53 protein-coding genes, 2 tRNA genes and 6 pseudogenes (2 of these 61 cut by a window edge) are annotated in these 55,555 nt (G+C 70.6%); 28 read left to right on the top strand and 33 right to left on the bottom strand.

Going from position 1 to position 55,555, the window contains the following annotated elements:
* On the bottom strand, window positions 1–1,107 hold the 5' portion of the coding sequence (locus H3H54_RS05130) for a PLP-dependent aspartate aminotransferase family protein (protein ID WP_262425783.1). 33 nt of this gene lie to the left of the window's left edge; 1,107 of the gene's 1,140 nt are visible here — the first part of the coding sequence; the start codon lies at window positions 1,105–1,107; its stop codon lies off the left edge, out of view.
* A gap of 138 nt (window positions 1,108–1,245) precedes the next feature.
* Window positions 1,246–2,634, bottom strand: coding sequence for an MFS transporter (locus H3H54_RS05125; protein WP_262425782.1), 1,389 nt, complete (start codon window positions 2,632–2,634; stop codon window positions 1,246–1,248).
* Between the two features lie 177 nt (window positions 2,635–2,811).
* Between H3H54_RS05125 and H3H54_RS05120 the strand changes: the two genes are divergently transcribed.
* Window positions 2,812–3,921 carry an ROK family transcriptional regulator gene (locus tag H3H54_RS05120; RefSeq protein WP_262425781.1) on the top strand — a complete coding sequence of 370 codons (1,110 nt, stop codon included), beginning with the start codon at window positions 2,812–2,814 and terminating at the stop codon, window positions 3,919–3,921.
* 17 nt (window positions 3,922–3,938) lie between these two features.
* On the opposite strand, the gene H3H54_RS05115 is transcribed toward H3H54_RS05120, so the two are convergent.
* From H3H54_RS05115 to H3H54_RS18690, 3 genes are all read right to left on the bottom strand, one after another.
* Window positions 3,939–5,243 carry an MFS transporter gene (locus H3H54_RS05115; RefSeq protein WP_262425780.1) on the bottom strand — a complete coding sequence of 435 codons (1,305 nt, stop codon included), beginning with the start codon at window positions 5,241–5,243 and terminating at the stop codon, window positions 3,939–3,941.
* Between the two features lie 272 nt (window positions 5,244–5,515).
* Entirely contained in the window at window positions 5,516–5,776 is a 261-nt protein-coding gene (locus H3H54_RS18695; RefSeq protein ID WP_316249143.1) for an alanine racemase, read from the bottom strand.
* The gene (locus H3H54_RS18690) at window positions 5,728–6,141 is read right to left on the bottom strand and encodes a hypothetical protein (protein WP_316249142.1); all 414 of its coding nucleotides are present in this window, start codon (window positions 6,139–6,141) and stop codon (window positions 5,728–5,730) included. The genes H3H54_RS18695 and H3H54_RS18690 overlap by 49 nt, the downstream gene beginning before the upstream one ends.
* A 451-nt stretch (window positions 6,142–6,592) precedes the next feature.
* Between H3H54_RS18690 and H3H54_RS05105 the strand changes: the two genes are divergently transcribed.
* Entirely contained in the window at window positions 6,593–6,853 is a 261-nt protein-coding gene (locus H3H54_RS05105; protein ID WP_262425779.1) for a hypothetical protein, read from the top strand.
* Window positions 6,854–6,888: 35 nt separating this feature from the next.
* On the opposite strand, the gene H3H54_RS05100 is transcribed toward H3H54_RS05105, so the two are convergent.
* Window positions 6,889–6,965, bottom strand: a tRNA-Leu gene (locus tag H3H54_RS05100).
* Between the two features lie 58 nt (window positions 6,966–7,023).
* On the opposite strand from H3H54_RS05100, the gene H3H54_RS05095 reads away from it, so the two are divergent.
* The 4 genes from H3H54_RS05095 (at window position 7,024) to H3H54_RS05080 (ending at window position 9,611) form a co-directional block, all read left to right on the top strand.
* On the top strand, window positions 7,024–7,674 hold the full coding sequence (locus H3H54_RS05095; protein ID WP_262425778.1) for a hypothetical protein: 651 nt from the start codon (window positions 7,024–7,026) through the stop codon (window positions 7,672–7,674).
* Window positions 7,643–7,855, top strand: a complete 213-nt coding sequence (locus H3H54_RS05090) for a hypothetical protein (protein WP_262425777.1) — start codon at window positions 7,643–7,645, stop codon at window positions 7,853–7,855. The genes H3H54_RS05095 and H3H54_RS05090 overlap by 32 nt, the downstream gene beginning before the upstream one ends.
* 214 nt (window positions 7,856–8,069) lie before the next feature.
* Window positions 8,070–9,179 (top strand): helicase-associated domain-containing protein, encoded by a 1,110-nt coding sequence (locus tag H3H54_RS05085; RefSeq protein WP_262425776.1) that lies wholly within the window; start codon window positions 8,070–8,072, stop codon window positions 9,177–9,179.
* Window positions 9,180–9,341: 162 nt separating this feature from the next.
* Window positions 9,342–9,611 carry a hypothetical protein gene (locus tag H3H54_RS05080; RefSeq protein ID WP_262425775.1) on the top strand — a complete coding sequence of 90 codons (270 nt, stop codon included), beginning with the start codon at window positions 9,342–9,344 and terminating at the stop codon, window positions 9,609–9,611.
* A gap of 118 nt (window positions 9,612–9,729) precedes the next feature.
* Here the strand turns inward: H3H54_RS05080 and gndA are convergent, their stop codons facing one another.
* Complete coding sequence (gndA, locus tag H3H54_RS05075; protein WP_262425774.1) at window positions 9,730–11,190, bottom strand: NADP-dependent phosphogluconate dehydrogenase; 1,461 nt, start codon at window positions 11,188–11,190, stop codon at window positions 9,730–9,732.
* A gap of 456 nt (window positions 11,191–11,646) precedes the next feature.
* Between gndA and H3H54_RS05070 the strand changes: the two genes are divergently transcribed.
* The 8 genes and pseudogenes from H3H54_RS05070 (at window position 11,647) to H3H54_RS05035 (ending at window position 19,134) form a co-directional block, all read left to right on the top strand.
* Window positions 11,647–11,910 carry a hypothetical protein gene (locus H3H54_RS05070; RefSeq protein WP_262425773.1) on the top strand — a complete coding sequence of 88 codons (264 nt, stop codon included), beginning with the start codon at window positions 11,647–11,649 and terminating at the stop codon, window positions 11,908–11,910.
* Window positions 11,898–12,101 (top strand): hypothetical protein, encoded by a 204-nt coding sequence (locus H3H54_RS05065; RefSeq protein WP_262425772.1) that lies wholly within the window; start codon window positions 11,898–11,900, stop codon window positions 12,099–12,101. The genes H3H54_RS05070 and H3H54_RS05065 overlap by 13 nt, the downstream gene beginning before the upstream one ends.
* A gap of 94 nt (window positions 12,102–12,195) precedes the next feature.
* Window positions 12,196–13,850: pseudogene (locus H3H54_RS05060) on the top strand (DNA repair helicase XPB).
* A 75-nt stretch (window positions 13,851–13,925) separates the two neighbouring features.
* Window positions 13,926–14,375: a lipopolysaccharide assembly LapA domain-containing protein gene (locus H3H54_RS05055; protein WP_262425771.1), complete on the top strand. Its 450-nt coding sequence runs from the start codon at window positions 13,926–13,928 to the stop codon at window positions 14,373–14,375.
* 54 nt (window positions 14,376–14,429) lie between these two features.
* Window positions 14,430–15,151, top strand: a pseudogene (locus tag H3H54_RS05050) (response regulator transcription factor).
* Window positions 15,152–15,154: 3 nt separating this feature from the next.
* Complete coding sequence (locus H3H54_RS05045) at window positions 15,155–16,042, top strand: HAMP domain-containing protein (RefSeq protein ID WP_262425770.1); 888 nt, start codon at window positions 15,155–15,157, stop codon at window positions 16,040–16,042.
* Window positions 16,043–16,061: 19 nt separating this feature from the next.
* A complete protein-coding gene (locus H3H54_RS05040) occupies window positions 16,062–16,754 on the top strand; it encodes a cell wall metabolism sensor histidine kinase WalK (protein WP_262425769.1) in 693 nt (230 codons plus the stop codon).
* Window positions 16,755–16,911: 157 nt separating this feature from the next.
* Window positions 16,912–19,134: pseudogene (locus H3H54_RS05035) on the top strand (PhoX family protein).
* Window positions 19,135–19,158: 24 nt separating this feature from the next.
* On the opposite strand, the gene H3H54_RS05030 reads toward H3H54_RS05035, so the two are convergent.
* From H3H54_RS05030 to H3H54_RS05000, 7 genes are all read right to left on the bottom strand, one after another.
* Window positions 19,159–19,713, bottom strand: coding sequence for a DUF4031 domain-containing protein (locus H3H54_RS05030; RefSeq protein WP_262425768.1), 555 nt, complete (start codon window positions 19,711–19,713; stop codon window positions 19,159–19,161).
* A complete protein-coding gene (locus H3H54_RS05025) occupies window positions 19,710–20,012 on the bottom strand; it encodes a DUF418 domain-containing protein (protein ID WP_262425767.1) in 303 nt (100 codons plus the stop codon). Before H3H54_RS05025 ends, H3H54_RS05030 begins: the two co-directional genes overlap by 4 nt.
* 30 nt (window positions 20,013–20,042) lie before the next feature.
* Window positions 20,043–20,960, bottom strand: a complete 918-nt coding sequence (locus H3H54_RS05020; protein ID WP_262425766.1) for a DUF418 domain-containing protein — start codon at window positions 20,958–20,960, stop codon at window positions 20,043–20,045.
* A gap of 84 nt (window positions 20,961–21,044) precedes the next feature.
* Complete coding sequence (locus H3H54_RS05015) at window positions 21,045–21,806, bottom strand: hypothetical protein (protein WP_262425765.1); 762 nt, start codon at window positions 21,804–21,806, stop codon at window positions 21,045–21,047.
* Between the two features lie 61 nt (window positions 21,807–21,867).
* A complete protein-coding gene (locus tag H3H54_RS05010) occupies window positions 21,868–22,473 on the bottom strand; it encodes an AAA family ATPase (protein WP_262426406.1) in 606 nt (201 codons plus the stop codon).
* A gap of 35 nt (window positions 22,474–22,508) precedes the next feature.
* Window positions 22,509–22,694: a hypothetical protein gene (locus tag H3H54_RS05005; protein WP_262425764.1), complete on the bottom strand. Its 186-nt coding sequence runs from the start codon at window positions 22,692–22,694 to the stop codon at window positions 22,509–22,511.
* Entirely contained in the window at window positions 22,691–23,068 is a 378-nt protein-coding gene (locus H3H54_RS05000) for a GntR family transcriptional regulator (protein ID WP_262425763.1), read from the bottom strand. The genes H3H54_RS05005 and H3H54_RS05000 overlap by 4 nt, the downstream gene beginning before the upstream one ends.
* 485 nt (window positions 23,069–23,553) lie before the next feature.
* On the opposite strand from H3H54_RS05000, the gene H3H54_RS04995 reads away from it, so the two are divergent.
* Entirely contained in the window at window positions 23,554–25,104 is a 1,551-nt protein-coding gene (locus tag H3H54_RS04995) for an HNH endonuclease signature motif containing protein (RefSeq protein WP_262425762.1), read from the top strand.
* A 110-nt stretch (window positions 25,105–25,214) separates the two neighbouring features.
* On the opposite strand, the gene H3H54_RS04990 is transcribed toward H3H54_RS04995, so the two are convergent.
* The 5 genes and pseudogenes from H3H54_RS04990 to H3H54_RS04970 all read right to left on the bottom strand — a co-directional run bounded on the left by H3H54_RS04990 (window position 25,215) and on the right by H3H54_RS04970 (window position 31,477).
* Window positions 25,215–26,156 carry a ribonuclease HI family protein gene (locus tag H3H54_RS04990; protein WP_262425761.1) on the bottom strand — a complete coding sequence of 314 codons (942 nt, stop codon included), beginning with the start codon at window positions 26,154–26,156 and terminating at the stop codon, window positions 25,215–25,217.
* A gap of 75 nt (window positions 26,157–26,231) precedes the next feature.
* Window positions 26,232–27,266, bottom strand: a complete 1,035-nt coding sequence (locus H3H54_RS04985; protein WP_262425760.1) for an alcohol dehydrogenase catalytic domain-containing protein — start codon at window positions 27,264–27,266, stop codon at window positions 26,232–26,234.
* A gap of 10 nt (window positions 27,267–27,276) precedes the next feature.
* A complete protein-coding gene (locus H3H54_RS04980) occupies window positions 27,277–27,570 on the bottom strand; it encodes a GNAT family N-acetyltransferase (protein WP_262426405.1) in 294 nt (97 codons plus the stop codon).
* A gap of 812 nt (window positions 27,571–28,382) precedes the next feature.
* Window positions 28,383–30,334, bottom strand: a pseudogene (locus H3H54_RS04975) (glycoside hydrolase family 2 protein).
* 36 nt (window positions 30,335–30,370) lie between these two features.
* The gene (locus H3H54_RS04970; protein WP_262425759.1) at window positions 30,371–31,477 is read right to left on the bottom strand and encodes a LacI family DNA-binding transcriptional regulator; all 1,107 of its coding nucleotides are present in this window, start codon (window positions 31,475–31,477) and stop codon (window positions 30,371–30,373) included.
* Window positions 31,478–31,598: 121 nt separating this feature from the next.
* Between H3H54_RS04970 and H3H54_RS04965 the strand changes: the two genes are divergently transcribed.
* The 6 genes from H3H54_RS04965 to H3H54_RS04940 all read left to right on the top strand — a co-directional run bounded on the left by H3H54_RS04965 (window position 31,599) and on the right by H3H54_RS04940 (window position 36,433).
* Window positions 31,599–31,769, top strand: coding sequence for a hypothetical protein (locus H3H54_RS04965; protein ID WP_316249140.1), 171 nt, complete (start codon window positions 31,599–31,601; stop codon window positions 31,767–31,769).
* A 288-nt stretch (window positions 31,770–32,057) separates the two neighbouring features.
* Complete coding sequence (locus H3H54_RS04960) at window positions 32,058–33,620, top strand: DEAD/DEAH box helicase (protein ID WP_262425758.1); 1,563 nt, start codon at window positions 32,058–32,060, stop codon at window positions 33,618–33,620.
* 142 nt (window positions 33,621–33,762) lie between these two features.
* On the top strand, window positions 33,763–34,065 hold the full coding sequence (locus tag H3H54_RS04955; protein ID WP_262425757.1) for a rhodanese-like domain-containing protein: 303 nt from the start codon (window positions 33,763–33,765) through the stop codon (window positions 34,063–34,065).
* Between the two features lie 130 nt (window positions 34,066–34,195).
* The gene (locus H3H54_RS04950) at window positions 34,196–34,555 is read left to right on the top strand and encodes a helix-turn-helix transcriptional regulator (RefSeq protein WP_262425756.1); all 360 of its coding nucleotides are present in this window, start codon (window positions 34,196–34,198) and stop codon (window positions 34,553–34,555) included.
* Window positions 34,552–35,544, top strand: a complete 993-nt coding sequence (locus H3H54_RS04945; protein ID WP_262425755.1) for a cation diffusion facilitator family transporter — start codon at window positions 34,552–34,554, stop codon at window positions 35,542–35,544. Before H3H54_RS04950 ends, H3H54_RS04945 begins: the two co-directional genes overlap by 4 nt.
* Window positions 35,545–35,611: 67 nt before the next feature.
* Window positions 35,612–36,433: a hypothetical protein gene (locus tag H3H54_RS04940; RefSeq protein WP_262425754.1), complete on the top strand. Its 822-nt coding sequence runs from the start codon at window positions 35,612–35,614 to the stop codon at window positions 36,431–36,433.
* 8 nt (window positions 36,434–36,441) lie between these two features.
* On the opposite strand, the gene H3H54_RS04935 is transcribed toward H3H54_RS04940, so the two are convergent.
* Window positions 36,442–37,413, bottom strand: coding sequence for an MsnO8 family LLM class oxidoreductase (locus tag H3H54_RS04935; RefSeq protein WP_262425753.1), 972 nt, complete (start codon window positions 37,411–37,413; stop codon window positions 36,442–36,444).
* A 106-nt stretch (window positions 37,414–37,519) separates the two neighbouring features.
* Between H3H54_RS04935 and H3H54_RS04930 the strand changes: the two genes are divergently transcribed.
* Together H3H54_RS04930 and H3H54_RS04925 are read left to right on the top strand one after the other, a co-directional pair.
* Complete coding sequence (locus H3H54_RS04930) at window positions 37,520–38,524, top strand: LLM class flavin-dependent oxidoreductase (protein WP_262425752.1); 1,005 nt, start codon at window positions 37,520–37,522, stop codon at window positions 38,522–38,524.
* Window positions 38,521–39,120 carry a hypothetical protein gene (locus H3H54_RS04925; protein WP_262425751.1) on the top strand — a complete coding sequence of 200 codons (600 nt, stop codon included), beginning with the start codon at window positions 38,521–38,523 and terminating at the stop codon, window positions 39,118–39,120. The genes H3H54_RS04930 and H3H54_RS04925 overlap by 4 nt, the downstream gene beginning before the upstream one ends.
* Before the next feature lie 64 nt (window positions 39,121–39,184).
* On the opposite strand, the gene H3H54_RS04920 is transcribed toward H3H54_RS04925, so the two are convergent.
* Genes H3H54_RS04920 through H3H54_RS04910 form a run of 3 tightly spaced genes read right to left on the bottom strand, consistent with a single transcriptional unit; the run spans window position 39,185 to window position 42,221 of the window.
* Window positions 39,185–40,513 (bottom strand): TRAP transporter large permease, encoded by a 1,329-nt coding sequence (locus H3H54_RS04920; RefSeq protein WP_262425750.1) that lies wholly within the window; start codon window positions 40,511–40,513, stop codon window positions 39,185–39,187.
* Window positions 40,514–40,515: 2 nt separating this feature from the next.
* Window positions 40,516–41,124 carry a TRAP transporter small permease gene (locus H3H54_RS04915; RefSeq protein WP_262425749.1) on the bottom strand — a complete coding sequence of 203 codons (609 nt, stop codon included), beginning with the start codon at window positions 41,122–41,124 and terminating at the stop codon, window positions 40,516–40,518.
* Window positions 41,121–42,221 (bottom strand): TRAP transporter substrate-binding protein, encoded by a 1,101-nt coding sequence (locus tag H3H54_RS04910; RefSeq protein WP_262425748.1) that lies wholly within the window; start codon window positions 42,219–42,221, stop codon window positions 41,121–41,123. Before H3H54_RS04910 ends, H3H54_RS04915 begins: the two co-directional genes overlap by 4 nt.
* A gap of 321 nt (window positions 42,222–42,542) precedes the next feature.
* Here H3H54_RS04910 and H3H54_RS04905 point away from each other — a divergent pair, with 321 nt between their 5' ends.
* A complete protein-coding gene (locus H3H54_RS04905) occupies window positions 42,543–43,373 on the top strand; it encodes a CPBP family intramembrane glutamic endopeptidase (protein WP_262425747.1) in 831 nt (276 codons plus the stop codon).
* A 90-nt stretch (window positions 43,374–43,463) separates the two neighbouring features.
* On the opposite strand, the gene H3H54_RS04900 is transcribed toward H3H54_RS04905, so the two are convergent.
* The 4 genes from H3H54_RS04900 to H3H54_RS04885 all read right to left on the bottom strand — a co-directional run bounded on the left by H3H54_RS04900 (window position 43,464) and on the right by H3H54_RS04885 (window position 47,803).
* A complete protein-coding gene (locus H3H54_RS04900; protein WP_262425746.1) occupies window positions 43,464–44,306 on the bottom strand; it encodes a serine aminopeptidase domain-containing protein in 843 nt (280 codons plus the stop codon).
* A gap of 525 nt (window positions 44,307–44,831) precedes the next feature.
* A complete protein-coding gene (gene groL / locus H3H54_RS04895; protein WP_262425745.1) occupies window positions 44,832–46,469 on the bottom strand; it encodes a chaperonin GroEL in 1,638 nt (545 codons plus the stop codon).
* A gap of 454 nt (window positions 46,470–46,923) precedes the next feature.
* Window positions 46,924–47,403, bottom strand: coding sequence for a LytR C-terminal domain-containing protein (locus H3H54_RS04890; RefSeq protein ID WP_262425744.1), 480 nt, complete (start codon window positions 47,401–47,403; stop codon window positions 46,924–46,926).
* A 118-nt stretch (window positions 47,404–47,521) separates the two neighbouring features.
* The gene (locus tag H3H54_RS04885; RefSeq protein ID WP_262425743.1) at window positions 47,522–47,803 is read right to left on the bottom strand and encodes a DUF3263 domain-containing protein; all 282 of its coding nucleotides are present in this window, start codon (window positions 47,801–47,803) and stop codon (window positions 47,522–47,524) included.
* 220 nt (window positions 47,804–48,023) lie between these two features.
* Here H3H54_RS04885 and H3H54_RS04880 point away from each other — a divergent pair.
* Window positions 48,024–48,700 (top strand): annotated as a pseudogene (locus H3H54_RS04880) (uracil-DNA glycosylase).
* 28 nt (window positions 48,701–48,728) lie between these two features.
* On the opposite strand, the gene H3H54_RS04875 reads toward H3H54_RS04880, so the two are convergent.
* Window positions 48,729–49,190 carry a hypothetical protein gene (locus H3H54_RS04875; RefSeq protein WP_262425742.1) on the bottom strand — a complete coding sequence of 154 codons (462 nt, stop codon included), beginning with the start codon at window positions 49,188–49,190 and terminating at the stop codon, window positions 48,729–48,731.
* A gap of 1,007 nt (window positions 49,191–50,197) precedes the next feature.
* On the opposite strand from H3H54_RS04875, the gene H3H54_RS04870 reads away from it, so the two are divergent.
* Window positions 50,198–50,746, top strand: coding sequence for a hypothetical protein (locus tag H3H54_RS04870; protein WP_262425741.1), 549 nt, complete (start codon window positions 50,198–50,200; stop codon window positions 50,744–50,746).
* Window positions 50,747–50,809: 63 nt separating this feature from the next.
* On the opposite strand, the gene H3H54_RS04865 is transcribed toward H3H54_RS04870, so the two are convergent.
* The 5 genes from H3H54_RS04865 to H3H54_RS04845 form a co-directional block, all read right to left on the bottom strand.
* Window positions 50,810–50,881, bottom strand: a tRNA-Thr gene (locus H3H54_RS04865).
* 72 nt (window positions 50,882–50,953) lie between these two features.
* Window positions 50,954–51,784 (bottom strand): DsbA family protein, encoded by an 831-nt coding sequence (locus H3H54_RS04860; RefSeq protein WP_262425740.1) that lies wholly within the window; start codon window positions 51,782–51,784, stop codon window positions 50,954–50,956.
* Between the two features lie 124 nt (window positions 51,785–51,908).
* Complete coding sequence (locus H3H54_RS04855) at window positions 51,909–52,481, bottom strand: hypothetical protein (RefSeq protein ID WP_262425739.1); 573 nt, start codon at window positions 52,479–52,481, stop codon at window positions 51,909–51,911.
* The gene (locus H3H54_RS04850; RefSeq protein ID WP_262425738.1) at window positions 52,460–53,443 is read right to left on the bottom strand and encodes a protein kinase domain-containing protein; all 984 of its coding nucleotides are present in this window, start codon (window positions 53,441–53,443) and stop codon (window positions 52,460–52,462) included. Before H3H54_RS04850 ends, H3H54_RS04855 begins: the two co-directional genes overlap by 22 nt.
* 34 nt (window positions 53,444–53,477) lie before the next feature.
* Window positions 53,478–53,762, bottom strand: a complete 285-nt coding sequence (locus H3H54_RS04845) for a hypothetical protein (protein WP_262425737.1) — start codon at window positions 53,760–53,762, stop codon at window positions 53,478–53,480.
* Window positions 53,763–54,074: 312 nt separating this feature from the next.
* Here H3H54_RS04845 and H3H54_RS04840 point away from each other — a divergent pair, with 312 nt between their 5' ends.
* Window positions 54,075–54,752 carry an AIM24 family protein gene (locus H3H54_RS04840; RefSeq protein ID WP_262425736.1) on the top strand — a complete coding sequence of 226 codons (678 nt, stop codon included), beginning with the start codon at window positions 54,075–54,077 and terminating at the stop codon, window positions 54,750–54,752.
* A 122-nt stretch (window positions 54,753–54,874) separates the two neighbouring features.
* Window positions 54,875–55,555 (top strand): annotated as a pseudogene (locus H3H54_RS04830) (circularly permuted type 2 ATP-grasp protein) (its annotated part continues 929 nt past the right edge of the window); the annotation flags it as partial.

The following is a 55,555-nucleotide window of genomic DNA, read 5'->3' as shown; positions in this document are numbered from 1 at the left end:
GAGATCTGCCAGCAGATCGCCGAGGTCCTCGATGCCGACGCTGAGCCGCAGCAGCTCGTCGGAGATCCCCGCCGCGGCCCGCGCCTGCGGGGTCATCGCCTCATGCGTCATCGTGGCGGGCCGGCAGATCAGCGACTCGACCCCGCCGAGGCTCACCGCGTAGACGGGGTAGCGCAGCGCCTGCAGGAAGGTGACGCGGTCCAGCCCCTCGGCGAGCTCGAAGGAGAGCACGGCGCCCCTCCCGCTCGCCTGGGAGGCGTGGAGGCGCGCCTCGTGCTCGCTGTGGGAGCCCGGGGACCACACGGCCGCGATGTCCTCGTGCCCGCGCAGGTGGGACACGATCGCGTCGGCGTTGGCCTGCTGTCGCTCGAGCCTCAGCGGCAGTGTCTTCAGGGACTGGATCAGGCGGAAGGAGTCCTGCGGGGAGAGCACTCCTCCCTGTGCCTGCTGGGCGAGGCGGTACGCCTGCGCGAGCTGCTCATCGTTGGTGGCGATGGTGCCCGCCAGCAGGTCCGAGTGGCCAGCGAGGTATTTGGTCGCGGACTGCACGACCACGTCGGCCCCGAGGTCGAGCGGCTTCTGCAGCACCGGGGTCATGAAGGTGTTGTCGACGATCACCAGCGCGCCGTGCCGGTGCGCGAGCGCGATGACGCGTCGCAGGTCGGTGATGCGCAGCGTGGGGTTGGCGGGGGTCTCGACGAAGACGGCCCGGGTCGCGGGGGTGAAGTCCTCATCGGTGAGGTCGTCGAGGTGATCGACGTAGCGGCCGGTGACGCCCCGCCCGGGCAGCACCTGGCCCACGAAGCGGTAGGTGCCGCCGTAGACGCTCGCCGGCAGCAGGATCTCGTCACCCACGCCGAGGGTCGACAGGGCGGCGGCGGTGGCCGCCATCCCGGAGGCGAAGGCGAAGGCATGCTCGGAGCCCTCGAGTGCGGCCAGGACCGTCTCGAGCTGTGCGCGGGTGGGATTGGAGCCTCGCTGATAGGCGAAGGCGCCGCTGTCGGTGGCGGGATCGAGCGCGAAGGTGGAGGCCAGGTGCACCGGCGGGATCACGGCGTGGTGCTCGAAGCCTCGCAGGGCATGAATGGCGGTGGTCTGGATCTGCACGGTGGCTCTGGCTCCTCGGGTCGGCGGCTCCTGCCGCTGCCACTGTAGGACTCCGCCCCCGCGGCGCCGCGCGCCGGATGGCCGAATGTGACGGCCGGGCGCGCGGCAACAGAGCTGGCTCGCCTCGCGAGCGTCGGCTCAGCCGCCGACGGGGACCGGGATCGCGTCGGTGCGCGTGAGGGCCGCCTCGTCGCTCGCGTCGCCCACCGCCGGGAGGGACCCGGTGTAGGTCGACTCGTGCTCGCGCAGCACCGCGAGGGTGTGACGGGACCGCAGGCGCAGCGCCAGCAGGGTGGCGACGACGAGGACGAAGCCGGTGCTCGCCAGCAGGATCGCGACCACCATCGGCGCCCGGTACCCGAGGCCCCCGGCGATCACGGCACCGCCGAGGGCGGCACCGAGCGCATTGGCGACGTTGAAGGCGGCGTGGTTGAGCGAGGCGCCGAGCACCTCCGAGCGGTGCGCCACCCGGATCAGCCAGGTCTGCAGCGCCGGGCCCAGCGCGGAGCTCGCGGCGTTGACGGCGAAGAAGCCGATCAGCAGCCCGGTCAGGGACCCCGGTGCGGCGAAGAACAGGCCCACCAGGGCGGCGACGTAGATCGGGAATCCGATCAGCAGGGTGCCGCGCAGCGAACGGTCGGTGGTGATCCCGCCGAGGATGTTGCCGAGGGTCATGCCCAGGCCGGCCGCGGCGAGCACCCACGGCACCACAGCGGCGGGCGCGCCGGAGACCTGGGTGGTGATGTCGGCGACGTAGCTGAACACGGCGAACCCGCCCGCGAAGCCCACTGCGGCGATGCCCATGATGATCCACAGCTGCAGGCGTCGCAGGGCGACCACCTCATCGACCGCCCGCCGGCCCGCGATCGGCGGCTGCGGCGGGAGCGTCCAGCGCAGGGCGAGCACGGTCAGCACGAAGATCGCGGCGATGACCAGGTAGACGATCCGCCAGCCGGCGACCTGGCCGAGAGCCGTCATCAGCGGCACGCCGATGAGGTTCGCGACGGTCAGGCCCGACAGCGCGACGGCCACACCCTTGCCCTGGCTGCCCGGCCCCATCAGGGAGGCGGCCAGCAGCGAGGCGACCCCGAAGTAGGCGCCGTGCGGGATCCCGGCCACGAAGCGGGCGAGCACCGTGAGCTCGAAGCTCGGCATCGCCGCGGAGAGCACGGTGCCGGCCGCGAGCGCCACGGCCAGGGCGACGATCATCGAGGTGCGGCTCCAGCGCACGGAGAGCAGGGCGAGCACAGGGGCGCCGACGACCACGCCGAGCGCGTAGGCGGTGATGAGCAGGCCCGCACGGGCGATGCCCGCCTCGGGGTCGGAGGACATCTGCGCCGGCAGCAGCCCCTGGGCCATGCCGGGCAGCAGGCCCATGGTCGCGAACTCGGAGGCGCCGATGCCCACCCCGCCCAGTGCGATGGCGAGGAGGGCGAGGGTGCGGCGCCGCGCGGAGATGTGGTGCGGGGCGCGGGCGCTCGTGGGGTCTGGCGCGAGGGCCGGCCGGGGATCGGTGCTGAGGGTCATGAGGGTTCCTCGACTGTCGGGAAGCAGGTGCAGGAAGGGCGTCATCGACCGGAGGAAAAGACTAAGCCAACGCTGTTGCGTTACGTCAAGGGGGCGGGAACCGGATGGATCCACCTCACATCGGCACGGGCCCCTCCGCGACCTCCGACCGCCTCACTCTCGCGCCACCATGCAAGGATGTGCGCCGTGAAGCCGAGCGGACCTCTCGACCGTGTGGCGGGTGCCCATGACGCCGCCGTCCTCGCTGTCGCGCGCCGTGGCGAGCCGGTCGCGCGCACCGGGCTCGCGGAGGCGCTGCAGGTCACGCCGCAGGCGATCTCGAAGATCCTCTCCCGGCTGAGCGAACGCGGACTGATGGCGGAGCTCGGCTCCGTCTCCTTCGGGCCCGGGAAGCCCACCACCCTGTACGGGATCGTCCCCGAGTCCCGGCGGGCGATCGGGGTGCATCTGACCCGGACCCGCCTGCACGGCGTGGTGGCGGACCTCACCGGGCAGATCCTCGAGCGCCGCGAGGTCGAGATCGATCGCGGGCAGCCGGTGCCGGAGCTGATCTCCGTCCTCGCCTCCGCGGCACGGGACCTGGCTCGCCACGGCGCCGGCGAGCTGCTGGGTGTCGGGGTCGGGATGCCAGGGCCGGTCGACCCCGTCGCGGGCGTTCCTCTGGACTCCTCCTCCCCCACCGACGCGTGGCGCGGAGCCTCGATCCGAGATCTGCTGCTCACGGAGCTCGACATGCCGGTGCTCGTGGACCACGATTCCCGGGCCGCGCTGGTGGGAGAGAGCTGGTCACAGCCCGGACTGCTCGACAACGCCGTGCTGGTGCTGGCCGAGGAGGGGCTCGGCGCCGCGATGCGCCTCGACGGCACGATCGTGCGTGGCGCCCATTCACGCGCCGGCGAAGCGGGCCACACAGTGGTGCGCATGGGCGGGCGGCCCTGCCCCTGCGGGCGCCGCGGCTGTGCCCAGGCCGAGTACCTCGCTGCCCTGGAGGACGACGATCAGGAACTGGCCGCCGAGGTCCTCGCGACCGTCGTCCTGAACCTGGTGCGGCTGGTGGACGTCGACCGGGTGGTGCTGGGCGGCCGCTCGATCTATGCGCACCACCAGGTGACCATGGACGCAATCCGGGCGGCGCTGGACCGGGGCCTGCACGCCGGCGCGCACGGGCACGTCGAGGTGCTGCTGTCCACTCGCGGGGTCGACCTCATCGCGGCAGGCGCCGCCTGCGAAGTGCTGGAACACGAGTACGGCCTGCCGTCGGCGCTCGTCGGTCCAGCTGCCCTCTGAACGATCCCGCCGTGCGGTCAGCGGGTGGCGGAGGACCGCGGCAGATGCTCGATGCCGGCCCGCGCCAGCTCACCGAGCCGCCGCGCCGCCCGCAGCCGCAGCAGCGCGAGGGTCGCGAGCAGCATCGCGAAGCCGACGATCGCCACCGCGGTGCCGATCACCGTCGGTGCCTCCAGCCCGTAGCCGGCGGAGATCACCGCTCCGCCCAGCAGTGCCCCCAGCGCGTTGGCGACGTTGAAGGCGGCGTGGTGCAGGGAGGCGCCGAGCATCTCGGAACGACCCGCGATCCGCATCAGCCAGGTCTGCATCGCCGGGGAGAGGGTGGCGTGGGCGAAGTTGGCGAGGAAGAAGGAGAGGGTCAGGCCCACCGGGCTGCTGACCACCAGCACCATGGTCAGCATCGCCGCGATATATGCGGGGAACGCGATCAGCAGGGTGCCGTTGAGCGATCGATCGGTGGTGATCCCGCCGATCGCGTTGCCGAGAGTCATGCCGAGCCCGGCCACCGCCAGCAGCACCGGGATGTATCCCGCTGAGACGCCCGCGACCTGCCGGCCGATGTCGGCGATGTAGCTGAACACGGCGAACGATCCCGCGAAGCCGACGGCGGCGATGGCCATCACCGTCCACAACTGGAGACGGCGGAAGGCCCTCAGCTCGTCTCGGAGCCGTCTCCCGCGCGGCGCAGGCTGGGACGGGATCGTGAGCGCCACCAGGAGTGCGGTCAGTCCGAAGACCCCGGCGATCACCAGAAAGGCGGAGCGCCAGCCCACGCTCTGCCCGAGCGCCGTCAGCAGCGGCACCCCGACGAGGTTCGCGACCGTGAGGCCGGACATGGCCAGGGCCGCCCCCTTGCCCTGGGACCCAGGGCCCATCAGGGAGCTGGCCAGCAGAGCTGCCACGCCCAGGTAGGCGCCGTGAGGGAGCCCGGCCGCGAAACGGGCCGCCATCGTCAGCTCGAAGCTGGGCATCAGGCCGGAGGCGAGGGTGCTGACCGTCAGCAGCAGCGCGAACACGACGATCAGGGTGGTGCGGCTGAGGCGGACGGCGAGCAGGGACAGCAGCGGCGCGCCGATCACCACGCCAAGCGCGTAGGCGCTGATCGTCCAGCCCGCGCGAGCGAGACCCTGATCGGGCCGCTCCGCCATCATCTGCGGCAGCAGGCCGTCCGCGATCTCGGGCAGCAGGCCCATCGTGACGAACTCGGAGGAGCCGATCCCGAAGCCGCCCAGGGCGAGGGCGAACAGGGCCAGGGTGCGGTGCCCGCGAGAAAGCGGCGCCCGGCCCGTACCCGGAGGCGTGCTGGTGGTCGGAACGTTCACAGGCACCTCCCGGCGCAGGATTCCGGCCGACGCGACAACGGCGCGAACCGTGGGACCGGGGCACGAACCGTGGGCGCCGTCGCCGCGGAGCGGGCACGACGAAGGTGCCGCCACGGCTCTGCATCCGCGCTCGGCACCTCGGAGACCACGCTATGCGCGCCGGCCCGTCGACACCAGGGATGCTCACCCCCGCGGCAGGGTGGATCAGGTCACAGCGGGCATGCGGGCCGTGCCCGCGAGCGCCCCGCCGCCGTCCCCTGCGGTCCCCTGGGTCAGGCGGGGCGGGGGCCGAAGACCGCCGAACCGACCCGGACGATCGTCGCCCCCTCCTCGACAGCGATCTCGAGGTCGCCGCTCATGCCCATCGACAGCTCGGTCAGCTCCTCCGCCCCGAGCTGATCGCGCACCTCGTCCCGCAGCCGGCGCAGCAGCTGCAGCGAGGCGCGGACCGCGGCATCGTCGCTCGAGTTCGCCCCGATGGTCATCAGGCCGACGGGCCGCAGCACGGTGCTGGCCCGCAGGCGCTCCACCATCGGCGCGATCGCCTCGACCGTGGGGAGAAGCCGCCCTTGGACTCCTCACCGGACGTGTTGACCTGCACCAGCACGTCCCTGCTCAGGCCGGCGGTCTCGGCACGGCGCTCGAGTGCATCGGCGATGCCCTCACGGTCCACGCTGTGGATCATCTCGGCGAAGGCGACCACGTCGCGAGCCTTGTTGGTCTGGAGCCGGCCGATGAAGTGGCGCGGCACCCCGTTCTCCGCGAGCAGCGGATCGGCGTGCTTGGAGATCTCCTGGGCCCGGTTCTCGCCCACGGCGACACGGCGTCCCCGCTCCCTCAGCAGTTCCACCGCCGCCGCGATCTCGGGCGGGGTACGGGTCTTCGTGGCCAGCAGCACGGTGATCTCGCGGCCGTCGTGGCCCGCCCGCTCGGCGGCGGCATCGAGGCGCGCGAGGACGTCATCGAGGCGGGGGCCAGCAGTTCAGCCTGCTCGGCCACCTCGGAAGACTGGGTCGAGTCGTCAGCACGGGTGGTCATGCCCTCCATTGTGGCCGAGCCGCGGCACCGATAGCGTCAGCCTCAGCCGCGCACCGAGGAGAGCCCGCCGCGATGAACCCACTCGTGAGCACCACCAGCCCGTCCCCGCGCTGCCGGGTCGAGGTGCGACGCACGGTGCTCGTACCGGCGCCGCGGGAGGAAGTCTGGGCACGTATCGCCACCCCCGCAGGCATCGACGACGAGCTGCGGCCCTGGCTGAGCATGACGATGCCCCGGGAGCTCGAGGCGGCGGTGATCACCGCGGATCTCGTGGGCCGCCCCCTGGGCCGAGCGTGGCTGCGCCTCGGGGTGTGCTGCCCGTCGAATACGACGATCTGTTCCTGGTCGAGGTCGATGCCCCGCGCCGCTTCCACGAGTATTCCTCGATGAGATTGGCCCGGTCCTGGGAACATCGCCGTGATCTCGAGGCCGTCGCGCCGGATCGCACCCGGGTCACCGACACCCTCGCGCTGGAGCCCCGTCTGCCGTTGCCACGGCCCGTGCTGCAAGTGGTGGTGGGGGCGCTGTTCTCACACCGTCAGCGCCGACTGCTCAGACACTTCGCCCGCTGACCGCAGTGTTCGCCCGTTGAACGCGCCGGGCCCGGTGGTACCCCCAGCGGGACTCGAACCCGCACTGTGCCGATTTTAAGTCGGCCGCCTCTGCCGATTGGGCTATAGGGGCGAGACGGGGCCTGTGCCCCCGCATCCTCACAGCGGGTCACCCTATGCTGGATCGCACCATGACCGCTGTGATCCGGTCCCTCGCGGACTCCCTGCGACGGTTCGGCGACGACCGCCTCGAGGCCCTGCTCGTCGCCCGACCGGATCTCACCTCGCCCCTTCCGCGCGGGATCGGCCCGCTCGCGGCGCGTGCCGCGGGGTCCACCTCCGCCCGTCGCGCGTTGGAGGCTCTGACCCTGCCGGAGCTGCATCTGGTCGAGGCCCTCGCGGTGCTCGAGGACGGCGCCTCCCCCGCACAGCTGGCCGCCGCCGTCTCCTCCGCTCCGGCGACGATCGCCGCCGGTCTCGAACGGCTGATCACCCTCGCCCTGGTGTGGGGAGAGGATGAGCTGCATCTGATCCGTCCGCTGCGGGACGGGCTGCGCACGTCGGCCGGGCTCGCCGCGCCCTCCCCGAGGATCCGTCCGAGCAGGAGGCGCGCCAGCGGGTGGAGCGGGCCCGAGCCACCCTCCCGGAGGTTCTCGAGGCGCTCGCCTGGGGGCCCAGCGCGGTCGCCGGGAGCGGCCGGCTCGCCTCGGACCTGCTCGCCGCGGGGATCGTGGTGGCCGACGGCGAGTCGCTGGCCATCCCCGGACCGTCCAGCTCGCCCTGCGGGACGGCAGGGTGCGCCGCACCCACGTGGCCCTGCGACCCTCGCCCGACGGCCCTGAGCTCGCCGAGCGGATCCCCGGGTCCCGCGCCGCCCAAGCCGTCGAGCGTGCCTTCGAGGCGCTGCGGCTGCTGGGGACCGTGCGCGGTTTCGACGAGGATCCGCCGGGGTGCTGCGCCGAGGAGGTCTTCCCCAGCGGGATCTGCGACGCCTCGCCGAACGAGCCGGCACCCCGCTGCTGACCTACGCGACGGTCCTGCAGTCCGCCTGGCAGGCCGGGCTGATCGGCCATGACGGCGAGGAATGGCATCCCACCGCGGAGTGGGACAGCCACCGTCAGCTGCGCCCGGAGCAGCGCTGGGCCGAGCTGGCGCTGGCGTGGGCGCGAGGTCATCACGTCGCCGCCGTGGGGGGACCCCTGACTCGAGTGGTACGGGCCGCTCGCTGCTGTCGGAGATGACCCGCCGCGGCGGGGTCCGCACCCGGCGCGGTAGCCTGCTGCGCCTGCTGCGCACCGCACCGGGCGTGGACGCGAGCGAAGAGTCCCTGGTCGCTGCGCTGGCCTGGGCGTTCCCGCTGGTGCCCGCGGAGGTGATCCGCGAGGAGACTTCCGCGCTGTTGCTCGAGGGGCAGGCGCTGGGCCTGCTCGACGGCGGGGCGCTCACGGTGCTCGGCCACGAGCTGGTCTTCGCGCTGGATGAAGAGATCACGCAGGCCGATGCGCGCCTGGCCGCCGTACTCTCGGAGTCTGCGCCCGCGCCGGTGGAGGAGGTGCTGCTGGACGCGGACCTCACCGCGGTGATCCCCGGGCGCCCCGCCGAGCGCCTGATGCCCCTGCTGGACTGGGCCGAGGTGGTCTCCCGCGGCGGCGCTCTCACGCTCCGGTTCACCGCTGCCGCCGTGCGCCGCGCGCTCGGTGACGGTCGGGATGCGGAGGCGCTGCTGATCCTGCTCGAGGAGGTCTCCCGCTCCCCCGTGCCCCAGGCCCTGACCTATCTGCTGCGGGACGAGCAGCGCCGTCACGGCAGGGTGCAGGTCTCGCGCGCCACGACCGTGCTCACCGCAGAGGCGGAGGTGCTCGATCTGCTGCAGGTCGCCCCGGAGGCGAAGCCCCTGGACCTGCACCGTCTGGCACCTACGGTCGCGGTGACCCTCTCGGACCCCGGTTTCGCCCTGCAGGTCGCCCGCCAGGCGGGGCTGTCGCCCCAGGCGGTCGGGGCCGACGGCAGGCCGGTGCCCGAGGAGCTGACCCATTCGCTGCGCGGGCGCTCTGCCGAGCCGGATCTGGTGACGATCGACGGACCGGACCTGCGGGTGCCGGCCGCCGAGGCGGTGGCGCGGCTCCGCGCCGCGGACGAGGGCGAGGCCGATCTCTCGGTCACCGATCGGCTGCTGGATGCGATCGCACGCAGCGAGGAGATCCCGCTGGGGATCGTCGACGGTCGCGGCGGTGTGGTCGTCAAACAGGCGCTCCCGCTCTCCCTCGAAGGAGGGCGCCTGCGGGCCCGGGAGGCGGGGCGCGACGAGGAGTTCACCGTGCTGGTCCACCGGGTGGCGCTCGGCTGAGTGCGGTGGACACGCCGCCATGGGGAGTGCTCCCCATAGCGGAACCACCCCGTGCTCACGGTAGTATTCGGCTCGCCAGGACCGGAACAGTCGAGGACACCCGACCTGGGTCCGGAGTCAGCAGCGACTCCGGGAACGATCATCAGGAAGAAGGGGACTCCCATGACCGTACCCAACTCGGGCTACGACATCGAGAAGCTGAAGAAGAACGCACTGATCGCCACCATCGTCGGATTCCTCTGCGGCGGCGCGATCCCCGGTGTGCTCGGTCTGCTCGGCTACCTGAAGGCGGACCAGGAGCCGGAGACCGCCAAGAAGTTCACGAAGTGGGCATGGATCGCGTTCGCGATCATGTGGGCCCTCGCCATCATCTTCATCATCATCTACGTGGTGTTCATCGTCGCGATGGTAGGTACCGCATCGACCTACTGAGCCTCAGCGACGCTCAATGAGAAAAGCCCCGGACCTGGTGGTCCGGGGCTTTTCTCATGCGATCAGTCCTGCGTCAGATCGACTGATCTCCTACCGCTCGTCCCTCGCAGTACGTCGATCAGTCCTGCTTGGTCTCGCGACGGTCCTCGGACCACTCCACGTGGAAGGTGCCCTCGGCGTCGACGCGCTGGTAGGTGTGCGCACCGAAGTAGTCGCGCTGGGCCTGGACCAGGGCGGCCGGGAGGCGCTCGGCGCGGACTGCGTCGTAGTACGACAGGGTCGAGGAGAACACCGGCACCGGGTAGCCGCTGGTGGCTGCGAAGGCCACGATGCGGCGCCATGCCGGGATGCACTTGGCGATCTCGGTGGTGAAGTACTCGTCCGCCAGCAGCAGCGGGAGCTTGGCGTCACGCTCGTAGGCCTCGGTGATGCGGTTGAGGAAGCGGGCGCGGATGATGCAGCCGCCGCGCCAGATCCGGGCCATCGCACCCAGGTCGATGTCCCAGCCGAACTCCTCGGCACCGGCGGCGATCTCGTCGAAGCCCTGCGAATAGGAGACCAGCTTCGCGGCGTAGAGCGCCTTCTGGAGGTCGTCGATGAACTGGGCCTTGTCGGCGATCTCGAGGCTCTGCGCCTCGGCGGGCAGCACCTTGCGGCCGGCCTCGCGCTGCGGGGTGGAGCCGGAGACGGAGCGGGCGAAGGTGGCCTCGGCGATGCCGGTGACCGGGACGCCGAGATCCAGGGCCGTCTGCACGGTCCAGGCGCCGGTGCCCTTCTGGGCGGCGCGGTCGAGGATGACGTCCACGAACGGCTTGCCGGAGGTGGCGTCGGTGTGGTGGAGCACCTCGGCGGTGATCTCGATGAGGAAGGACTCGAGATCGCCCTGGTTCCACTCGGCGAACACGTCGCCGATCTCGGAGGCGCCCATGCCCAGGGCCTTGGTCATGAGGTCGTAGGCCTCGGAGATGACCTGCATGTCGGCGTACTCGATGCCGTTGTGGACCATCTTCACGAAATGGCCGGCACCATCGGCGCCGACGTGGGTGCAGCAGGGCACGCCGTCGACGTGCGCGGAGATCTTCTCGAACATGGGGCCGAGGCGATCGTAGGACTCCTTGGTGCCGCCGGGCATGATCGAAGGGCCGTTCAGGGCGCCCTCCTCACCGCCGGAGACGCCGGAGCCCACGAAGTGCAGACCCTTCTCGCGCAGCGCGGCCTCGCGGCGGCGGGTGTCGCCGAACAGGGCGTTGCCGGCGTCGACGATGATGTCGCCCTCATCCATCAGGCTCGCGAGCTCATCGATCACGGCGTCGGTCGGGCCGCCGGCCTTGACCATGATGAGCGCCACACGCGGCTTCTGCAGCGAGGCGACGAAGTCGGCCATGGACTCCGAGGGGTAGAACTCTCCGTCGGCCCCGTGATCGGCGATGACCTTCTCGGTCTTGCCGACGCTGCGGTTGTGGATCGCGACCTTGAAGCCGTTGCGGGCGAAGTTGCGGGCCAGGTTGGAGCCCATCACCGCCATACCGGTGACACCGATGTCCGCCACATCGGCGGGGGACGGAGTGAAGCTAGCCATGGGTTCTCCTCAGATCAGGTGACTGTCGAGCCGGGCCGGAACGCTGCGCCGAGATGCTCGACGGACGGGGCCCGGTCCATCGTCGCCCATTCTAGTGAACAGCGCACGTTGTCTGCCGGGCGTGCCAGGGCTTGCCGCGTAATGGCCCCCAGGAAGCCCCTCCACCAGTCGCTGGATCCCTCACCGGCCACGTACCGCGGGGGTTTCCTGTCCGACTGCGAACTCCGAGAGAAGCAGCAGATGACCCTCCCTCCCCCTCCCCCCCCCCCGCATGACCCCTACGCCCAGCCCTCCCCCGCGCCCGAGCAGATGCCGGTCTCCGGGCCGGCTCCCGGGGCGACCTCGGTGCGGACCTCGGCGCAGCGCTTTCGTTCGCCGGCAATGCGCTGCTGAGGAACCCGGTGACGTACCTGGTCAGCGGGCTCATTTTCAGCGTCATCTATTTGGTGATCATCGGTGGCGGCATCGCTGGCGATGCCGTTCTCCCTGCTGTGGCAGTCGGGCGCGGCCCGAGCCGCCGAGATCGTCCGCGAAGGCGGTCGCCCCTCGATCGGTCAGGCGATGATCGGGCCGATGCGCATCGTGCTCACCGTGCTGCTGTACGGAGCGATCGTCTTCCTCGGCATGCTGCTCTTCTACATCCCCGACCTCATCGCGGCCGTGCTGTTCATGTTCGCGGTTCCTGCGGCGCTGCGCGGTGCCTCCCCGTGGAAGCGCTGAAGGAGAGCTTCGCCCTGGTGACGTCGAATCTGGCCACGTCGATCGTCGCCTACCTCGTGATCATGCTCGTCACCACGGCGTCCACCATCATCATCGGTGTCATCGTGCTCGCGCCGTTCGTCATGCTGTTCTCGCTCGGGCTGTACGAGCGGCTGAACGGTCGCTGGCTGCCGGAGCCCACGAGGGCCTGAACCGCGCGCACGTCGCCCGAGGGGCCGACGGGGAGAGCTGCGGCTCACCCCGTCGGCCCCTCGCTCCGCCTGGGATGCCGCGTAGCCTGGGCGGATGACCGACGGCCCCCTCATCGTCCAGAGCGACAAGTCCCTCCTGCTCGAGGTCGATCATCCCTCTGCGCAGACCGCGCGGATCGCGATCGCCGCTTTCGCGGAGCTCGAGCGCGCCCCCGAGCACGTGCACACCTACCGCATCACCGATCTCGGGCTGTGGAACGCGCGGGCCGCCGGATACGACGCGGAGTCGGTGGTCGCCGCGCTGGTGGACCACTCCCGCTACCCGGTCCCGCACTCGCTGCTGATCGACGTGGCGGACACGATGGACCGCTACGGCAGGCTCCAGCTGCGCTCCGATCCGGTGCACGGGCTGGTGCTGCACGCTCTGGACCGGGCGGTGCTCGAGGAGGTCTCACGGACCAAGCGGATCCAGGGGATGCTCGGGGACCGTCTCGACGAGACCACGATCGTGGTCCATCCCTCGGAACGGGGCGCCCTCAAACAGGCGCTGCTGAAGCTCGGCTGGCCGGCAGAGGATCACGCCGGCTACGTCGACGGCGAGGCTCATCCGATCGCCCTGCGCGAGGAGGACTGGCAGCTGCGGCCCTACCAGCAGGAGGCCGTGGACGGCTTCCGGCACGGCGGCAGCGGCGTGGTGGTGCTGCCGTGCGGTGCGGGCAAGACCCTCGTCGGCGCCGGCGCGATGGCCTCCATGCAGCGGACCACGCTGATCCTGGTGACCTCGACCGTCTCCGCGCGGCAGTGGCGGGACGAGCTGCTGCGCCGCACCTCGCTCACCGAGGACGAGATCGGCGAGTACTCGGGAGCCTCCAAGGAGGTGCGCCCGGTGACGATCGCGACCTACCAGGTGCTCACCCTGAAGCGGAAGGGCATCCACCCGCACCTGGAGCTGATGAGCGCCCGGGACTGGGGCCTGATCGTCTACGACGAGGTCCATCTGCTGCCAGCACCGGTGTTCCGGATGACCGCTGATCTGCAGGCGCGGCGCCGCCTGGGGCTGACGGCGACGCTGGTGCGCGAGGACGGCCGGGAGGGTGAGGTGTTCTCCTGATCGGCCCCAAGCGCTACGACGCCCCCTGGAAGGACATCGAGGCGCAGGGCTACATCGCGCCGGCGGACTGCACCGAGGTGCGGGTGGCGATGCCGTCCGCGGACAGGATGGCGTACGCGATGGCGGACGCTGCGGACCGCCCTCGCCTGGGCGCCGCCCATGGCGCGAAGATCGCGGTGGTGGAGAAGATCGCGGCCCGCCACCCGGGCGAGCCGATGCTCGTGATCGGGCAGTTCATCGATCAGCTGGAGGAGATCTCTGAGCGCCTCGGCGCGGATCTGATCACCGGGAAGACCCCGGTCAAGCGCCGCCAGCAGCTGTTCGACGCCTTCCGCGCCGGGGAGATCGACCGCCTGGTCGTCTCGAAGGTCGCGAACTTCTCGATCGACCTGCCGGAGGCTTCCGTGGCGGTGCAGGTCTCCGGCGCCTTCGGCTCCCGTCAGGAGGAGGCGCAGCGGCTGGGACGGCTGCTGCGGCCCAAGGCAGACGGGCGCACGGCGCACTTCTACACCGTGGTCATGCGCGATACCCAGGACCAGGACTACGCCGCGCACCGGCAGCGGTTCCTCGCCGAGCAGGGCTACGCCTACACGATCATGGACGCCGACGAGCTGGAGGCCGCGGCAGAGGCGGACTGAGCGGGGCACGCTGGTTAGAGTGGGCCTCGCATCCCGTCCGCCGCCGTCCCGTCGGCCGTCCCCCAGGAGATCGACATGCGCTCATCCGACGATCCCATCCGCCCCACCGGAGCGGACGGCGCTGGCCGCCCCGACTCCCCCGCCCCTGAAAGCCCCGCAGACCCCGAGGCTCCGGTCACCGGGCGCCGCGCCGCCGAACGCCCGCAGGAGCCGGAACCGGGAACCGAGGCCGTGGAGCCCGTCGGCGGCGGAGGCGGGAAGACCGCTGGCATGTGGATCGGCCTGATCCTCGGCGCCATCATCCTGGTGATGCTGCTGATCTTCGTGCTGCAGAACAACCAGACCGCCGGGTTCCAGTATTTCGCCACCGAGTTCGATCTCCCGCTCGGCATCGCCATGCTGCTCGCGGCGATCGCGGGCGCGCTGGTGATGGCGCTGGTCGGCTCGGTGCGGATGATGCAGATGAGCTGGACCATCCGGAAGCTGCGCAAGCAGCAGGAGAAGATCCACCGCGTCACCCGGTGAGCGCGTCCAGCTGACATCCAGCCGATTCCCAAGCTCGAGGAGGACGGTGGGGGCATGACTACGCATGAGGAACAGGACTACGAGGCACGTCTGCTCGTGGTCGACGACGAACCGAACATCCGCGACCTGCTCGCCACCTCGCGCTGCGCTTCGCAGGCTTCGAGGTGTTCACCGCTTCGACCGGCAACGAGGCGATCCGTGAGGCCACCGAGCAGCAGCCCGACCTGGTGGTGCTCGATGTGATGCTGCCGGACATGGACGGCTTCACCGTCACCCGGCGCCTGCGCGACCGCGGCGAGAAGTACCCGATCCTCTTCCTCACCGCGAAGGACGAGACCCAGGACAAGGTCGCGGGCCTCACCGTCGGCGGGGACGACTACGTCACCAAGCCCTTCAGCCTCGAAGAGGTCGTGGCCCGCATCCGTGCGGTGCTGCGCCGCACCCATGGCGGCTCGGAGACGACGGTGGACAGCTCGCTGGTGGTCGCGGATCTGCGCCTGGACGAGGACTCCCATGAGGTCCATCGCGGGGACGTGAACATCGAGCTGTCCCCCACCGAGTTCAAGCTGCTGCGCTACCTGATGCTGAACGCCGGCCGGGTGGTCTCCAAGACCCAGATCCTCGATCACGTCTGGGACTACGACTGGTCCGGCGAGGTGGGCATCGTGGAGTCCTACATCTCCTACCTGCGCCGCAAGATCGACGTGATCGGCGATCCGATGATCCACACCAAGCGTGGCATCGGCTACGTGCTGCGAGCTCCCGAAGGCTCCTGAGGGGTGTCCCTGCCGACCCTGCGCGCTGAACGGCCCGTGTCCCTGTGGACACGGATCGTCGCCCTCATCTCGGCGCTGCTGGTGCTCGGCACGGTCATCACCGGGAGCCTCTCGCTGTTCCTGCTCAACCGCACGCTCATCCAGTCCGTCGACACCAACCTCCAGGCGGGGATGGGCGAGATGCTCGCCCTGGCCCAGCACGAGCTGGCCGGTGACGGCGATGCGATCCAGAACAGCGCCTACACCCCGGTCGAGTACGCCGTGGAGATCCGCGACGAGAGCGGCACCGCGGTCGAGCGGGTGCTCATCCACTATGGCCCCGGTGAACCCACCATCCCCTTCCCCGACCTGACGGACGAGCAGATCCAGCAGCGCGGCGGGCGACCTTTCACGGTGCTGGACTCCTCGGAGAACCGGTGGCGGGTGGTCGCGATGCTGAACTCCGGCCCGGACAAGGGCAGCGTCTACGTGGCGCTGCCGCTGACCAGCGTGGACCGCACGATGCATGAGATGGCGCTGGTGATCGTGCTGGTCGGGACCCTGGTGGTGCTGGTCGGCATGGGGCTGGGCGGCTATGTCACCCATCGTTCCCTCGAGCCGCTGCGGGATGTCGAGGCGACCGCCTCCCAGATCGCCGGCGGTGACCTCTCCCGCCGTGTGCCCGTCACCCGCACCAGCCTCGAGGTCCACGATCTCTCGCTGTCCTTGAACGAGATGCTGGTGCGGATCGAGCAGTCCTTCGCCGCGCAGTCCGCCTCCGAGGAGCACGCCACGCGTTCCGAGGCGAAGATGCGCCGCTTCGTGGGCGACGCCTCGCATGAGCTGCGCACGCCGCTCGCGGCGATCCGCGGCTTCGGCGAGCTGTACCGGATGGGCGCCCTGCCCCCATGACGAGGACGTCGCCTCGGCGATGCGCCGCATCGAGGACGAGGCGAGGCGGATGGGCTCGCTGGTGGAGAACCTGCTTCGTCTGGCCCGGCTCGATGAGCGCCCGGATCTCGCCCTGGACCCGGTGGACCTCACCGATGCCCTGTTCGATGCCGCGCAGGATCTGCGTGCGCTGGATCCCGCACGGCAGGTGATGGTGGTGTCGCTGTCCGGCACTCCGCTGTCGGTGCAGCCGCACCTGTCGATCGGCGTGCTCGGCGATGAGGCCTCCCTTCGGCAGGTGATCCTGAACCTGGTGGGCAACGCGAACCGGCACACGCCCAAGGGTTCCCCCGTCGAGATCGCGGTGGGCTACACCTCGCCGGAGCGGGTGCGGATCGAGATCCGGGACCACGGCGACGGCATCGAGGACGATCAGCGCGAGATGGTGTTCGAGCGCTTCTACCGCACCGATGCCTCGCGGGTGCGCTCGGCGACCCAGGGTGGTGGCGCCGGGCTCGGCCTGTCGATCGCCGCGTCGATCGTGCAGCAGCATCGCGGCAGCATCGGCGTGGACGAGACCCCGGGCGGCGGCTCCACCTTCTGGGTCGAGCTGCAGGGCACCGAGATCGCACCGGAGCAGCAGGTGCGGCCCGACCAGCTCAGGGCGCTCGGCGCGCCGTCCGCAGAGGAGCCGCCGTCGGCCGACCCGGACGACAGCAACCCATTTTCGTGACTCCTCCCTGCCGATAATCGGTCACGACCTGCACGTCCAGTGTTCATGTGGACGTCACCCGGACTCTGCCGGGCGGTCGACCCTCACGGTCCAGGCTGGGTCGGTGCCGGAACATCTCCATCCCCGGCTCATGACTCACCACCGGGAGGATCACCCCATGTTCAAGCGCCCCCTGCCCATGGTCGGGCACACCCGCGGGAACCGTCTCGCGATCACCTGCGAGCTCAAGTGCGGCAGCGCCTGCTCCCATCCCGTCCCGAACACCTCGGACAACCGCCGGTTCCGGGACATCGTCGACGCTGCGATCTCGCGCCGCACCGCGCTGGGCCTGGGCGGCGGCCTGACCGCCGCGGTGGTGGTGGGCGCCGCCGGGGCGGCACCGGCCCTCGCCGATCACGGGACCGCCCCCAAGGGCGGCGGGAAGCTCGACTTCGAGGCGATCGCCCCGGTCCCCCGCACTGTCGATGACATGACCGTTCCCGAGGGCTACGACTGGGCGACGATCATCCGCTGGGGCGATCCGCTGTTCGAGGACTCCCCGGAGTTCGACCTCGAGAACCAGACCCGCGACTCGCAGTCCGCGCAGTTCGGTTACAACTGCGACTACCTCAACGTCATCTCCGATGGGCAGAGCGACCGCGCCGGCTACCTGGTGTGCAATCACGAGTACACCAACGAGAACATCATGTTCCCCCGCAGCAGCTCACCTCGAACCGCGAGGACGTGGTCGATGCCGCGATCGCCGCCCACGGCCTGTCGATCGTGGACCTCGAGCGCGACAAGCAGGGCGAGCCCTGGTCGTATGTGCGCGGCGGGCGCCGCAACCGCCGCATCACCGGCTTCACCCCTTCACGGTGGACGGCCCCGCCGCGGGCTCCGATCTGCTGAAGACGGTCGAGGACCCCGAGGGCCGCACCGTGCTGGGCACGCTGAACAACTGCGCCGGCGGCACCACCCCGTGGGGCACGGTGCTCTCCGGCGAGGAGAACTTCGACCAGTACTTCATCGGCACCGGCAAGCCCGAGGAGGAGCGGATCGGCATCGCCCCCGGCCCCACCTCGCGCCGCTGGGACCTGGTCCACCCGCGCTTCAACCTCAACAACGAGGGCTACGCGAACGAGGCCAACCGCTTCGGCTGGATCGTGGAGATCGACCCCGAGGATCCCGAGTCCACCCCGGTCAAGCACACGGCGCTGGGACGCTTCAAGCACGAGGCCGGCACCGTGACGATCTCGCGGGACGGCCACGCGGTGGTGTACTCCGGCGATGACCAGGCCGATGATTACGTCTACAAGTTCGTCTCCGCGAAGCAGTACCGCGAGGGCGACAAGGCGCACAACATGACCCTGCTGTCCGAGGGCACCCTGTACGTCGCACGCTTCGAGGGCGACTCCCCCGCCGGGGAGATCGACGGCTCGGGCGCGGTGCCCTCCGACGGCGCCTTCGACGGCACCGGCACGTGGGTCCCGCTGGTGCAGGGTGCGGAGTCGCTGGTCCCCGGCTTCACCGCCGCCGAGGTGCTGATCAACACCCGCCTCGCGGCCGATGAGGTGGGCGCCACCAAGATGGACCGTCCCGAGGACGTCGAGCCCAACCCCGTCACCGGCAAGGTCTACATCGCGCTGACGAACAACTCCGGCCGTTCCGCCGACGCGGTGGACGAGGCCAACCCGGTCGCCGTCCCCGAGGGCGGCAACCGCGACGGCCACGTGATCGAGCTGATCGAGGACGACGGCGACCACACCTCGTTGTCCTTCGGCTGGAACGTGCTGCTGCTGGCGGGCGATCCGGAGACCTCGGAGACCGCGTACTTCTCCGGCTTCCCGGTGGAGAAGGTCTCCCCATCTCCTGCCCGGACAACCTGGCCTTCGACTCCCGGGGCACCCTGTGGATCTCGACCGACGGTCAGCCCGGCAAGATCGGCTACGCCGACGCACTGCACAAGGTGACCCTCGAGGGGCCCGAGCGCGGGCGCGTGGAGCAGTTCCTCGCCGTCCCGGCCGATGCCGAGACCTGCGGCCCGGTGATCCACGACCGGGACGATTCGGTGTTCGTGGCCGTACAGCACCCTGGCGAGGGCGGCGAGTGGGGCGCGCACACCTCGTACTTCCCGGACTTCGTGCCCGACGGGCCGCTGAGCGGCGAGGAGGTCGCTGTGCCGCGTCCGAGCGTGGTCCAGGTGTTCTCCACCGCGGGCAACAAGGGCCGCGGCGCGGCGGGCAACGGCAGGGACCGGGACCACGGCCGTGGCCGTGGTCGTCGCGACGAGGGCAATCGCGGCGGGGCCGCTGGGCCGAATCCGAGCACCGCTCCGGCGAGTGGAACGACGGCCGCGGACACGGCCCCGGCGGCCGCGGACGCTGACGCTGGCTCGATATGAACCGCGGTTCCGGCGCCCGTCACCTCAGGTGGCGGGCGTCGGCCCGTCCATCACCTGGCCCACGAAGCCTGTGTCGCCGCGAGCACGGGCCAGGGTGTCGAGCTCGGTGAGCAGCTGCTGGCCGGCCCGGGTTCCAGAGGCGTCGTGCGCCTCGATCCGGGGCGGCCCGTGGGGATCATCGCGGGTGAGGCGGAACGCTGCGGGCTCGGCGGGCAGCGGGTCCACGTGCCCGATGAGCCCCACGATCAGGTCTCGCGGGACGTGGTCGAGCCCGAGCGCCGCGGCATGCTCGGCGCTGCGCCGGGACCGGGCCTCCGGACGGTCCAACAGCTTGATCCGCAGCCCGGAGCCGATGAGGATGCGCGTCAGCTCGCGGTCGCCCACGAAGCGCACTCCCACCTCCGCGAGCGCATCGTGGGCAGGGGCGGGCCAGTCGTAGTGGTCGAGGTCGAAGGAGCGGGGCGGCAGGCCGGCGTCGGCGGCGACCTCGTGCAGCTCCTCGAGCGAGGTGTCGGAGATCAGGTGCCCCCAGAGCATGCCGTGGCGCGGCCAGCGCGGGGTGTCGGCGTACACGGTCACGGGCGTGCTCCCTTCCGGGGGTGCGGGGCAGTGACGGGCCTGCTGCGCGGGGTGGGGGCGGCCGAGCCGGCCAGGCGGCGCAGCAGGTGTTCGAGGGGTCCTCGCCGGCCGTGGGCGTGCAGGGCGTGGGCCACGGGGATCATCGCCAGCCAGGCCAGCAGCACGATCATGGCGGCTCCGGCGGTGCCGAGCCGTGCTCCGAGGTCCAGGGTGTAGGGCGGGAAGAGAGCCAGGAACACCACCGACTGGGCGATGTAGGCGCTGAGCGATGCTGCGCCGAGCGCCTCGATCCCGCGCACCCCTGCGTTCAGCAGGTGCTCGGGGGCGGCCTACCCCCTCTCGCCGCGTCGGCGCAGATGCTCGGCGAGCAGCGCAGCCCCGGCGGCCAGGCCCAGCGCGAAGGCGAGGCCGGAGTACTGGTGGAGCACCCCGAGCACGCCGAGGATCAGCTCGTTGTCCAGGTGGGCGTGGGCGGGGTCCAGCAGCAGCACGGAGGTGAGCGGAATCGCGCCGAGCACCCCGATCAGCAGCCCCCAGCGGGTCAGTGGCACCAGCAGATCGCGATTCGCTCGCACCTCCTCGAGCAGGCGCAACCGGGCTGCGATCGCGCCGATCACCATCGGGGTGAGCAGGCCGACGTCCAGCAGCGGGGTGAGCACAAGGCCGCGCAGCGCGGCGCGGGCACGCAGCTCGAGGCCGGTGAGGTAGTCGGGGGCGGAGGCTGCGGCGTATCCGCTGCCGCTTCCCAGCCCGATGGTGCCATCCGACCAGCCCCAGACACCGAGCGCCGGCAGCGCGATCACGGCGGCGATCGGCAGCGCCACCCGTCGCCGGGTCATCAGCAGCACGCAGAGCATGCCGATCAGTGCGTAGGCGACGAGGATGTCGCCGTTGAACAGGAGGATCGCGTGCGCCAGCCCGATCGCCAGCAGCACCAGGTGGCGGCGCAGCATGCGCAGCACGAAGCGTCGCGGCGGCTCGCCCCGCTCCTGGGAACGGCGGTGCAGGATCCCGATGCCGTAGCCGAACAGCAGCGCGAACAGCGGGAACCCGCGGTTGTCGGCGGTCAGCGCGATGAGCACGTCCACCGCACGGTCCACGGCGGTGGCGTCGACCTGCTTCAGCAGCACCGTCCACTGCGAGCCGTGCAGCCATCCCACGGTGTTTGCGAGCGCGATCCCCAGCAGAGCGAGGCCGCGGGCGAGGTCGGGACCACCGGCGCGGCGTGCGAGGGGAACGGAGCTCATCACCGTGCCTGCCACCGCGACAGGGGTGCGCGGCGGCGCCGGCGGGGGTGCTCCTCATGCGCGCCATGGTCCCACAGGCGCTGGTCAGGCGCGGCGCACCCACCGGCGATAGCGGAGCACGAGAGCGGTGATCCCGCCGCCGAGGGTGAGGAGCAGCGCTGTCCCCTGCGCGACTCGCTCAGCGATCACGAAGCGGGTTCCGAGGTCATCGTCGGCTCCGGCGCTCAGCAGCAGACCGCTCGTCAGCAGCATGCTGCCCACCAGCGCCAGATAGATCAGCAAGCACACGCCGAGGAACCACACAACCGCCCGCCTGCCGGTCATCCGTGCCCCGAGTCGGAACGCGTCACCGCCGATCAGGGCATGGGTCCAGGCGATCGCCCCGCTGAACAGGCCGATGTCCACGAGGTGGCCCCACAGGGCGGGCGGTGAGGAGCCGTCATCATTCGCGGTGACGATGCCGAGACTGCTCCAGTGCTGCGCACCGGGGGCCCAGTCGCTGAGCAGGATGACCCCGGCCGCACCGAGGGCGAGCAGGAGCTGCCCCGCGCTGACCAGCAGTGTGCGGGCGCGCACCGCGTCCGCACGGGAGATCCCCAGCGAGCTGCGCAGCTGCATGCCGTCCTCGAGCACCGGGTCGGCGAGGTCAGCCGGGAGCCGTACGGCGAGCAGGATCAGCACGACCCCGAGTCGGAAGTCGAGGTGGATCGCGCACAGGAGGGCCACTGTCATGAACGTGCCGTACAGGGCGAACAGGTCACGCCGCCGACGCCACTCGTGCCAGAGCGCGCGGCGCAGCGAGGTCGAGGGGCGCTGCCGAGTGGTGTTCTGGACGCTGCCGGTCATCGTGAGACCTCCCGGAGGGTGAAGGTGAGGACGTCCTGGAGCGTGGGGCGGCGCAGGTCCGTCAGCCCATCCAGGCCCACGGCGTCCTCGGCCCGGACCAGGGCCTCGAGCAGGTCGCCGCTGCGGCGTGCACCCCGCAGCACTGCGGCGTGCGGCGCGGAGGCCTCGGTGGTGACCAACAAGTGCTCCTCGAGCAGGTCGATCGCGCTGCCCTCGAGCACCACACCCGGCCCGCGTGCAGCAGCACGATGTGGTCGACGAACCGGTCGATCTCTCCGAGGTCGTGGGTGGACAGCAGGATCGTGCGGTCCTCGCCCCCGGCGTGGTGCTCGCGCAGCTCGTCGAGCACGTCGGTGCGAGCCAGCGGGTCGAGGCGGGCGAACGGCTCATCGAGCATCACCAGGGAGGGTTGGATGCCGAGCGCCGCGGCGAGCAGCAGCCGGGTGCGCTGCCCTGCGGAGAGACGACCCAGCTGCGCGGACGGGTCGATGCCCGCGCGACGCAGCAGGGCGCCGACGAGGCGGGCATCGTAGGCGGGCTCGACACGGCGCTGGGCCCGCACCAGATCGTCGGCCGTCCAATGGTCGGGCTGGAAGGGGACGTCGGGGACGATGCCGATGCCGGCGGGCAGGGCGTCCTCGGGACCGCCGATCGGCGCGCCCTCGATTTCGATCTTCCCCGCGCTGGGCGCGAGCGCCCCGGTCAGGGCGCGCAGCAGGGTGGTCTTCCGGCGCCATTGGTGCCGACGAGTGCGGTGACCTGGCCGCGGGGGACGTCGAAGGCGACCTCCCGCAGCACATGGCGCAGCTTGCGGGTGCGGCGCTGCGGATCGGGCAGGTGCACGTCGAGCCCGCGGACGATGACGGCGGCGGGCGGGTGGTCGCTCATCGTTCCTCCTCGAGCCGCTGGGTGAGGCGGCGGGTCAGCTCCCGGTCGTCGATCCCCACGCCGCGGGCTGCCCGCGCGGCGTGGTCGAACGCCTCGTCGATCTGCTGGAAGGCTCGGCGGCGCAGCTCCTCGCCGTCCTGGGCGCGCACGAACACGCCTTTGCCGCGTACGGCGTCGACCAGCCCATCGGCGACCAGCTCATTGTAGGCACGGGTGGTGGTGATGACGCTGACTCGCAGGTCACGGGCGAGGGCACGGATCGACGGGAGGGCGTCTCCCGGGGCGAGTTCGGCGGTGAGGATCGCGGTGGCGATGCCTTCGCGGATCTGCTCGTAGATGGGCTCGGAGGCGGAAGGGTCGATCGCGATGTGCATCGCACCCCTCCCTCCTTCGAAGTGAACCTACTGTCTATAGACAGCATAGACAGCTCATGGGCGAATGCGTCAACCCTGCGGACGGGCGGTCCCCGGATGCCCCTGACGAGGGGGCGGCAGTCTGCAATAGTCCGCATTGCTGGCAGAGGACTGACATTCCAAATCCTTCACAATGCACAACAGCCGCGCCTTCCAGGATGTACGGCCTGGTTTCCCTGCAGGCACTTCTCTCTGCATTCTGCGGGCTTTGCCGCAGCCCTGCTCCGCACCCACTGAGCCGGCCGAATCCCTCGGATACACAGAAGATATACCCAGGTCGTGACCCCACCACCGAGCACCCCGAGCCGCACGCTCTGACATCCCGCACCGCCCACCGTTCCTCCACAGCGCCTACCTATCCACAATTCTTTTCACATCAGTAGAAGTTATCCACAGATTCCACACAGAGGTGGAGACACTTTTTCGAACATGCATACGATGGGGGCATGGAGTCGACACCGATGCGCAGCGCACACCACCCTGGCGAGGACACCTCCCGCCAGGATCTGGCCGCGCCCTCGGGAGATGTCCTCGAGGACGTTCTGGAGCGCTTCCGCGAGATCGAGGCTTCCCCGGCAGCCCGTGCACTGGTCGCCCAGGTCCTCGCCGCGACGCTGATGGCGTTCACGCGCACCCGGTCGGTGCGCGACCCGCTGCCGGATACAGCTCCCGGGAGCGCCGAGGAGGCTCTCGCCGTCCTCGCCGGGATCGACCACCTGCGCTCCTCTCTCGCCGCGATGGATGTGACCTGGCAGGTCGCCGCCGAAGAGCGGATCCGACGCGATGATGCGACACGGGGCGTGCCGTCCTCCGAGCAAGGCCGCGGCGCCGGGCAGGAGATCGCGCTCGCACGCCGAATCTCCCCCGCCGCCTCCTCGTTCTCCCAGGCGAAGGCACGGCGTCTGCTGCAGAACATGCCCGGTGCCGTGGAGCGGCTCTGGTCGGGCGCCATGACGGATCAGCAGGCCTCCACGATCTCCGGTGCGCTCGACGGTGCCGGCGCGGACACCTGCCGCAGGGTCGACGACCATCTCCGCGAGCACCCCGAGTTCCTGCACGGCAAAGGCCACAAGCGTCTGCAGTCCGATATCCGGGACCTGGTCCAGAGGCTCGAGCCCGAGACATCCCGCGAGCGCGCGGAGCGCGCTGCCCGATCCCGGCACGTGAGGATGACGCCTCTGGCTGACGGGATGGCTCGGGTGACCGCCGTTCTGCGCGGAATCGACGCCGCCGCCCTGATGCAGTCCCTGCACACACGTGCCGAGTCACTCCGCGCCTCCGGCGCGAAGACGTCTCTTCCCGCCCTGGAGGCGGATCTGCTCGTCGAGGACACCCTCCGGAGCGGCGACGACGAGGCGGCGTCCCCCAAGCCGCCCCGCACCCGCCCTGGCCTGGACGTCGGCATCGTCATCACCGACAACGCCCTCCTCGGGCGGGAGGACGATGCCGAGACCGCCGAGCTCGAGGGCTACGGCATCCTTCCCGCTCACATCGTGCGGGATACCCTGCTCGGCCGGCCGCCGGGGCACCTGCGATCCGCCGAGGATGAGAATCCCGACAAGGTGGTCTCAGCCTTCTTCCGCCGGCTGTACCGCAGCCCGCGCACCGGCGACCTGATCGCGATGGAGTCCCGGGCCCGCGCGTTCCCCGCCGGGCTGGCGCGGATGATCCGCTGGCGCGACACCACCTGCCGCACTCCCTGGTGCAACGCGAAGATCCGCCACAGCGACCACGTCGTCCCCCACCACCGCGGCGGGGCCACCAGTTACACGAACGGTCAGGGTCTGTGCGCGCGCTGCAACCTGCTCAAGGAGCACGGTCTGTGGATCCTGAGCCCGCTCAGGAATTCTGAAGCCAGCGGCGACACCATCGAGACCCTCACGCCGACGGGAACAGGCCGCCCCGCGGAGACGCACACCGATCCATCGGCGCCGCCGAGAGCCTGGCTCTGGTTCAGCCCGCACGGGGCCGTGGGCACGTCCCCCATTCCCCGTTGATCACGCCATGGCCAGATCCTCCACCCGTCGAAGACGACGACGAAGGCCCCGCACCACCAGGTGCGCCCCCGGCCACGTAGGCCGGAGGGGCTCCCGCCGTCATCCCGCCGTCAGCCGCCGAGTGGGGTCGCCTGATGGTGGCGCAGCAGCCAACGGCCGCTCTCACGGACCCACACCGAAGTGCGCTCGACGGTCCCCTCCGGCCCGGTGGTCAGGTATCGCAGCAGCACCACACCGGGTGCGATCTCGTCGGCGACGAACTCTTCCGCCTCCACCCCCTCCAGCGGGGCGAGGTGGGCGAGGGTCTCCTCACGGTCGTAGCGGCGCCCGCTCGCACCGACCTCGCTGAAGGACGCGTGCAGCAGCTCCGCGGCGCTCGGCGGGTCGGCGCGCAGGGTGGTGCTCAGCAGTGCCTGCTCGCGCGCAGTGATCTGTTCGAAGTCCGTCGCTCCGGGGACGTCGGCCACCAGGACCGTCTCCTCCACCGCGGTGGAACAGCTTGCCGGGGCGGGCTGGGCGGCGGGCTCGTCGAAGAGGCTGAAGAGGTCATCGGCCGGGGCCGGAGCCGAGGCAACAGGGGCGCGCGCCCCGGGATAGCCGGGCCCGATCTCGGGATCCTGCTTCTTGGAGAAGGCGGTGGCGGCGGCGTTGGCGCGCCGGTCGGCGGCCTCGTTCATCGCGTGGCCGGAGTGGCCCTTGACCCATTCGAACTCGACGCTGCGACCGGCGAGCGCGCGATCGATGTCCTTGAGCAGCTCGACGTTCATCACGGGCTTGCCATCCTTCTTGCGCCAGCCCTTGCGCTTCCAGCCCGGCATCCACTTGGTGACCGAGTTGATGACGTACTGGCTGTCGCAGAGGATCAGCAGATGCTGGTCGGCGTCGACGGCGGTGGCCTCGAGCAGGTCAAGCACGGCCTTCAGCTCGCCCATGTTGTTGGTGCCGTGGGGCCAGCCGCCCGCGCGCCAGATGTCGTCGTCGATGTACCAGGCCCAGCCGGCGGGGCCGGGGTTGCCGAGGGCGGAGCCGTCGGCGGCAGCAGTGATGGTCATGGGCGCAATCGTTCCATAGCGCGGTGGGAGGCGCGGGCACCGGAAGCGCTGCCCGAGCGGTTGCTCACTGCCGGCTCACACCCAGCGCGCGACGGTCATCCCGGCGGTGGTGGGGAGCTGGTCCATCGCAGTCATCGCCGCGGGCAGCTGTTCAGCGTCGATCACGCGGCCGACGGTCCCCGCCAGGTCCAGGCGACCGCTCGCGATATCGTCGAGCAGCTCGGCGTACTCGGCGACGGCGAGGCCGTGGCTGCCGAGGATCTGCAGCTCCTGGGCGATCACGCGGCCAATCGGCAGTGCTGGGTCGGCATCGTCCCCCAGCAGGAGTCCCACCTGCACATGCCGGCCGCGCGGCCGCAGGGACTCGATCCCCGCGCGGGCGGTGGCCGCCGAGCCGAGCGCATCCAGGCTGACGTGGGCGCCGCCGCCGGTGGCCTCATGCACGCGGGCGACGATGTCGGGGCTCGAGGGCAGCGCGGTCGCTCCGAGGGCTTCCGCGGCGGCGAGAGCTGTGGCGGAGACATCGACCGCGATCACCTCCGCGCCGGCGGCGAGGGCGACCATCACGCACGCGAGCCCCAGCCCGCCGCAGCCGAACACCACCACCTGCTCCCCCGCCTGCACGGCGGCCTGCGCGCGCACGGCATGGTGGGCGGTGCCCACGCGGCAGCCCAGCCCCGCGGCGAGAGTCATGTCGATCTCGGCAGGGAGTGCGACCAGGTTGTGGTCAGCCTCGACCACCACCACCTGCTCAGCCCAGGCACCGGGCAGGTCGAAGCCGGGCTGTCGCTGGTACGGGCAGACCTGCGGAGCACCGTCGAGACACTGCGAGCAGCGGCCGCAGGCGAGGATGAAGGGGGCGGTGACCCTGTCGCCCACGGCGAAGCGGGTGACCTCCTCCCCCACCTGTGCGACCACCCCGGCGAACTCGTGGCCGGGGATGTGCGGCAGCTTCACGGAATCGTCGTGGCCCTGCCAGGCATGCCAGTCACTGCGGCACACCCCGGTCGCGTGCACCGTGATCACCGCCCCGCTCGACGGGCAGGCAGGATCGGGCAGCTCGACGATCTCGGGCGCGGCACGGAATGCCTCGTAGCGGACAGCTCTCATCGGGTGCGCCTCAGACCAGTCGGCCGACGGGCTTCTCGTAGGTGCCGTACACGGCGTCGCGGGCGAAGCCGAGCGCGTCGTACAGGCGCGTCGCTCCGGTGAGGGACTCGGCGTCGACCTCCAGCTCGGCGCTCGCGTATCCGGCGGTCGCGGCGGCGGCGAGGGTACGGGCGATGACCGCCCGGGCGAGCCCCCGGCCGCGAGCCTCGGGGCGGGTGCCGACGAGAGCGATGTGCAGCACGCCGGGCTTGTCCTCCGAGGTGATGACGTAGGCGAGCACGGTGCCGTCGGCGTCGAGTGCGATGCTGGAGAGCTCGCGGCGTGAGGTGTGGGAGGACCACCAGCGGTTCCAGCGCTCCGGGAGACCGGGGCCGAGCCCCAGTGGTCGGCGAAGGCCGCGAGGTGGGCGAGCCGGGTGGCCTCGGCGTGGTCGGCCTCGGGCGCGATCACCTGCACCTGCTCCCGCTCGATCGACGGCAGCGCAGCCCCCGGCAGTTCGCGGACCATCACGAGCCAGCTGCGGGCCCGGCGATAGCTGCGACGCTCCAGCAGCGGGCGCACATCGGCGCCCCCGGTGAGCGGGGCATCCTCTCCGGCATCCACATCCGGGTCGCGGCCGCCGGCGACGCGGAAGACGGCGTCAGCCTCCGCAGGGTGACGCTCGGCGGCGAGCTGCGCCGCCCGGCCCTCCGCCCAGTCGAAGAGCTCTGCGCCCAGCCCTTCGCGGCGGTGGGCAGGATCGACCCCGCCCATCAGCTGGCAGCGCACGCGGCCGTCGCGGTCCAAGGACGTATGGACGTCGACAGCCGTGAAGGCGATCAGCTCCGTCCCGTGACGGACAGCGAGGGTGTCCCGTTCCAGGTCGAGTCCGGGCATCGTGAGCCATTCACGGATGCTGGGCTCCTCGGCGGGTTCACCGAGCTGGTCCGCCACGTCGATGCGGTTCATGAGCGAGGCGAGCGCGGGGACGTCGTCGAGGGTGAGCGGGGATCGAGTCGTCGTGAGGTCGGTCGGCGAGGAGTCGGTAGTGGTCACCGGTCAAGTGTAAAGACGCGGCGGGCGCGGGACGTCACGGGGTGCCCCGCTCGTCCCGCGCCCGCATCTGATGCCAGCTGGTCAGCCCTCGTCCTCGTATGCCGCCGCCTGCTGCTGGATCTCGCGCAGGCGGGCGAGGTCGAGCTTGCGACCGCGCTCGAAATCGACCACGCCGTTCTTCTCCTGGAACACGTCGGTCAGCTGCGTGTAGCAGTAGCCGAACATCAGCGGGTCCTCGCAGCACCCGGGTGAGGCCCTCGAAGCGCTCGTAGAGCTCCTCCTCGCTGCGGACCCGCTCGCCGTAGCCCCAGGACTGGGCGGCGTTGTTGCCCGCGCGCTCCGCCTGCTGGGCCTCGCGCGCCTCCTGTTCGTTCCACCAGATCCCGCCGTACTCGGAGACGAAGTAGGGCTGACCCGCGAAGGGCAGGGAGAAGGAGCCATCGGCGAAGGGCATCTCGTCGGGTGCGAGCTCGCGGCCGTTGGCCCAGGGGGCGCCCTCGGCGAGGCCGGACTGCTGCGTGCGGAAGCGCTCGACGTCCTGCTCGTAGGAGTGGGAGTCGTAGATGTCGGCCCCGCGCACCCGGTGGGAGTAGCCGGAAGCGTCGAGCACCGGCCGGCTGGGATCGGCGAGCTTGGTCGCGTCGTACATCGCCTGAGTGACGTCGTCGAGCTGGGTGAGCCGGTCATGCCGGACCTGATGGGTCTCGTTCAGCGGGCACCAGCCGATGATGCTGGGGTGGCTGAGGTCGCGCTCGACGGCCTCGACCCACTGGCCGATGAAGGACGCGGTGGGCTGCTGGTTGTCGCCCATCGGGCCGTGACCGGAGATGCCCCAGTCCCCGAACTCCCCCAGATCAGGTAGCCGTACAGATCGGCCCAGAACAGCATGCGCTGCTCGAAGACCTTCTGATGCAGGCGCGCCCCGTTGAAACCGGCCTCCAGCGCGAAGCGGATATCGGTGATCATGGCCTCGTCGCTCGGGGAGGTCATGAACGACTCCTCCCAGTACCCCTGGTCGAGCACGAGGCGCTGGAAGACCTTCTCACCGTTGATCCGGAACTCGTGATCGCGCAATGTCGTGGCGCGCAGGCCCGCATAGGAGCGGACCTCGTCGAGCACGGCGCCGCCTGCGTCCAGCAGGCGCACGGACAGAGCGTAGAGCTCGGGGGCGCCCGGGCCCCAGATCCGCACGGCCTCCTCGGGGATCACCAGCTCGAGATGCGGGGCGAGGTCCAGATCGGCGCGCACCTCGGCCCGGGCGACCTCCTCGCCGCCGGGCTCGGAGGCGACCACCTCGAGGCGAGTACCGCGGGTGCTGCGAGCCAGCGGCACGGTGATCGCGAAGGAGCTTCCGGCGAGGGACGGGGTCACTCGCAGCGAGCGGATCTCATCGGCGGGGACGCCCTCGAGCCAGACGCTCTGCCAGATGCCGGTGGTCCGGTGATAGGCGGCGTGGGTGGCGTTGTACCAGGTGGACTGCTTTCCCCGTGCCTGGGGAACGTCGTGGGGTCGCGGGCGCGCACCACGATCTCGACCTCGGAGCCGGGGCCGACGTCCGGCACGGCCGAGAGGTCGGCGGCGAAGGGCGTGAAGCCTCCGCGGTGGCGGGCGACCTCGACGCCGTCGGCCCAGACCGTGGTGTCGTGGTCGACGGCCTCGAAGCGCAGGATCGGGCGCAGGCCATCCCAGTCGGCAGGAATGGTGACGGTCCGGCTATACCAGACGGCGTTCAGGAAGTCGCGGTTGCCGATCCCGGAGGCCTCGGTCTCCGGCGCGAAGGGCACGGTGATGGTCTGGGCGAGCTCACGCTCGAGGAGACCGCGCTCGCGACCGGAGTCGCCCTGGTCGATCTCGAACTGCCAGGTGCCGTTGAGCGTCATCCACGTGGGGCGCTGCAGCTGGGGGCGTGGGTGCTCGGGGCGCGGGACATCCGCACCCTCCGCGAGCGGTGCATCGAGGAGAGCGGCAAGCCCCTCGGCACGGGAGAACAGGTCCGCGAGCGGCTCGGGCAGGTCGGCGGGGCGAGCGGTCATGGGGCGGCTCCTCGGATCGAGATCGGCACTGATCGGTCACCTCCAGTGAAGCGCAAACCCGTCCGGATTGCAACGTGGGAATTCGCGGACCCTCATCGCCTGCGCGCACCGCCTGAGGCAGCGCTCAGCTGAGCCCTGCCGCCACGGTGGATCCGCGCTCGACCAGCTGGTGCCCGACCACCGTCTCCGACCCGGCGTCGGCCTCGCCCCCGCCTCGGCGAGAGCCGCATCCAGCGCGGCGGAGATCAGCGCCTCGAGATCCGGGGCGATGGAGGTGAGCCCGGGACGGGACCATGCCGCCTCCGGGATGTCGTCCCAGCCCACCACGGCCACCTGCTCCGGCACGCCCACCCCGCGGGCGAGGAGCGCAGCGAGCGCGCCCAGGGCGAGCAGGTCGTTGCCGGCGACCACGGCATCGACCTCGAGACCCGTCTCGAGCACCGCCTCCATCTCCCGTCGACCAGCCTCGCGATCCCAGTGCGCGACCGTGCGGATCAGCTCGGGCTCGACGGAGATGCCGGCGAAGCGCAGCGCGGCTCGGAATCCCGCGAGCCGGTCGGTGGCGGTGGAGCGCACGGCCCCGTCGACCCCCAGGAACAGCAGCCGCTCCCTCCCCTGTCCCACCAGGTGGCGCACCACATCGACAGCGGAGGAGACGTTGTCTATGGCCACGTGGGAGATCTCTGCGGCCGCCGGCAGTCGCTCGCCGAGCAGCACCACCCGAGGCCCTCCGGTGGCGAGCAGATCGGCCGGGGCGAGCGCTGTCGGGGAGATGATCACGGCATCGACCGGACGAGGGGCGAGTCCGCGCACATGCGCGCGCTCCGTCTCGGCGAGGCCCAGGGAGACCTCGACGCTCACGGTGTAGCCACGCTCGCGGGCTGCGACCTGCATCAGCTCGGCGAGGCGTGCGAAGTACGGGTTCTGCAGCTCGGGCACCACCAGCGCGATCGTCCGCGTGGGGCCGCCCCGCAGGTCGCGGCCCACATGGTTGGGCACGTAGCCCAGCTCCTCGATCGCCTGCTCGACGCGGGCGCGGGTCTCCTCCCGCACCACCGGACGGGCATTGACCACATTGGAGACGGTCTTCCAGGACACCCCGGCGTGCTGGGCGACGTCCTTGATGCTCACGCGGCGTGCCATCGGCTCTCCTGGGTCGGGGTGGGACCACGGTACTTGCGGTCGAGACTACCGGAGGGCATGATTCTGTCTCACGTGAGAATTGCAGGACTGACCCTTCATCGTCACCAACTCCCCGGCACTGATGACGATCCCGGTGGGCATCGGCACCGTGGAGAACGCCTACGGTCTGCAGTACGCGCAGTCGATGGCGAGCGCGATCGTGGGCGGCCTGCCGCTGCTGATCGTGTTCTTGCTCTTCCAGCGCCAGATCGTGAAGGGCTACGCCTCGGCGGGCCTGGGCGGCGGCCAGTGAGCCGGAGCGGGCCCGCCCAGCGCACGGCTGACCCGGTGGTATGTCACAACTGCCTGCCGGTTCATCGCCACCGGAAGCCCGTGCACGTACTGTGGGCGGAAGTGCCGTTCTCCCGCCGCGGCACAGGTCCCGAGCGGATAGCCCCGATCCTGGTCGACGCCTGACGTCGATCCGAGTTCCGGCAGGCTCCGTCCCGGTGACACCGTCGGCGAAGGAGAGCTGCTCGCGAGCAGCGCCGCATGCCGACGCCCCGGGCAGGACTGCACCACAGAGAACGGATCACCTTTCGTGACCACCCCTGACTTCGCACGCCTCGGCGTGCCCTCCGCTCTGATCAGCGCCCTCGCACCGCGCGGGATCGTCGAGCCCACCCCCATCCAGGCCGCGACGCTGCCGGATTCGCTGTCCGGGCGCGACGTCCTGGGCCGCGGCCGGACCGGTTCAGGCAAGACCTACGCCTTCCTGCTGCCGCTGGTGGCCCGCCTGATTGCGGAGCCCCGTCGTCGCGTCGCGCGCCGCCCCCGCTCCCTGATCCTCGCGCCGACCCGTGAGCTCGCCTCGCAGCTCGCCGATTCGCTGAAGCCGCTCGAGGAGGCCACGGGCCTGCGCAGCACCGTCGTCTTCGGCGGTGTGGGCCAGAACCCGCAGGTGAAGGCACTGGCCAGCGGCATCGACGTGCTCGTCGCCTGCCCCGGGCGCCTGCTGGACCTCATGAACCAGGGCCACGTGGACCTCTCCGGCATCGAGATCACCGTGATCGACGAGGCCGACCACATGGCCGACATGGGCTTCCTGCCCATGGTGCGCAAGATCCTCGCGAAGACCCCGCCGAAGGGCCAGCGCATGCTCTTCTCCGCGACCCTCGATTCCGGGGTGAACAAGCTGGTCAAGGAGTTCCTGCACCAGCCCGTCACCCACTCCGCGGATCCGGCCACGAGCTCTGTGGGCACCATGGAGCACCACGTGCTCGAGGTCTCCCCCGCCACCCGCTTCGACGTGCTGCGCGACCTGGCGGCCGCACCGGGCCGCACGATCATGTTCACTCGCACCAAGTACGGGGCGAAGAACCTGGCCCGCAAGCTCAGCGCCCGCGGGGTCGACGCGGTGGACCTGCACGGCAACCTCTCGCAGAACGCCCGCACCCGGAACCTCGAGGCCTTCGGCGCCGGGACCGCGACGACGATGGTGTGCACCGACATCGCCGCGCGCGGCATCCATGTCGACGAGGTCGCCCTGGTGGTCCACGCCGATCCGCCCGTCGAGCACAAGGCGTACCTGCACCGCTCGGGCCGCACCGCGCGCGCCGGCGAGTCCGGCACCGTCATCACCGTGCAGACGCCCGAGCAGAAGCGGGACGTCAGCGACCTGATGCGCAAGGCCGGCATCAACCCCACCTACCACCCCCAGGTGCAGCCCACCAGCCCGGTGCTCAGCGAGCTCGCCCCGGGCGAGCGCGTGGTCACCCATGAGCCGCGCCAGCCCGAGCCGGAGGTGGACCAGGCCCGCCTGAACGGCGAGCGTCGTGGTCGCGGCCGTTCCGGTGGACAGGGCGGCGGACAGGGTGGCGGCCAGGGCCGTGGCGGTCGACGCGGCGGCCCGGGCGAGGAGAGCCGTTCCGAAGGCTCGGGCCGTGGCGGCCAGGGTCGCTCCGGTGGCCAGGGTCGCTCCGGTGGCCAGGGTCGCTCCGGCGGTCAGGGCGGCGCTCGTCGCGGCGGGCAGGGAGGGTCCTCCTCCGGTGCGCGCCGTCAGGGCCAGGGCGCTCCGTCCCGCTACTCCACGAGCTCCGACGGCGGCACCGGCAACTCCGTCGGCGGTGGTCTCGCCTCCTTCTCCGCGGACCGCAGGCGATGAGCGACGCCGCCTCGTCCGGCGGCCGGCGACGCGCGGAAGCCCCTGCCCAGCACAGCATCGAGGAGATCCTCGAGGCCGCCCGTCAGGGTGTCGAACGGATCTCCCCGAGGATCTGCCCGCCGCACAGGCACAGGGCGCCCACGTGATCGACATCCGCTCGGTCGCGACCCGGGAGCCCGAGGGCCACATCCCCGGCGCCACCGTCATCGAGCGCCTCGTGCTCGAGTGGCGGCTGGATCCGGGCAGTGCGCATCGGATGCCGGAGGGCCCGGGCCATGACGATCTGGTCGTGGTGGTCTGCAACGAGGGGTACTACTCCTCGCTCGCCGCCCGCGACCTGCGGGACCTCGGCTTCCACCGCGCCACCGATCTGATCGGCGGTTTCCGGGGCTACCGCGCCGCCGGGCTCGCGGTCGAGGCGGAGCCCAGCCGCAGCGTGGACTGACACCCCTGCAACGGCGGGGAGGAGCGGCGCCTGGTGCGCCGTCCCTCCCCGCCGTTCTGCATGCTGCGACCCCTCCCACATCCACACTTTGCTCATTGCGCAACTGTGGAACTACGGGGAGGATGAGGGCGTGACGACGTCGGACCCGCCGGAAGGCTCCTCCCCCACCGCACCGCAGCTCGCGGCGGCGGCGAACACCTTCGCGCTGCTGGCGAGCCCCGCCCGGCTCCACCTGGTGCGGCTCATGAGCGGTGGACGCTCCGACGTGGGCGAGCTCGCCGCGAGAGTGGGCCTCAGCCTCCCCACCACCAGCCAGCACCTGAGCAAACTCCGCCTGGCGGGCATCGTCTCCGCCCGCCGCGCAGGTCGTCACAGCTACTACACCGTGGACGATCCTCACGTCCTCTCCCTGGTCGAGCAGATCTTCGAGCACATCGCGCCCGACGGCTCGCTCGCCCCCGACCCCCCCCTGAAGGATCCCCGCGCATGACCGCCCCCGCTCCGCTCTCCCCTGCCGCGGCACCGAAGACCGACCTGCGCAAGTTCGCGTGGCTGTCGATCGTCGCCGCGATCGTCACGATCACCCTGAAGACGGGCGCCTGGGCGCTCACCGACTCCGTCGGAATCCTCTCCGACGCCGCCGAGTCGACCGTGAACCTGGTCGCCGCGGTGGTGGCACTGATCGCCCTCACCGTCGCCGCGCGACCCGCCACCGAGCGCTTCCTCTACGGGCGCGCGAAGGCCGAGTACTTCTCCGCAGCCGTCGAGGGCCTGATGATCTTCGTGGCCGCCGCGGTCATCATGATCACCGCGGTCGAGCGCTTCATCAATCCGCGACCGCTCGACAACCTCGGGATCGGCCTGGTCATCGTGGTGATCGCCTCCGTGGTCAACGGCGGTGTCTCCGTGGTGCTGCTCCGCGCGGGCAGGAAACACAACTCGATCACGCTGCGCGCCGACGGCAAGCACCTGATGACCGACGTGGTCACCAGCGCCGGCGTGCTGCTGGGCGTGGCGCTGGTGGCGCTGACCGGCTGGGAGCGGCTCGATGCGCTGGTCGCCTTCGCCGTGGGCGTCAACATCATCGTCACCGGCATCGGCCTGCTGGGAGAGTCCGTCTCCGGGCTGCTGGACAAGGCGCTGCCCGATGAGGACCACGACATCATCACCGAGGTGCTGCGCCGGCGCACCGACGGCACGGTCACCTTCCATGGCCTGCAGACCCGTGAGGCGGGCCAGCAGAAGTACATGAACGTCCACGTGCTGGTGCCCGATGAGTGGACCGTCAAGCAGGGGCACGACTACATCGAGGGGCTCGAGGCCGAGCTGTACGGCTGCCTCCCGGATCTCACGGTCCTCACCCATCTCGAGCCGATCTCCGATCCGGCCTCGTACGAGGACATCCCCGAGCAGCACGTGCCGATCCACGGCGACGACCATGACCCGACCAGGCCGCCGGAGGGACCCCAGCCCTTCTGAGCTCTCATTCCCCGTCGGCTCCTCCGAACTCGGCGCGCCTCGCCATGAACGGTGGCAGGATGCCGCCATGGTGACCCAGCGCACAGAAGAGTCGTCCCTGCCCTCTGTCCGTCCGCTGCTCCTGAACAGCCTCGTGGCCGCGCTCATCGCGAGTGCGCTGATGATCTTCGTGCACGAGCTCACGCACCTGCTCGCCGGGCTCGCCCTGGATCACGCTTCGATTCTGTACCCCTTCGGGGTGATCGACCTCGACTCTCCGCCAGAGGATGATCAGGTGCTGATGCTCCTCTCTGGCCCCGCCTTCAGCCTGGTCACCGGTGTGCTGCTGCAGCTGTGGACCCCGCTGCGCGGGCGTGCTGACTTCCTGCACCTGGTGTGGCTGTGGTTCGCCTTCATCTCGGTCCAGGAGGGCATCATGTATCTGTGCCTGACTCCCTTCGGCGCCGGCGACACCGGGCAGGCCGCGCAGCTGCTCGGGCTGCCCCTCCCGCTGCAGTTCCTCGCGCTCGCGATCGGCGTCGGCGGCATGTTCCTCAACGCTCGGGCCTTCGCGCCCCACATGGCGCGTCACGCCGGGGCCGATCCGCGCCTGCGCAATGCGATGACCTTGTTCCCATGGCTGTACGGGATGATCGTCTCGGTGCTGCTGAGCATCGTGTACCTCGCGATCAGCCCGGCCGAGATCCCGGCCTCCGCCCAGATCGCGATTCTCGCGGCGGGAACGGCGCTCCTGGTCTTCGCGCCGATGGCGAACATCTTCGCCCGCAGCGTCACCGCAGTGCCTTATGAGCCGCTGCGGCTTCGCGCGGTCCCCGCCGGCGGACTCGTGGTGCTGGGTGTGCTGGTGCTAGGGAACATCCTGCTCAGCTTCGGCCTGCAGCTCGGCTGAGCGGAAGCTTAGCCGGCCAGCAGCTGCGCGAGCTCACGGTCCGAGGCCCTGAGCGCCTCCCGGTCGTAGGTCGCGCCGGTCGCCAGCACCTCGTGGGCCCCGGTGCGCTCGAGCAGCTCCTCGATCCGTCGGCGCACGGTCGCCGACGCCCCGGCCACCGTCGCCGCAATGCCCCTTTCCACTCGGTGAGCCTCCTTCTCGCTCATGGGCGACGCCCTGATCCGCGCGACGGGCTCGAGCGCCTCGAACAGGCCGGTGGTGCGGGAGCGGGCCATCGCCCAGACCTCCGGCAGCGCCAGCTCACGAGCCTCCTCGTCGGTGTCTGCGATCAGCGCGTCGACGGAGACGATGACCTGCGGCGCGCTGCCGCGATGCGGCTGGAAGCGGCGGCGGTAGGCGGCGAGCCGGTCCGGCAGCTCCGGGGAATCCAGGAAGGGGCCGCCGAGCACCACCGGCAGGCCGAGCGCAGCGGCGGTGACGACCCCGCTGCCTGTCGCGAGCACGAACATCGGCACCTCGCCGGCGCCGGCGGGTTGGGCGGTGAGCGGGGCGGAGTCCTCGAGATGCTCCCGCACTTCGGCGATCTCCTGGCAGAACTCCTCAGGGCTCGCCTCGAGGCGGCCAAGGGCGCGCCGCACCGGATCGGTGAACCCCAGCGACCGGCCGAGACCCAGGTCGATGCGGCCCGGGTACAGCGCGGCCAGCATGCGGAACTGCTCGGCGACCACGAGGGGCCGATGGTTGGGGAGCATCACCCCTCCGGAACCCAGCCTGATCCGCCGGGTGCGGGCCCCGACCGCCGCCAGCAGCACCGCCGGGGCACCGCTCGCAATCCCCGGCACCGCATGATGCTCTGCGACCCAGAACCGCTCATAGCCCAGCTGCTCGACATCGATCGCGCGCTGGACGGAGTGCTCCAGAGCAGCGGTCTCCGGAAGCCCATGGCGGGTGCGGGAGCGGTCGAGAAGAGAGAACCTCATGCCGGGGCCAACGCCTGGCAGCGCAGGAAGCTTCCCTGAGCGGAGGTCGAGAAGCTCTCATCCCCGAGCCCTCCACCGCAGAGGCTCCCTCGATAGCCTGAGCGGTATGAACGCTCCTCATGTGCCGCTGTCGCTGCTCGATCTCGTCCCCATCTCCGAAGGCATGACCACGAAGGAGGCGATCAGCGCCTCAATGGAGGGTGCGAAGGCCGCCGACCGCCTCGGCTACGAACGGCTCTGGTTCGCCGAGCATCACAACACCAACAGCCTGGCCTCGAGCGCGACCTCGCTGCTGATCGACCGTGCGGCCTCGATGACCGAGAGGATCCGCGTCGGCTCGGGCGGGATCATGCTCCCCAACCACGCGCCGCTGACGGTGATCGAGCAGTTCGGCACCCTGGTGCAGTTCCACGGCGACCGGATAGACCTGGGCCTGGGCCGCGCTCCGGGGACCGACCAGCTCACCGCCCAGCTGCTGGCCCGCACGTCGGCCGACCCTGCCGCCTTCGTCGCCGCGGTCGAGCAGATGCGGGACTGGTCGCGCGAGGAGAGCACCGGCTCGCTGCCGATCACCGCGGATGTCGCCCGCGGCACCGAGGTGCCGATGTGGATCCTCGGCTCGACGGCCAATGGTGCACGCCTGGCCGCACAGCTGGGGATGCCCTTCTCCGTCGCGTCCCACTTCGCACCCTTCCAGTACGTGCACGCACTGGACGTCTACCGCCAGCACTTCGATCCGAACGCTGCGGCTGCGCAGATCGAGAAGCCCCGCACCATGGTCGGGGTGAATCTCGTGGTCGCGGACACCGACGAGGAGGCGCAGCGGCAGTTCACCACGCTCCAGCAGATGTTCCTGGGAGTGGTCACCGGTCAGCGGAAGAAGATCCAGCCGCCGCGACCGATCGAGGAGATCGCTCCCGAGCAGCTGCTCGCTCAGGTGGACCAGACCCTGTCCATCAAGGCCGTCGGCTCCCCCACCACAGTGGTGCGTCAGCTCGAGGAGATCGTCGCCGCCACCGGTGCGGACGAGCTCATCCTCACCGCCTACTACTACGATCCGGCGGACCGGCTGCACGCTCTCGAGCTGCTGGCGGAAGCCTGGGGCCTGTGAGACGACGCCGCCAAGGCGCGGCTCCCGCCGCATGGCTCGCGCTGCTCTGCCTCTCCGCAGCGGTCCTCACCGGCTGCGGCGGATTCGGAGAATCCCGCCCGGGGCAGGGCGACCCATGGATTCACGACGAGGACAGCGAGCGCTGGTTCCTGTCCGACTCCCTGACGACCAGCTCCGAGCTGGTGGCCGAGCACCTGCCCACGCTGGAAACGGTCTCGGAGCTCACGCTGATCGACGGCCAGTTCACGGATCCGCACGAGCGGGTCCCGATCCCCGCCCAGGACGACTACTGGTGGCAGGCTGTGGTGACGCTGGCCCCGGCGGAGGTCGAAGAGCTGGCCACGACCGCACAGTCACAAGCTGCCGCAGGATCGATCGGCGGTGAGCCCGAGCGGCTCACGGACGGAGAGCTGCGCGCCGCGATCGTCGGCCCGCTCGAAGAGGCGCTCTCCTCCTGCCCCGAGGACTGGCTCACCGTAGCACCGGTCCTGACCCAGCCGGGATATGAGAACCGGACCGCGGCGGGCGACGGGTTGAGAGTCCTCGCGGTCTGTCCCGGCGGCGATCAGCTCGTCATCTCTGCCTTCGACATGTGAGCGGCGAGCTGCCCGTGAAAAACGGGGCCATGGCGATCACGCCGTGGCCCCGTTCTCAGCATCCTCACTCGCTGGACATCCCGAGCAGGTCGGGGATGAACATCGAGATCTGCGGGACGAACACGATCAGCAGCAGGCCGATCACGAGCGGCACGTAGAAGGGCAGCAGGCGCATGATCACCGGCTCCACCTTCATCCGGCCCACCCTGGCGCCGACGAACAGGATCACGCCCACCGGCGGGGTGATCGTGCCCAGGCACAGGTTGAACGTCATCATCAGGCCGAAGTGGATCGGGTCCACTCCCAGCTCGAGGGCGACGGGCAGGAAGATCGGGGTGAAGATCAGGATCGCCGGGGTGGGATCCATGAACATGCCCACGACCAGCAGGGCCAGCATCATCAGCAGCAGCACGATGATCGGGGAGCTGGAGACGCCCAGCAGAGCACCGGCGATGAACTGCGGGATGGTCGCGTAGGCGAGCACCCAGCCCAGCACCCCGGAGACCGCGATCAGCAGCAGCACCACGGCGGTGGTGCGGGTCGCAGCGAGGATCACCGCGGGCAGCTTCTTCACGGTCAGCTCGCGGTAGATCATCCCCAGGACCAGCGAGTAGACCACGGCGATCACCGCGGACTCGGTGGCGGTGAAGAACCCGGCCACGAGGCCGCCGATCACGATCACCATCATGAACACGGCCGGCACCGCAGCGAGCAGGGTGCGCATGGCCGTGGCGAGGGTGAGCTCACCCCGGGCGGCGCCGTTGTCGTTGCCCACGAGCTCGGGGCGGCGCTTGGTCACCAGGTAGACCATCGCGATGCAGGCCAGCATCCACACCGCGCCCGGACCGTAACCGGCAGCGAACAGGGTGGCGACCGAGGTCGAGGAGACCAGCGAATACACGATCAGCGTGTTCGAGGGCGGGATCAGCATGCCCGAGGGCGCCGAGGCGACGTTCACCGCGGCGGCGAAGGCCGGGTCGTACCCCTCCTTGCGCTGCCGAGGGCTGAGGATGCCGCCGACGGCCGCGGCCGAGGCCACCGCGGCACCGGAGACGGAACCGAACATCGCGTTGGCGACCACGTTGGTCTGGGCCAGGGAGCCGGGCATCCGGCCCACCAGCACCTTCGCGGCGTCGATCAGCCGTGCGGCCACGCCGCCGGTGTTCATCAGCTGCCCTGCCAGGACGAAGAACGGGATCGCGAGCAGGGAGAACGAGTTCGCGCCCATGAACATCCGCTGCGCGGAGACGAACACGGCCGGCTCGAAGCCGATCACGGCGATCAGGGCGACCACCGAGGGCAGACCGATCGCGATGGCTATCGGGGCACCGATGGCGATGAGGATGAGGATGCCGATGATCAGGATGATCCCGGCGAGCATTGCAGGATCCATGATCAGCGCTCCTTCTCGGTGTCGGTGCTGGTGTCGGATCCGGGGAGCGTCTGCGCCTGCGGATCCTGGACGACCGTTGCTGCCGCGGCGGCACCGGCGCTCTCGGCGGCCTCGTCGTCCGTCTCCTCGAGAGGCTCGAGCTCATCGCCGCGTACGGCCAGCAGGAGATCCTCGAGGGCGAGGAAGGCGATCATCAGGCCCGTGACGGGCAGCGCCAGGTACATGTGGCCGACGGTGAAGGGGAAGCCAGGGATCACCTGGTCCCAGGATATGGACACCCCGCGCAGTCCTCCCGACACCATGGCCAGCGCGGCGAAGGCCAGCGTGCATGCCTGCACGAGGACCATCAGCACCCGGCGGGAGACGCGGGGAGCGCGCTGGGCCAGCACGTCGACGGCGATGTGGCCGCGCTCACCGAACACTAGGGTCGCGGCGAACAGGCTCAGCCACACGAACATGTATTGGGCGGTGACGGTGGCCCAGGGGCTCGGGGCCCCCAGCACCTGGCGGGTGAACACCTGCCACACGACGACCAGCACAAGCACCGAGAACAGCACGATGCACAGCAGCTTGAGGGCTGACAGCAGGCCCTGGCGGATCTTCCACATCATGCATCCCCTTCCTCGGACGCCGCGCGGATCGCGTCGTACAGCGCGAGGTCATCCGGGTGCTCCAGGATCGAGAGTCCGGCCTCCTCGATGATCGGGGCGAACACCTCGGGCTCGGGCTGGGTGATGACCACTCCGCGATCGAGCATGTCCTGGGTGGCTTTCTCGGTCTCCTGCTTCCAGATCTCGACGAACTCGCTCTGGGTCTCGGCCCAGGCCTCGCGCAGGGCCTCGGAGTCCTGCTCGTCCATTTCCTCGAGCAGGTCCGTGCTGGCCAGGAGGAAGTCGAAGCCGATCAGGTGATTGGTCAGCGTGAAGTGGCCCGCGACCTCGTAGTGACGCTGGGTGACGTAGGAGATCTCGTTGTTCTCCGCACCGTCGAGCACGCCGGCCTGGAGTCCCGTGTAGACCTCGCTGTAGGCCATCGGGGTGGGGACGCCGCCGATGTCGCTGATCAGGCGCAGGAAGATCTCGGACTCCTGCACGCGGATCTTCAGTCCGGCCATGTCCTCGACAGATTCGATCGGGCCCTGTGCGGTGTAAAGGTGCCGGCCACCCTGCGAATAACCGCCCAGGACTGTCAGTCGCATCTGCGGCTCGAGGGAGGCGAAGAGCTCGCCGACGATCGACTGGTCGAGCATCACGCGGTTCTGGTGGTCGATGTCGTCGAAGACTCCGGGGACGTTCATCGGCAGGAAGCGGGGCGAGGAGTTCTCGATCTGGGTGCCGGAGATGACGGCCATGTCGATCGCGCCGTCGGAGACCAGCTGCACGGTCTCCTGCTGATCGCCCAGGGAGTTGTTGGCGTAGACACGCGCGCCGTAGCGCCCGTCGGTCGCCTCGGCGAGCCGCTCGCCGAAGGAGACGAGGGAGCCGTAGCTGGGATGGGACTCGGCCTGGCCCAGCGAGATGGACAGAACCCGGTCCACCCCGGTGACAGCCCCTTCCTGCGAGGCGCAGCCGCCGAGCAGGGCGGTGCCGGCGCCGAGGACGGGGAGGGACTTCAGGAATCCCCGACGTCCCACTCCTTCCCGAGCTCCGGGGCGGGGGCCGGCGAGCGAGCGGGGAGCTCCTCGTCGGCGGGACGTTGGTGTTCGCACTGCATTCCTCCTCGAATGAAACCTTCCGGACCGCGGTGCTGCAGCGGTGCGGGCCCGCGCTCGCAGTCGCCGTGCCGGGTGGAGCGACGGCCTGCGGACGCTCCGGGCTGAACCTGCGATGCGTCGTGGGAGTGCCCTTCTGCGGGCCTCTCCGGCTCCTTGTCGAGCCCGAAGGCGACAATGCCCGGCCGCATCGCACGATCGACCTCGGCCAGCGTGCCAGCCTCCGAGAAACCGGTCTCACGCGTTGCCGGGCATTGCCGTGCCGAAGCGGCGGTGACATGGATCCCATGAGGCGCTGCGGCTGGCATGCTGGTGCACATGGCGACGCCACCCACCGATGCCGTTAACGCCCCTGCACAGAACACCCCGCGGATCGGGCTTCTGCCGGCAGCAGGCGTGTCGACCTCGGCTTTCCTGCTCTTCGGCCTCCAGCTCGCTGGGTGGGGGCACGGGCTGCTTCTGCTGAGCCTGCTGGGTGCATTCCTCGTCTCCCGGGAGCTCGGCAAGGACCTCTCCCTGATCGGCCTCGGGGTCGCGATCGTCTCGACGACCTCGGTGAAGGCGGATGTGGACTGGGACCGGTTCTTCACCATCGGCACGGTGCTGATCCTCGCCGTCTCCGCGCCGCTGCTGGTGGACCGCCTGGTGCTGCGTCGTCGCGCGATCCGCTTCCCCTGGCTCTCCGGTGAGCGGTGGAACCGATGGCAGGTGGGGTACATCATCGCCGTCCCCGTGCTGGGATGGCTGATCCTGCCCTACTACTTCATCTCCTCGGGCGCGTACGAGAACTGGCCCGCCATCACCGACGCCGGAGCGCTGGGGCGCTTCCTCGTCGGCGTGAACTTCGTGGGCACCTGGGACGAGCTGTTCTTCATCTGCACCTGCTTCGCCCTGCTCCGCCGCCATTTCGGACTCTGGACGGCGAACATCCTGCAGACGATCATCTTCGTGTCGTTCCTGTGGGAGCTCGGCTACCAGGCCTGGGGCCCGCTGCTCACCGTGCCCTTCGCACTGCTCCAGGGCTGGCTGTTCTCCCGCACCGGCTCCCTGCTGTACGTGCTGATCGTGCACCTTCTGTTCGACGTGGTGGTCTTCCTCGCGATCGTGCACGCCCACAACCCAGGGGCGATCCCGATCTTCCTGGTCTGACGTCGGGTCACAATCCGGACGGCGACGAGCCCCGCTCCTCCGGAGAGGATCGGGGCCCCTCACGCTCTGGAGCGCAGCGGCCCGCGCGGATCAGGACGAGCAGGTGTTGCGGACGTCGCTCAGCTCGAGGCCGGTCTCCGGGCCGGGGCAGACGAACTGCGCGTAGCGATCGTCGTCGTCGACGTAGAGCTTGAGCCAGGAGATGCTGCTGCTGGCGATCCGCGTGTTCGACCTGTTCGGAGCCAGGTGCGAGGCGCCGCGCAGCTCGAGGTAGGCCTTGTCGGTCGACGTGGGGATGCCCTCGTACAGCGGCACGGCATGCGTGCGCACCGACGCGACCGAATCGTTCTGGGCACCGATCACGAGAGTCGGGGTGGAGATCTCCGGCCACGTCTTGTCGAGGTTCCACGGCGTCATCGCCACCGCGGCCTTCAGCTCGGGGCGATCCTTCGCGGCCTCGAGCGTCCCTCCGCCGCCCATGGAGTGGCCCATGACGGCCAGTCGCTGGGGATCGATGCGGTCGCTCACGGTGCTCTTGTCGGTCAGGTGGTCCAGCGCTGCCAGCAGCTGGTCACCGCGCGAGGAGGGCTGGTCGTAGCGGGAGTGCGTGTCGATCGTGAACACGACGAATCCCTGGGAGGCGAGGCGCGGCCCGAGCCAGGCGATGGTGGACTCGCCCGCGGTGTACCCCGGCGAGATCACGACGGCACCGAAGGTGCCCTCGTCGGCAGCGGTCGGGTAGTAGATGGTGCCGCCACCGAAGCCGGAGGCCCGAAGCGAGGACACCCGGGTGGAGTCGACATCGAAGCTGCCGCGCGCCGCTTCGAGCACCGCCGAGGGGAGATCATCGCCGCCGCGACCGAGCACATCCTCGAGCACGGTGTCGGGTCGCTGTCCCTGCGCACGCTCGCGCAGTCGGTGGGCATCAGCCATGCGAACCTGCTGCACCATGTCGCCAACCGCGAGACGCTCGTCGCCGAGGTGGTGGACGCGACGATCGCCGGCGCCCTGAGTCAGCCCGACCTCGCAGAGGGCACGGAGCAGGACCCCCTGCGCGCACTCTGGACGCGAGCCGGCTCAGCGCACGGTCGACGGTACATACGACTGTTCATCGAGCTCACCGGGATCTCGATGTTCTCCGATGCTGCGGTTCGCGAAGCCGTCTCACGCTCGATGGGCGAGCGTCATCGCGCATTGGCAGCGGGCCTGGAGCGCGAGGGCTGCCCCACCGAAGAGTCCGCACCGATGGCGACCTGGATGCTCAGCGCCTTCCGGGGGCTCATGGCCGAGCTCATCATCACCGGGGACCAGGAGCGCTCCGACGCCGCCTTCGAGGATCTGCATCGAACCGTGATGGCGCGCGCCGCGGGCTGGGGGACTGAGACAGCGAAGAGCCCCGATCCTCCGGAGAGGATCGGGGCCCTGCGGTGCTCCGGTGGGAGCGGCGTGATCAGGAGATCACATCATGCCGCCCATTCCGCCCATGCCACCCATGTCGTCGCCGCCGCCGGCCGGGGCCTTGGGCTCCGGCTTGTCGGCCACGACGGCCTCGGTGGTGAGGAACAGGCCCGCGATGGACGCCGCGTTCTGCAGTGCAGAGCGGGTGACCTTGACGGGGTCGATGATCCCGGCAGCGAGCAGGTCCTCGTACTCGCCCGTGGCGGCGTTCAGGCCGTGACCGATGGACAGGCCCTTGACCTTCTCCGCGACGACGCCGCCCTCGAGGCCGGCGTTGACCGCGATCTGCTTCAGGGGCGCCTCGATGGCGACCTTGACGATGTTCGCACCGGTGGCCTCATCACCCTCGAGGATGAGCTTGGCGAAGGTCTCCGCACCTGCCTGCAGCAGTGCGACGCCGCCACCGGCGACGACGCCCTCATCCACAGCGGCCTTGGCGTTGCGCACGGCATCCTCGATGCGGTGCTTGCGCTCCTTGAGCTCCACCTCGGTGGCGGCGCCGGCCCGAATGACGGCCACGCCGCCGGCCAGCTTCGCGAGGCGCTCCTGGAGCTTCTCGCGGTCGTAGTCCGAGTCGGAGTTCTCGATCTCGCTGCGGATCTGCGACACGCGACCGGCGATGCGCTCGGCGTCGCCGGAGCCCTCGACGATGGTGGTCTCGTCCTTGGTCACGACGACCTTGCGGGCCTGGCCCAGCAGCTCGAGACCAGCGGTCTCCAGCTTGAGGCCGACCTCCTCGGAGATGACCTGGCCACCGGTGAGGATGGCCATGTCCTCGAGCATCGCCTTGCGGCGATCGCCGAAGCCGGGGGCCTTGACGGCCACGGACTTGAAGGAGCCGCGCAGCTTGTTGACCACGAGCACCGCGAGGGCCTCGCCCTCGACGTCCTCGGAGATGATCGCGAGCGGCTTGCCGGACTGGATGACCTTCTCCAGCAGCGGCAGCAGGTCCTTGACCGAGGAGATCTTCGAGGAGATCAGCAGGACGTACGGGTCCTCGAGGACCGTCTCCTGGCGATCGGCGTCGGTGACGAAGTAGGGCGAGATGAAGCCCTTGTCGAACCGCATGCCCTCGGTGAGCTCCAGCTCGAGGCCCATGGTGTTGGACTCCTCGACCGTGATCACGCCTTCCTTGCCGACCTTGTCCAGGGCCTCGGCGATGAGCTCGCCGATCGCCGGATCGGCCGCGGAGATGGCAGCGGTGGAGGCGATCTGCTCCTTCGTCTCGATCTCGTGGGCCTGCGCGAGCAGGGTCTCCGAGACCGCGGAGACGGCCTTGTCGATGCCGCGCTTGAGCGCGATCGGGTTGGCGCCGGCGGCGACGTTCCGCAGACCCTCCTTGACGAGGGCCTGGGCGAGGACGGTGGCGGTGGTGGTGCCGTCGCCTGCGATGTCGTCGGTCTTCTTGGCGACCTCCTTCACCAGCTCGGCGCCGATCGACTCGTAGGGATCGTCGAGCTCGATCTCCTTGGCGATCGACACGCCGTCGTTGGTGATGGTGGGGGCGCCCCAGGACTTCTCGAGCACGACGTTGCGCCCCTTGGGGCCGAGGGTGACCTTGACGGCGTCGGCGAGCTGGTTCATTCCCCGCTCGAGGCCGCGCCGGGCCTCCTCGTCGTATGCGATGAGCTTGGCCATTGTGGAATCTCTCCCGTGTGGTGTGGTGTCCACCCGACCCTGTGCCCGCGACGGACGAGAGCCGACGCCGTGTTCATGTCCCACGGCGGCGACCCCCTCACGGGGCCGGAATGTGTGTGGTCGACAGGGCGGCGGACCGCCTGCCGAACGTGCACCCGCCGAGCGGGAGTTCAGGCGCCCAGGGCGCTGTCACTCTCGATCATCGAGTGCCAGATCATCATAAGCACTCCATGGGGAGAGTGCTAACTCTCCGCTCCGGGCGGACACATCCGAATGCCGCAGCGGCGCACTCGGGCGGCGCCCGAGGCCCGGATGCCGAGAGCGGCACGGGCCGACCTCCCCGGTCGATCCGTGCCGCTCATGTGCTCCAGCTGTCGCTGGGGCGCGGAGACTCAGCCCTCGCCGTCGCCTCCGCCGTCGCCCTCGTCACCGGGCTCGGTCACGGCCACCAGGGTCACGCGGGCGTCGTACTCGTCGCTCTGGCGCGCCTCGCCGGCGCCGGCCTGATCGGCGAGCGCCTGGGCGGTGTCGGCGTCGGCCTCGTCGCGATAGAAGACCACCGGCTCCTGCTGGGGTTGTCCGCGGTGGCGACGCTGACGTCCTCCCAGCCGTCACCCTCGAGGGTGTCCTGCCAGGTGCCTGCGAGGCCGTCGATGCCGCCGGCATTGACCACCAGGACCGGGGTGGAGAGGTCCGGCTCGGGCGCAGGCTCCTCCTCCGCCGCCTCGGTCTCCTCGGCAGCGGACTCCTCCTCGCTCTGCTCGGCCGCGCTGGTCGGGTCCTCAGCCCGGTCGTCGTCACCGTTGCCGCCCATGCCTCCGATGAAGAAGAGCAGCACGACGAGCAGCACAGCGGCGGCGCCGATGATGATGATGTACAGCAGGTTCTCCCGCCAGAACGGCAGTTCGGCGCGGTGGGCGCCGTGGAAGGACACGGCGTCCGCCTCATCGTCGAATCGGTCCGGGGGTACGGATACTGGGAATCAGCCACGGACCCATTAAACCTGTTCGACACGGGCGGGGGGCGGAGCACACGCCCTGGAGCGGCTCCGCTCAGGCGACCCGGTGGGATCCGTCGGCCTCTGCGGGGCCGTCCTCGGAGGTGCGACGCCCGCGCAGACGGTTGACCACGGAGGGGGCGGCTCGCAGCGCCGCGGGCTCATCGAGGAGCGCGTTCAGCCGCACGTAGTAGGCGACCTTCGACAGGCCGATCTCCTCGCGGATGGCCCTCTCCTTCGCCCCGACGTAGCGGAAGGTCCGGCCCTCGAGGGCGAGGATCCGGCGGTCCCGATCACTGAGCCCGCCCTGCGGACCCGGCAGTGACGCATCGGACACCGCGGTGGGAGTGTCGGCCGGCGTGGCCGGCCCCTCGGACGCTCCGTGCCGCTGGCTTTCCTCCCCGGCGCCGGGCTCGGCGCGGGGGCTGCGATGAACAGGATCGGAGGGCATGTCCCGAGGGTACGGTCCGAGACGCGGCCGCTCCGTCCGGCACGCCGCGCCCTCCGTCCAGTGGGAGCCGCGTCACCGGATCGGGCCGCGATGGAACACTGGGGGCATGCACTTGCCGATGACCGATCTCCTCGCCGCGGACTGGGCCGAGGCCCTCGCGCCGTCCGAGCCGCGCCTCCATGAGCTGGGATCCTTCCTGCGCTCAGAGGCGGAAGCCGGCCGCGGGTACCTTCCCGACGGGGAGCAGGTGCTGCGAGCCTTCACCCGCCCGCTGGCCGAGGTGCGGGTGCTGATCGTCGGCCAGGATCCGTACCCCACGCCGGGGCATCCGATCGGGCTGTCCTTCGCCGTCGAGCGGGATGTGCGGCCCCTACCCCGTTCGCTGACGAACATCTTCACCGAGCTCGAGAGCGATCTGGGCATCCCCGCCCCTCCCACGGCGATCTCACCTCGTGGCAGGACCAGGGGTGCTGCTGCTGAACCGGGTGCTCACCGTGACGCCGGGTGAGCCCGCGTCTCATCGTCGGCGCGGCTGGGAGGATTTCACCGAGCAGGCGCTGCGCTCGCTGGTGGCCCGCGGCGGCCCGTTGGTCGCGATCCTGTGGGGCCGCGACGCCCAGTTCTCTGATCCCCCTGCTCGGCGACGTCCCCCATATCGCGAGCCCCCACCCCAGCCCGCTGTCCGCCTCGCGCGGCTTCTTCGGGTCTCGGCCGTTCTCGCAGGCGAACGCACTGCTCGAGCAGCAGGGCGCGGCGCCGGTCGACTGGCGCATCCAGGACTGAGCAACAGCGAGATCGGTCACCGCGCGCCTCAGCCGAGCACCAGCATGAAGAGGTTGTACCCGCCGAGCATGAAGCCGACGATCAGGGCGAGGATCCCGATGATCTCCATCGGGATCCAGAACACCGAATGCGGCCCATGACGACCGATCACCCGCCGGCCATCCGCGATGACGCTGTCGATCATGGCCTCCGCCTCGGCACGGTCGCGCGGCTGGACGCTGTCGACCACCAGGGACCCCTGATCGGCTGCGGCTTCGAGGCGAGGGCGCTCGGCGAGCTCCCACTCGGTGGCCTTCGCCTTGGGCCGCACGATGTTGAGGTACCAGCCGTGCACGGCAGTCAGCGCACCGCCGATCATGACGCCGAATCCGGCGAGCGCACCGCCTGCGCCGTCCACCGCGATCGCCGACCCGAGCGCCCCTCCCAGCAGACCTGCGCACAGTGCGATGTACACGACCGCCAGGAATCCCCAGCCTCGCCAGATGATCACGGATGCTCCTCGTCTCGCGGGACGCCTTCCGGCGCCGCCTCAGTGGGGCCGTGACATCCGCCGCGGCTCAGACGGTGAGACTAACCGGGCCCATGGCTCCGCGACATGGGGAGAACTCCCCACCGAAGACCTCTCCGTCTCCGTGATCTGTGTCCGGTGAGCGGGCGCACCCGTGCCTGTGTCTCCTCCGGTGTGCCATTCTCGAGGGTCGACACGACGCCTGCGCACGATGCGGGGGCGGCGGGCGCACCCCACCAGCGGGCGGCCGACGACGCGTGACGAAGGGAGAATCCGGTGGCAGGAAGTCGTTCAGCGGCACAGGAGGCCGGTGATCCGAGCACCAGCCCGGAGCGCCTGCTCGAGCTCACGGAGAACCACCCTCAGCTGCAGAGGCTGATCGTCCTGAACCCGTCGTGCCCCGAGGTGGCGCGCCAGTGGATCCTCGCCACGAATCCGTGGGCGAAGAAGGCGTACGAGCAGAGCCGGGACGGTTCGGCGCCCGGGGAACCGACCGCGCTCCACTCCGCGGTGCCCGACGAAGCTGCGCCCGCCCCGAGCGGCGACACGTCTCCCACCACTTCCTCGCAGCCAGCGCCGGAGGATCCCGATGCCGTCTCCGCCTGGGGCGACTTCGTCGACGACGACGTCTGGGGCGGCACGGACGCCTCTGCCACGACGACTCCGGAGCCCCCGGCGTCCCCGACGCCCTCCGTGAGGATCGCGCAGGATGCGGGCGTGGTGCCGCTCGGCCCCGCCCCCGGAGCAGAGCCCTCGCCCGCAGCGGCGCCGACACCAGCCCCAGCCCCAGCCCCAGCCCCAGCCCCAGCAGCGAACGGCTATCCGGACTACGCCGTCCCGGCTGTCCCTGGCGCTGCTGCAGCTGTCGCCGGGTCTCACGCCTCCGCAGGAACACCGGCGCCGCAGGATCCCTCCGCATCTGCCGCGGCCGCGGCTCCCGCCGCCCTGCCCCCTCGGCACAGGACGAGGCATCCGGCCCCTCGCGGCGGATGTGGTTCGCGTGCGGTGGCTGCCTGCTGCTCGCCCTCGTGCTGGTGCTCGTGCTGGCCCTCGTGGGCCGCGCCTGGTTGTCCTCGGACGATGAGGACTATCAGCGAGACAGCTCGACCACGGAGCAGGAGGCTCCCACCGAGGAGCCCTCCGAGGAGGCCAGCGAGGAGACTCCGACCGAGGACCCGGTCTCCCCCGCCCCCGACGGCGCTCACGAAATGACAGAGCTGCGCTCCCCCACCGGGAACATCACCTGCCTGCTGGACGAGGAGACCGTCTCGTGCTCGCTCGTGGACCGGGACTTCGGCGATGCTGGTCTCGAGGACTGCGAGGAGGACGGGCCCTTCTCCCTTCAGGTCGCCGACAGCGAAGCCTCCACCGCCTGCGGCTCGTCCTTCCTCAGCGACTCAGCGCAGACGCTCGAGTACGACGAGAGCGCCGTCTACGGAGACATGGCCTGCACGAGCCGTTTCGACGGCATGACCTGCTGGAACACCATGACCGGCAAGGGATTCATGGCTAACAAGGTCACCTACGAGACGTTCTGACCCGCGGGGCGACCCTCGGGGGCCCGGTGGCCGAGCAGATCGAGGCGTAACGCCTGATCAGAGAGCTGGAGACGGGAATCGAACCCGCAACCACCTGTTTACAAGACAGGTGCGCTACCGTTGCGCCACTCCAGCGGAGGACCGGCCGACGAATCGGCCGGTCCGAAGCAGTGTAGAGGGAATCAGCGCCCTCCAGGCTTCAGGGTCTCAGCCCTCACCTCCGTCGGAGGGCGCGGCCCCTCCGCCGTCGGACGGGGCCGGGCCGCCGCCTGCGGCCAGCACCGCTTCGCGCAGAGCGCCCGGCGTGGACCATTCCTCGTAGGTGGTGCCGTCGATCTCGACGTACGGGGTGCCGCCGCCGGTCTCCTCGCCGTGAGGCTCTGCGACCTGGCGCACCCACGGCTGGTAGGTCTTGGCGTCGATGTCGGCCTGCACCTGCTCGGAGGCACCTACCTCTTCGGCGAAGGCCCACAGCTGCTCGTTGCTCAGACCCTCCGTGCCCTGAGCAGGCTGGTTGGCGAACACCAGCTTCTGGAACGCCAGGGCGTTGGCGGGGTCATCCGCGTAGACGGAGACCAGCGCGTTGGCGGCACGGGAGGAGAAGTCACCTGAGGTGGACTGCGGATCCATGAAGCGGCGCGGCACCACGCGCACGCTCGCCTCCTCGTTCTCGACCATCGTGGCGAGGTCCTCGGAGTTGATCTCCTCGAAGCCGCCGCAGTGGGGGCACATGAAGTCGAGGTGGACCTCCACCACCGGTGCACCGGAGTCCTCCGGGGCGCCGAGCGCGAGATATAGATAGGGCTGCTCGGCACTCATCCCCTCAGGGGTCGCCACCGGTCCCGCCGGCTGCATCGAGCGATAGATCAGCAGTCCCACCCCCGCCGCGAGCACGAGTGCGACCACGGTGATCGCAGCGATCACGACCGTGCGCACGGTGCGCTGGCGCTTGAGCTCCGCCTGGCGTTGCTTGCGCAGCGTCTCCCGCTGCGCTTCGCGGCGCTCCTGCGCTGACTTGGACGAACCGGACGCGGCCATGGATTCTCCTCGCCCCGCTCCGGGGCTGCGGTGGGTGATGGATCGTGGAGAGTTTAACGGTCCCGACCTGGACGGCGCGGGCACGGATGGGGCACCTCACGTGATGGTCCCCTCCGGGCGGGGATCAACGCCGCCAGAGGGCGATGTCATCCAGTCGAGGTCCGCTCGGGAAGGGGAAGTAGTCGACCATCCCTTCCCGCGCGAGCAGGGTGAAGATCACCGCGCCCAGCAGCAGCAGGAGCAGTCCGAGCACCACCCCGCCCCAGAGCATGTCCGGCGCGGCGGCGTCCAGCATCCGGTGCGCCCCGTTGCGGGTGGTGCGGCTGCCGAGCCCCACCCAGGTGATCAGCAGGGTGATCGCCATCGCGGTGCCGAAGGCCACGGCGTCGGGTGGGGCGGAGCCCTGCAGCAGGGTCCAGCCGGCATCGACGGCGATCCCCACCAGCAACCCCAGGATCAGCGGGAACAGGGCTTGGAGCACGATCTCGAGCAGCCCCAGCAGGAAGCGGAAGGGGCTGGCGAGGCCGGCCCTCCAGTGCGGTCCGGAGCCGGTGGCCCCGCGCATCCGCTGCGCCGCCACCGCGTGGTGGGACCTCTCCCAGGTGCGGGCGAGCGCGCCCAGGCCGAGCAGCATCGCCAGCGCGACGTAAGGCGCGATCGCGGCGAGGGACACGATCAGCAGGTGTCCGATCCACACCAGCAGCGGGCGGCGCGGAGGCGGCTGGGGCCATGGGCTGTGGGGCGCCATCGGGCCCCCGGCGGTAGCCGGATACCCCGGGGCAGCTGCTGGACCGGCTGCGCCTGCACGGGCGGCTGCGCGAACGGGGCGGTCTGCTGCGGTGCGTACTGCTGCGGTGCGTGCTGCTGCCACGGCGCATGCTGCGGCGGAGACAGCTGCTGGGGTGCGCTCGCAGGCGGGGGCATCACGGGCAGCGCCCTGGTGGGCGGGCCGGAGATCGGCAGCGCCTCGGTGACCGGTTCCGCCGGGGTCGTGATCCGCGGCAGCGCCTCGGTGGGCTGCTCCTCGGCGCCGGGAATGGTCGGGAGCATCTCGGTGCGCTGCTCGTCGGCGTCCACCGATGCGGGCTCGACGGCGTTGTCGGCGGTGGGCTCGCCGTCGGCACCCGCGGCCCCGACCGTCGGCAGCACGGCGGTGCTGCCGACGACGCCGAGCAGCTCCGTCTCGCCGGGATCGTCGTACGACGCGAGGTCGAGCTCCACGAGACGTGCGATGAGGTCCTCGGGGGCCGGGCGCTTCGCGGGATCGGATTGCAGGGCGGTGCGCAGCCAGGCCGCGAGCTCGGTGGGGAGCCCCTCGACGTCGATCTCGCCGCGCTCGGCCCGCAAGAACACCAGGTCGGCTCGGCCGCTGCCGAAGGGCTCGCGCCCGGTCGCGGCGAAGGACAGCAGCGCCGCCCACGCCCACCAGTCCCCCGCCTCGCCGGTGTGGTCAGTGCGGATCACCTCGGGATCGAGGTAGGCGGCCGTGCCCATCACCAGGCCGGTGGAGGTCAGGCGTGATTCCTCGGCCGCGATCGCGATGCCGAAGTCGATGACCACCGGGTCCAGCCGGTCCCCGTCGGGATCGAAGCCCGTCAGATCGTCCTCGTCGGCGCCGCGCAGCATCACGTTGCTGGGCTTGAGGTCTCGGTGGATCACCCCGGAGGCGTGGATGGCGTGGAGGGTCTCCCCATCACCAGGCCGATCTCCCGCACCGCCTCGGGGTGCAGCCCGCCGTGGGAGCGCACCGCGTCCTCGAGCGTGGCCCGGGGATGAACTCGGTGACCACGAAGGCGTCCGAGGAGTCGAGCTCCGCGTCGAGGATCCGCACGATGTTGTCGTTGCGCACCAGCTTCTGCGCGGCGACCTCACGAGCCAGGCGTTCGCGAGCCCGTGGATCGTCCGCGATCTCGTGGCGGAGCAGCTTGATGGCCACATCGTTCCCGTCGGCGTCGTGCGCGCGGTAGACGATCCCCATCCCCCGGCACCGATCCGCCCGACGATCTCGTAACCGGATTCCTCGGCGAGCGCGGTCAGCCGTGGGTCGCGGGCTTCGCGGCGGGAGGTGCGGGACTGGGCCATGCTCGCCATGCTACGAGGCCCGTGCGGCGCAGCATGCTCGATTCACCGCTCCCCCACAGCCTCCGCACCCCGAAGACACCCTCGACACGGGGTCCGGAGGCCATGACGCCGGTTCCGCCGTGAGACGATCGGGCCGCGGCGCGGTGGGCGTCGCAGTGCAGGGCGGAGGCCGCCCGGCATCCGTGAGCGAGGGAAGGGCCCAAGCGCCATGCGTTCGAACCTGTTCGATGCCTCCAATCAGGAGCGCCAGACCAACGACCGATGGGCGCTGCAGTCCAACAAGATGCTGCGTTGCGCCCTGAACCCGCAGTCGCCGGAGATCATCTCCGCCGCCGGCGCGATGGTCGCCTACCAGGGACAGATGGACTTCTCGTACCAGGGATCCGGTGGCGGCATGAAGCTGCTGAAGAAGATGGCCACCGGCGAGGGCGGGAACATGATGCGCACCCGCGGCGACGGCGAGATCTTCTACGCCCGCCAGAACAACGAGATCTTCCTGATCCAGCTCGAAGGCGAGGCCCTCACGCTGAACACCAAGAACATGCTCGCCTTCGACAGCTCGATCCAGTGGGATATCAAGTCGCTCGGCGGTGCGGGCTTCATGGCCGGCGGGCTGTTCAACCTGTTCCTGCAGGGCCAGGGCATGGTCGCCGTCACCTCCGACGGTCCGCCGATGCTGCTGGACTGCTCCCAGCAGCCCACCTTCGTGGATCCCCAGGCCGCGGTGTGCTGGTCGGCGAACCTCCAGCCGCAGATCAAGAACGACTTCAAGATGGGCTCGCTGATCGGCCGCGGCTCCGGCGAGTCCTTCCAGCTCGGCTTCCACGGGCCGGGCTTCGTGGTGGTGCAGCCCTCCGAGGGCGTCCCGGTGGTCAGCGCTTCCTGATCGCCTCTGCGCGTCGTGGTGTCTACGATGACCCGGTGATCTCCTCACCTCCGCAGGCCCTGGTCGATGAGCTCGATGCTCTCGGCCCCACAGGGCGACGGCGCGCGGCGACGTCGGCGGCGATGATGTTCGCCGGCGACGTCTCCGCCGCCGTGCCCGTGATCGACCCCGTCCCGCTGGTCCTGGACGCAGATGCCTGGTCGGAGCTCTCCTCAGGCCTGATCCAGCGGATGCGGCTGCTCGATGCGCTGTACGCGGACCTCTACGGCCCCCGCACGGTGCTGGGAACCGACGTCGCCCCGGTCGCGCAGCTGCTGCAGGACCCGGCCTACCTGCGCTCCGCCGTGGGCATCCCCGCCCGCGGGAACCATCACCTGTTCGCTCTGACCAGCACGGTGACCCGCACGGCCGACGGCTCATGGGTGGTGCTCGAGGACTCGGTGGATGTGCCCGACGGCGCCGGCACCACCCTCGAGCTGCGCCGGGTGCTCTCCCGCTGCGCACCCACGCTCTACCGCTCCACGCCGCTGCGGCGCTCCACCCGTTCTTCGACGCCCTCCGCACCTCCCTGCACCAGCGGACTCGCGCCGAGGGCCGTGCCGGCCGCACGGTCGTGCTCACCGCGGACTCCGACGATCCGCTGCGCGGCTTCGACCACAGCTGGATGGCGAACCTGCTGGGCGCACCGATCGTCTCCGTGGGCGATCTCCGCACCGGCTCCGGCACCCTCACCCTGCGCCTGCCCGGCCTGGACTCGGACCCCGGCGACGCGGTGGACGCGATGCTGCGCCTGGTCCCCTCCC

Source organism: Brachybacterium sp. Z12 (assembly GCF_014400405.1).
Classification (GTDB): domain Bacteria; phylum Actinomycetota; class Actinomycetes; order Actinomycetales; family Dermabacteraceae; genus Brachybacterium.
Note: the sequence above shows the minus strand (reverse complement) of the source record. Positions and strands in the feature narration are given on the sequence as shown.

Coding starts and splice junctions, on each gene's coding strand:
- H3H54_RS04965 (WP_316249140.1), top strand. CDS start 31,599: ATGACGATCCCGGTGGGCATCGGCACCGTGGAGAACGCCTACGGTCTG.
- H3H54_RS05005 (WP_262425764.1), bottom strand. CDS start 22,694: ATGAGCGACCACCCGCCCGCCGCCGTCATCGTCCGCGGGCTCGACGTG.
- H3H54_RS04860 (WP_262425740.1), bottom strand. CDS start 51,784: ATGGCCGCGTCCGGTTCGTCCAAGTCAGCGCAGGAGCGCCGCGAAGCG.
- H3H54_RS04905 (WP_262425747.1), top strand. CDS start 42,543: ATGGCGACGCCACCCACCGATGCCGTTAACGCCCCTGCACAGAACACC.
- H3H54_RS04970 (WP_262425759.1), bottom strand. CDS start 31,477: ATGGCACGCCGCGTGAGCATCAAGGACGTCGCCCAGCACGCCGGGGTG.
- H3H54_RS05120 (WP_262425781.1), top strand. CDS start 2,812: ATGTGCGCCGTGAAGCCGAGCGGACCTCTCGACCGTGTGGCGGGTGCC.
- H3H54_RS05125 (WP_262425782.1), bottom strand. CDS start 2,634: ATGACCCTCAGCACCGATCCCCGGCCGGCCCTCGCGCCAGACCCCACG.
- H3H54_RS04985 (WP_262425760.1), bottom strand. CDS start 27,266: ATGAGAGCTGTCCGCTACGAGGCATTCCGTGCCGCGCCCGAGATCGTC.
- H3H54_RS05040 (WP_262425769.1), top strand. CDS start 16,062: ATGCGCCGCATCGAGGACGAGGCGAGGCGGATGGGCTCGCTGGTGGAG.
- H3H54_RS04920 (WP_262425750.1), bottom strand. CDS start 40,513: ATGGATCCTGCAATGCTCGCCGGGATCATCCTGATCATCGGCATCCTC.
- groL (WP_262425745.1), bottom strand. CDS start 46,469: ATGGCCAAGCTCATCGCATACGACGAGGAGGCCCGGCGCGGCCTCGAG.
- H3H54_RS04990 (WP_262425761.1), bottom strand. CDS start 26,156: ATGACCATCACTGCTGCCGCCGACGGCTCCGCCCTCGGCAACCCCGGC.
- H3H54_RS05020 (WP_262425766.1), bottom strand. CDS start 20,960: ATGAGCTCCGTTCCCCTCGCACGCCGCGCCGGTGGTCCCGACCTCGCC.
- H3H54_RS04940 (WP_262425754.1), top strand. CDS start 35,612: ATGGTGACCCAGCGCACAGAAGAGTCGTCCCTGCCCTCTGTCCGTCCG.
- H3H54_RS05095 (WP_262425778.1), top strand. CDS start 7,024: ATGACCGCTGTGATCCGGTCCCTCGCGGACTCCCTGCGACGGTTCGGC.
- H3H54_RS04915 (WP_262425749.1), bottom strand. CDS start 41,124: ATGATGTGGAAGATCCGCCAGGGCCTGCTGTCAGCCCTCAAGCTGCTG.
- H3H54_RS04845 (WP_262425737.1), bottom strand. CDS start 53,762: ATGGGGATCGTCTACCGCGCGCACGACGCCGACGGGAACGATGTGGCC.
- H3H54_RS04840 (WP_262425736.1), top strand. CDS start 54,075: ATGCGTTCGAACCTGTTCGATGCCTCCAATCAGGAGCGCCAGACCAAC.
- H3H54_RS05000 (WP_262425763.1), bottom strand. CDS start 23,068: ATGCACATCGCGATCGACCCTTCCGCCTCCGAGCCCATCTACGAGCAG.
- H3H54_RS04935 (WP_262425753.1), bottom strand. CDS start 37,413: ATGAGGTTCTCTCTTCTCGACCGCTCCCGCACCCGCCATGGGCTTCCG.
- H3H54_RS04870 (WP_262425741.1), top strand. CDS start 50,198: ATGTGGTTCGCGTGCGGTGGCTGCCTGCTGCTCGCCCTCGTGCTGGTG.
- gndA (WP_262425774.1), bottom strand. CDS start 11,190: ATGGCTAGCTTCACTCCGTCCCCCGCCGATGTGGCGGACATCGGTGTC.
- H3H54_RS05085 (WP_262425776.1), top strand. CDS start 8,070: ATGACCCGCCGCGGCGGGGTCCGCACCCGGCGCGGTAGCCTGCTGCGC.
- H3H54_RS05080 (WP_262425775.1), top strand. CDS start 9,342: ATGACCGTACCCAACTCGGGCTACGACATCGAGAAGCTGAAGAAGAAC.
- H3H54_RS04930 (WP_262425752.1), top strand. CDS start 37,520: ATGAACGCTCCTCATGTGCCGCTGTCGCTGCTCGATCTCGTCCCCATC.
- H3H54_RS04995 (WP_262425762.1), top strand. CDS start 23,554: ATGGAGTCGACACCGATGCGCAGCGCACACCACCCTGGCGAGGACACC.
- H3H54_RS05015 (WP_262425765.1), bottom strand. CDS start 21,806: ATGACCGGCAGCGTCCAGAACACCACTCGGCAGCGCCCCTCGACCTCG.
- H3H54_RS04945 (WP_262425755.1), top strand. CDS start 34,552: ATGACCGCCCCCGCTCCGCTCTCCCCTGCCGCGGCACCGAAGACCGAC.
- H3H54_RS05055 (WP_262425771.1), top strand. CDS start 13,926: ATGCGCTCATCCGACGATCCCATCCGCCCCACCGGAGCGGACGGCGCT.
- H3H54_RS04900 (WP_262425746.1), bottom strand. CDS start 44,306: ATGGCTGATGCCCACCGACTGCGCGAGCGTGCGCAGGGACAGCGACCC.
- H3H54_RS18695 (WP_316249143.1), bottom strand. CDS start 5,776: ATGGTGGAGCGCCTGCGGGCCAGCACCGTGCTGCGGCCCGTCGGCCTG.